This window comes from Streptomyces sp. NPDC015532, from assembly GCF_043078065.1.
Taxonomy (GTDB): Bacteria; Actinomycetota; Actinomycetes; order Streptomycetales; family Streptomycetaceae; genus Streptomyces.
The window spans coordinates 712,335-770,005 of record NZ_JBIBSY010000001.1 but is presented as its reverse complement, the minus strand read 5'-3'; the positions used below and the strand labels follow the sequence as shown (position 1 = coordinate 770,005).

Here is a 57,671-nt window from a genome sequence, read left to right as displayed (position 1 = left end):
CGTAGCCACAGCGCCACCGGCACCACCCGCGCCACCCGCACCGCCGCCCTCACCGGCCTCGCGCTCGCGCTCGTCGCCGGTGTCAGCGCGTGCGGGGCGTCCGCGGGGGACGACAAGGAGCCCGAGACGCGGTCCTTCGGGCTGCACGGGCGGACCCTGACCGTCGACTCGGACGACTCCTCGCTCGATCTGGTGGTGTCGGACTCCGCCGGGACCGGTGAGGTCCGGGTCACCCGGTGGTTCCAGGGGCATGTCGCCCTCGGCGGGGACCCCGGGGTCACCTGGGCCATGCAGGGCGGTGACCGGCTGGTGCTGCGGATGAAGTGCTCGGGTGTCGTCGCCGACTGCTCGGCCCGGCACCGGATCGTGGTGCCGCGCGGGGTGGCCGTCAAGGTCGAGGACGGGGACGGAGGGGTGAGCGCGAAGGGCTTCACGGAGGCGCTGAGCATTCGTACCGCGGACGGCCCGGTACGGGTCAGCGACACCTCGGGAGCACTCGATCTGCACAGCGGCGACGGCTCCATCCGGGCCGTCGGCGTGAACGCCCGCAGCGTGCGGGCCCGTACCGACGACGGCTCGGTGCAGCTCGAACTCGGCACCGTGCCGGACCTGGTGGACTCCCGCAGCGGCGACGGCTCCGTCTCGATCGTGCTGCCCCGGGCCGCCTACCGGGTGACGGCCGCGAGCGGTGACGGCTCGGTCCACGTGGACGTGCCTCGCGACGGTTCCAGCTCCCACCGGCTCTCCGCGCACACCGACGACGGAAAGATCACGGTACGAACAGCGAACTGACCGGCCCGTGTGTTCGTCTTCATCCGGTGGGAGAATGACAGCCGGGCAAGGCGGATGACAGCACGGGAGAGGGATGTGACGGCGACACCTTCGCGGCCGTATTCGCCATTCGCGGGGCCCGCGCGGCCTGGGCACCCCCATGCTCACCCGCACCCGCTCGGCTTCCGGCGGGGCAGCCCGCCGGCACGGTCGGCACCGTCCGGGCGCCTTCCTCGTCCGTACGTCGCTGTCCGTGACGTGCTCACACTCGTCGCTCTGCCCCTGCTGGCCGCCCTCGCGCTGCCCGCGGCCTTCGCGGGAGGCGGCACCCGGCGCTGGTTCGGCGGGCGGTCCGAGGGCCAGCGGGCCGAGGCGCAGGCCGCCAAGGACGCCGCCGCGGCGGCGTTCTACGAACTCGACACCGCCCAGCGCGACCTGCGGATCTCGATCGAGACCATCACGGCCGTGGACGACTCCCCGGCCGCCCGCCGCGTGGTCGCCGACTTCGCGGCGCTGGGACAGCGGATCGACGAGGCCAGCCAGAAGTACATCACCGCCGTCGACGCCCACGATCTCGACCGGGACGAACTGGAGGCGTCGGTCGCGGAGCGGGCACGCGTCGAACTGGTCGCCGCCAAGGACGAACTCGGCCGTGTGAAGGCCGATCTGGACCGGTTCGAGCAGAGCCTCGGGCCGCTGCTCGGCAAGGCCGAGACCCAGCTCGCGCGGCTGGCCCCGGCCGTGGAGCGGGCCCGCCAGGCACTGCTCGCGGCGTCCAACGCCCTCGATTCCGTACGGCAGTCCGGGCTGAGGGCGGACGATCTCGCCGCCCGGCTCGCCGCTCTCGGCCCCGAGTTGACGAAGCTCAACCAGGGCGCCGGGCAGCACGGCGTGCCGGAGACGCTGGAGCGGGCCGAACGGGTGTCGCGCGAGGCCGCGGCGGTGGGCTCGGAGGCGGAGCGGCTGCCGGAGCGGGCCGCCGAGATCGACCACCGGCTCGTTTCGTTGCGGACCCGGGCGCAGGCGCTGACGACCCGCTCCGGGCAGGTGGAGCCGGTGCTGAGCGAGTTGCGGCGGCGGTTCTCGGCGGCATGCTGGCAGGACCTCCAGCATGTGCCGGACCAGGCGGCGGAGAACGTACGGCAGGCCGAGGCCAAGCTGAACGAGGCGCGGGCCGCGCGGGAGGCGCAGCGCTGGCCGGACGCGACCTCGCTGCTGGCGACCGTGCGCGCGCTGCTGAACGGTACGGACGAGGCGGTGTCCGCGGCCGGTGACCGGCTGCGCAGGCTGAACGCCGTGCAGAAGGATCCCCAGCAGGAGATCGACCGCACCCGCTTCGCGATCCGGGACGCGCAGCGGCTGGCCATGGCGGGCCGCTCGACGCCCGACCCCCGGCAGGCCCGCCCGCTCGACGACTCCGTCAGCCGGCTCGACCGGGCCGTGGCCACGCTGGAGGGCCGGCACCCCGACTACTGGCATTTCCTGACCGAGACGGAGGCCGTGCGGCTGACGGTGGCCCGCGTGGTCGCGCAGATCCGTGAGGAGCGCGGCGGCGTCTGAGACGCCCGGCGGGCGCGACCAGCCCCCCGGGGGAGCTGGAAACCCAGCTGTCCAGGAAGCCCCGAGGGACGAGAAACCCGGGGATGAGAACCCGAGGGGCGAGAACCCGAGGGGCCAGAGCCTGAGGGCAGGATCCCGGAGGGGCTCCGAGGACGCCTGGGCCAGGCTGGGCCCTCGCGGCTCCCACGGGCCCCCGCAGCATCCTCGGGCCCTCGCGGCTCCCTCAGGTCCCCGCCCGCGTCCTCGGGCCCCGCCAGCTTCCCCAGGACCCGCCAGCGTCCTCAGACCCCGCAGCTTCCTCGGGCCCCCGTGGCTCCCTCAGGACCTCGCGGCCTCTGAGGTCCCCGCAGCGTCCACGGGCTCAGCAAGCTTCCTCAGGACCCGCAGCACCCTCGGGTCCCCGCGGCTCCCTCCGGCGCCACAAGCTCCCTCAGGACCCCGCAGCGCCTCGGCCCCGTGGTTTCCTCAGGGCCCTGCCCTGAGCCGTCTCAGGAGTCCTCCGGCGCAACCCTGTGTCACCGGCCGATCCGGCTCCGGCCGGGTTCGATCAGGTGCGGTACCCGTAGTACGCCGCGTTCGGGTACGCCGCGAGGAGGCTCGACAGCGAGCGGCGGTAGGTGTCGGTGTCGTGGTAGGTCAGGTACGGCACTCCGGCGGCGCTCCGGTACGACGTGATCATGGAGTGGTCCTTGGACCCGTCCTTGTCGAAGTCCATCTGCATCACGTCACCGACGTCCATCTGGTAGACGTTCGCCAGGGGCGTGGAGCGGTGGGCGGTCTGGGTGAACCAGGACCACTCGTTGACGCCGACCCAGGTGTCTGTCTGGCTGGACGCGGTGTAGTTCCAGGTGCCGTACTCCTCGTCGGAGCCGGCGACCGTCGCCCAGCCGCCCGCCTTCAGGGCCTGGCTGAGGTAGTTGGTGCAGTCGCCGCCGACGGAGTTGAAGCTGCGGTAGGCGGGGTTGTAGTTCTTCCAGAACTTCTCGGCGTACGTCGCCATGCCCGCGTAATCGTACGGGCCGCCGGTGAGCGTCTTGGGGTTGGCGGGCGCCGGGTACGTGGTCGCTGCCCGGGGGGCGTCGACAGCGGCCATCGTGGTCCTGCGGAGCGGCGTCGTGACGGGCTGGTTGACCTGCCGGGGGCCCTTGTCCGTCGAGCGCTCGCCCGTCAGCTTCCAGGTGCCGTCCGGCCGGGCGGCGAAGGTCAGGACGTGGTGGGCGCGAAAGCCCGTGGTGGCGGGTTCGTCGCCGCGGATCTTCCGGTAGGTGAGGGTGGTGGTCTCGGTGACCCAGGCGGTGGCCACCCGGCCCGTCACCCGGGTCCGGTCCACGGCGACCGCGGTGTCGGCGGCGCTGTAGGCCTCACCGAGGGCGGCGAGCCGGGACCGCGTGCCGCGCAGCGAGGAGAGAGCGGTGTTCTCGGTGTGGGCGAGGGTGCCGGGCACCCGTATGCCCGCGGTGGTCGCCTTGAGGGCCGTACGGGCCGTCGGAGGCCGGTCCAGCAGGGCGGCGGTGCGGTCGGTGAACACGGCGTCGGCCACACGGCCGAAGGCATCGGCCGTCGACGCGGTCACCCGCGGGACGGGGGCCGCCGCGTGGGCGGCGGACAGAGGCAGCAGGAGGGCGGAGAGGGTGATCGCCCCCACGACGGAACAACTGCGGCTTAAGTTCTTCGGTGTCACTGGTGATTCTCCTTGATCCCCGGTCGGACTCCAGGGAAGGGAATCTTTACATGTCCCACTCAACTGTGGGGAATCCGGGGGGAGTTCGCATCGAGTACAACCAAGTCCCATATGTCGGAGGTAAGTTGATCTCAATGCGCTGCCGCGCGGGGCCATCGGCCCGGCGGCGGTCCCTACTTCACCACGGTCGACCAGTCCGGTGACTGAGCGGGGTCCAGGCCGCGCAGGCGTTCCAGGGTCTCGGGCTTCTGCACGTCGAGCCAGTCGGACAGTTCTTGGAAGGACACGCACTTGACGCCCTTCTTCGTGCACACACTCCTGATGACCTGATCGATGGCCTTCATGTAGATGCCGCCGTTCCAGTCCTCGAAGTGGTTGCCGATGAACAGCGGTGCCCGGCTGCCGTAGTACACGCGGTTGAAGCCGGCCATGTAGGAGTTGACGGTCTGCTGCTCCCACTGCGGGTACTGGGCCGGGTCCCCCTCGGTCTCACCGTCGGACTGGTTGTAGAGGAAGTTGAAGTCCATGGACAGGCCTTGGTACTTGCCGTTCTCGTAGGGGAGCATCTGGAGCGGGAAGTCCCACACGCCCTCCTTCTTCCTGGGCCATATCTGGAAGTCGCCCGCGGAGCTGGCGTCGTAGCGCCAGTTGTACTTCTTGGCCGTGGCCTTCATGGCCTTGAGCAGGTTCTTCTGCCCTTCGAGGCAGGGCGCGCGGCCGCCGCTGATGGCCTTCGCCGGGTCGAAGGGGAGCGACGCCACGTCGGTGTCGCCGGTGTTGGTCCTCCACTTCTCCACGAAGGAGAAGAACTGGTTGATCTCGCTCTCCCACTCCTCGACGCTCCAGTCCCCGCCGCCCTTGTCGCCGCAGAAGTGGCCGTTGAAGTGGGTGCCGATCTCATTGCCGGCCTTCCACGCCTTGCCGAGCTCCTCCACCGTGGTGCGGATGTGCTCGTCGGTGGCGTAGCTGATGGCCGCGGAGCCGGGCGAGTGCATCGGCGGTTCGTAGAGCGTCTTCTTGTCCTTGGGCAGCAGATAGATGCCGGTCAGGAAGAACGTCATGTGGGCGTTGTACTGCTGGGCCAACTCCCGGTAATGGGAGAAGAGTTCGTCGTCACCCTGGAGTGCGCCGTCCCAGGAGAAGACGACGAACTGGGGCGGCTTCTCACCAGGCTTGAGCGGTACGGCCTTCAACTCGCCCTTCTGGGGCCCGGTGTAGGACGTGGAGCCGTCGCCCAGCACATGGGTCTTGCCGTCCCAGACCGGTTCCTTCTTCGTCTTGGTGGCCGGGCCGTGCGCGCGGGCGGACGCGGCCGGGGTGGTGTGGTCCGTGTTCAGGGCCAGGTAGGTGGCGGCCACGGACGTGACGACGAGGAACGCCGTCATGGCCGCGAACCCCTGGCGCGCGGAGGCGGCGGCGGAAGCGGGATCGGACTCACGGCGTCGGCGCCGGCTGTGCTTCGAGTTCATACGGGGCACATTCTGCGAGGGGGACGGAAGGAGCGTGGCGCGGCCACCGGGTGGCCGTCGGCGGGGGCCGAGCCGGACGGTCGGCCGACGGGATCAGCGAAGCGGGCTCATCGCACCGGACCAGATGCCGTACGGCACGTCGGCGACGGGTGCGCCGGCGATCCCCTTGAGCGGGAGCGGTTCGAGGCTCTTGGTGAGGTCGATGCGGTACAGGACCACCGCCGTGGACACGGAATCGTTCGAGCCCGCGTACCAGGCGGCCTTGTCGTCCAGCGTGGCGCCCCGCTTGCCGGCCACCTTCACCGAGAGGGGGGCCGCGCCCGGGTGGCCGATGCGGAAGGAGTCCGCGAGCGCCTCGGTGACCTGGCGGGCCACCTCGGCGCGCATCGCGCGGTGGGGTGCGGGCATGTCCAGCCGGACGCGGGAGCCGTTGCGGGTGATGCGGCGGACCGAGTACGGCTCGTAGTGCGTTCCGTCGGCGGCGAAGGTGGCGTAGGCGCTGGCCATGCGGATCGCGCTGGGAGTGGCGGCGCCGAGGGACATGCCCGGCACCTGCGGTCCGATGCTGGAGGGGAGCAGGCCCGACGCCTCGGCGGTCTCGCGCACCTTGTCCAGGCCGGCGTCCATGCCGAGCTGCATGAACGGGGTGTTCACGTTCTGGGCGAGCGCCGAACGCAGCGAGATCTGGCCGTAGTTCCGGTTGCCCTCGTTGTGCGCGGCGACCTTCTTGCCGCCGCGGTCCCAGTAGGGGCCCTCGGGTGTGCTGACCGGGACGCCGTCGTCACCGTTGTACGGCGTCTCGGGGGTGACCGGTGTGGCCGCGCCCTCGCGGGTCTTGTGGACGCCGTTCTCCAGGGCGGCCGCGTAGACGAAGGGCAGGAAGGCCGAACCGGCCGGGACGGTGGTCGCGTTGGACTCGTTGTAGCCCTGTTTACGGTGGTCGGGGCCGCCGTAGACGGCGAGGACCTGGCCGTCGTCGGCGATCGAGGCGGCACCGTAGTGGGCGGCCTTCGCGTTGGCCGGGTCGTCCTTCTTGGCCTGCTTGCGGGCCTTGGTCACGGCGTCGGTGAGCGCGGTCTCGCGCTTGCGGTCGAAGGTCGTGTAGATCTGGTAGCCGCCGAGGTCGAAGTCCCGGTCGGAGATGTGTCCGGCCTTCTTGGCGTACTGGGTGGCCAGTTGGACCAGGTAGTCGGTCTGCTTCCCGGTGTCGTAGCTCCCGGACTGCTTGATCGGCTCGGGGAACTTCGTGTACTTGGCCCGGTCGGTGGCCGAGAGCTTGCCGGTCTTGACCATGCGGTCGAGGATCCAGGTCCAGCGTTCCACGGCGCGTTGGTGGTTGGCCTTGCTCAGGGTCGGGTCGTAGAGGCCGGCGCCCTTGAGGAGCGAGGCGAGGAACGCGCCCTCGCTCGCGTTGAGACGGCTCACGTCCTTGCCGTAGTACGCCTGCGAGGCGCGCTGGAGGCCGTAGGTGCCGCGTCCGAACCAGCTCGTGTTGAGATAGCCCTCGAGGATCTTGTCCTTGCTCATCTTGTTGTCGAGCTTGAGGGCGATCATGGCTTCGGTGAACTTGCGGGTCACCGAGCGGTTCTGGGTCAGATAGACGTTCTTGACGTACTGCTGGGTGATGGTGGAGCCGCCCTGGGTGTCCCCCTGGCCGACCGTCTTCACCAGGGCGCGGGCCACACCCCTGGCGGAGATGCCGGGGTCGCTGTAGAAGCTCTCGTTCTCCGCCGCGAGGACCGCCGAACGCACGTCCTCGGGTATGTCCTTCAGCGGCATGGCCTGGCGTCGCACCCAGCCGGTACGGGCCATCGGGGTGCCGTCCGACCAGAAGTAGACATTGTCCTGCTGGGTGGCATATGTGTTGAGGTTCTGGGGTATGTCCGTTGCCGCGTAGGCTATGGCGAGCAGGGAGCCGCTCAGGCCTATGGACAGCGCGAAGGCGCCGAGCCACTGCCGCCAGGAGGGCAGCCAGCGCCGCAGGCCGGTCCGCCCCGGGCGCGGATAGGCGGGTTTGAGGCGCCGGGCGAACGGCGCGAGGCGTGCGGCCAGTCGGGCCGGCGCGGAGGGCTGGGAGGGCTTGCGGCGGCTGCCGCGACCGCGCTGCGGTCCGGATGCGTTAGCCACGGCGCACTCCCGCGCCTCGGCGGCCCAAACACAGGGGATTCGAGGCATCGTTGCGATGCCATGTCCTGGTCACGACTGCGTCTCCCTCCGCACTCCGGATCTGCGCGCGCGGGTAGTTGCAGCGGCCGCTTTCGCGGCTGCGAGCCCCCCTCCCCGACCTTGCGGCTCGTCGCGGCCCTATTAAATTATCAGCGACCAATGCAATCCCTTCGATCAGCAACGAGACAAAAAAGCTCAGAGGTCAACGGACTTCACTGGTTCACCCTGTGCGAGCAGTCGTCACGCACTCCCCGCAACCCTCGTTCCGCCACGCGCGACGAACGCCGCCGAGCCCTTCGGACGGCGGCCGGTTCCGGATAGCCTGTGCGCATGCCTCGCTACGAGTACCGCTGCCGGACCTGCGGCGACACCTTCGAACTGACCCGTCCCATGGCCGAATCGGCCGCTCCCGCGGCGTGCCCCGCCGGGCACGACGACACCGTCAAACTGCTGTCGGCGGTCGCGGTCGCCCGGGGTGGTTCGGCGTCCGCGCCGGCCCCCGCACCGCGTTCGGGCGGGGGCGGAGGCGGGTGCTGCGGCGGCGGCTGCTGCGGCTGATCGCGGGAGATTTCTTACCAACTCCTCAGCAACGTCCGAATCCGCACCCGCGTGTCGCGGCGGCATGGTCTCGGTCACACCAACAGCTCGGCGCCGGGACCAAGTTGCACAGATCCTCCCAGGCCGATCCGAACCGGGCGCGTCGCCCGCGAAACGACGCACAGGCCCTTGATGCGCCCGTATCGCGCGAAGTTCGGAATACCGCCCATCCGGTCATGAACCGGGCAGCGGGCATTGGGCACTTCACGGATCCGGCCGGGTAAGGCGCGAGCGCGCGACGGCGCGTGTGCCGGACGCGGGCCGGGGCGGGTGCCAGGAGCAGGCCAGGCCCGGTCCGCCGAACGCGGGCGGGGGCGGGTGTGCCGGAGGGAACACCCCCCGCACACCCGCGCCTTCGCACGGGACCGGAACCGGGCTCCGTGGGTCTGTCAGACCGTTCCGGGGACACCACCGACGCCGGCGCCACGGCCGGCACAGATGCCCACGAACTCGCGCAGGATCCGCTCCCCCGCCACGACACCCCGCTCCGGCAGCGCGGTGATCGCCGGTGCCGTCCAGTCGTCGTCGGCGAGTTCACCGTGGCCCGGACGCCAGCCGCGGTCGGCGGCGAGCAGCAGGTCGGCGTCGAGCAGCGAGTCGCCGGCCGCGAGGGTGAGGAGGGCTCCGGTGCGGCGGGCGACCTCGCGCACGGCCGCGCTCTTGGTGAGCGGCCTGGGCACGGCGTAGATCTTGCGGCCCTGCAACGAGACCGTCCAGCCGCGGGCCTCCGCCCACACGGCCAGGTCCTTCACCCACTGCTCGGGGAGCAGTTCGCGCTCCACCACCAGATAGGCGAACAGGTCCTCGGCGACCCGGTGCTTGCGCAGCCATTCCGGGTCCGCGGTGGCCTCCAGGTGCTCCCGCACCTCGTCGAGCGGCGCGCACTCGGAGGCGAGGCGTGCCTTCACGGCCTCGTGCCAGTCGAGGTCGGTGACACCGTCGACGAGCAGATGCCCGCCGTTGGCGCAGATCGCGTACTCGGGGGCCGGGCCGGGCAGGTTGATGCGCTGGTACTGCTTACGGGTGCGGGTCGTGGTGGGCACGAAGTGGGCGAGATCGCCGAGTTCGGTGAGCAGCGCGGCGGCCGTCTCCGTCATGAAGGAGAGCGGCTTGCTCTCGTGCACCTCGACGCACAGCAGCCGGGGCGCGCGGGCGTCCGGCATGGTGAGGGCGAGCGCGGCGGAGGAGTAGATGAGCGTGCGGTCGAGGTCGCTGGCGACGAGCACCTTGGGCGCGGACATCAGAGGGTCACCGCCTTGCCGTCGGCACCGGTCGCGCCACGCGTGTACTTCGGGTGGATCAACCCCACGCAGGTGTACGGGAGTTCCTCGACCTCCTCGACGGGTACCCCGCGCTGCCCGGCGAGCAGCCGGACGTGGTCGAGGTCGGCGCCCGCTCCGGCGCGCGCGAGGATCTTCCAGGGGACCCGGCGCAGCAGTACCCGGGTGGTCTCGCCGACGCCCGGCTTGACGAGGTTCACGTCGTGGATGCCGTACTCCTCGCTGATCCGCTCGACGGCGGCCCAGCCCTCCCAGGTGGGTTCGCGGTCGGCGGCGAGGAGTTCCTTCGCCCGGTCGCGGGCCGATTCGGCGACCTCGGGGAAGTGGGCGGCGACGGCGTCCAGGAACTCGACGGAGACGTCGGAGCCGGCGAGCTCGCGGTAGAACTTCGCGCCGTGGAAGTCGTGTTCGCCGACCAGGTCGGAGCGCAGGACGGTACGTGAGATCAGCCCGGAGACGGTCGAGTTGAGACAGGCGGAGGGGATGAGGAAGTCCTCGCGGGTGCCGTACGTGCGCACGCAGGAGCCCGGGTCGGCGAGCACCGCTATCTCCGGGTCGAAGCCGGTGACGCCTTCGGCCTTCTCGAACTCCTCGATGGCGTCGGCGAGTTCGCGGGTGATGGCGCCCTTGCCCGTCCAGCCGTCGACGAACACGACGTCGGCCGGGTCGTGGTGGGCGGCGAGCCAGCGCAGGGCGTTGGCGTCGATGCCGCGGCCGCGGACGATCGAGACGGCGTAGTGCGGCAGGTCGAGGCCGTGCTGGTGCTGGGCCCAGCGGCGCATCAGGACGCCGACGGGTGTGCCGGCGCGGGCCAGGGACACCAGGACGGGACGCGGGGACCGGTCGGCGAGCACGAGTTCGGTCACGGCGCCGACGGCCTCGGCGATCCGGGCGGCGGAGGCGTCGAGGGCGGCGCGGAACAGGTCCTGGTACTCGGCACTCGGCTGGTACTCGACCGGCAGCGACTCGGCGTAGTGGGCCCCGCCGCTCTGGATCGCCTCCTCGCGCTCCTCGGTCGGCGCCTCCAGCGTCACGTCCGACAGGTCCTGGAGCAGCCAGCCGACCTCGTCGGGGGCGTACGAGGAGAAGGCGGGGCCGCGGAGGGGCTCGGGCAGCATGGAGGGCCTTTCGGTGGACGTCCGTACCGGGACGTACGAGGGCACGACGGCGAGCAGGACGTGTGGGGTGTGCGCCGCCAACTGTGCCAACAGGCCGTCGGGTGCGTGCAGTTCGGGGGTGTCGGCGGTGGAGTCGACGACCGCCACCACGGCGTCGAAGCCGGCGCCCGCGACGTTGTGGGCGTAGCGCTCGCCAGGGCCGTCGTCCGGGTCGTCGTGGGCCGGGAAGGCGATGCGGCTGCGGATCGCGTAGCCGGGGTCGTCGAGGGCGAGCACCGGGGAGCGGGTCGTGGTGGAGAAGCGCACCTCGGCGGGGACGGACCGCTCCAGCTCACCGGCCAGTCGCAGCGGCGCGTACATCAGTTCCTCGAAGCCCAGGACCAGGACGCGGTTCACGCCGTCGGGCAGGGCGCCGGCGAGCCGTGCCGCCATGGCGGGCAGGGCCGCCTCCAGGCGTATTCGGTGTCCGGGGGTGAACCCGTGCCGTCCGCCGTCGGGGAGGCCGTGCGGCCAGCCGAGGTCGACGCGGACGGCCGGACCGGCGTCGCGGGGGGCGGGGGTGCCGGACGGCGCCGGTTCGTGCCGGGCGACCAGGGCGGTGCCCTTGGCCAGGACGTCCTCGGGCAGGCGGACCGTGCCGGAGGCGGCCGCGACCAGGTCGACGCGGGCGCCGATGTCCCCGGCGAATTTCTCGAAGCGGGCGTGGTCGGCCTCGGAGCGCATGTCGACCAGGGCCACGACGACGTACCGCTCGCGCGGGTAACGCCCGTGCAGGTCGCGGATCGTGTTGAGGACGGTGTTGCCGGTGGAGAACTCGTCGTCGACGAGGACCAGCGGGCCGGAGCCGGCGAGCAGACCCGGGTCCTCGGGGAGGAGGAGGTGCGAGGTGGCGTGCGAGTGGGACTCCTCGAAGCCGCCCGCCGGCCGGACGCCGGGGACCGCGCGGCGGGTGGAGTGCAGGCAGGGCGCGACGGCCATCCCGTCCGCGACCGAGTGGCCGAGCCCGGTGGCCGTCTCGGCGTACCCGAGGACGACGGCCGCGCGGGCGTCCTCGGTGCCCAGCAGCTCACGTACCCGGCGGCCGAGCTCGACGCCGTACCCGTGGACCACGGCCGGCGACTGCGGCACGTGCTTGCCGAGGACGTTCGAGACGAGCAGGTGGGCCCGCTTGGGGTTGCGCCGCAGCGCGAGTCCCAGCAGGCCCTTCAGCCCTTCGTCGCCGACGAGCTCGACGCCGAGCCGCTCGGCGACCCAGGTCCCGGTCCACACCGCGGCGTCCGTGGCGTCCGCGGGGTCCGGGCTGTCCGTGCCGTCCGGGCCGCTGCCGCCGTCGGGGTGGTTCGGGTCGTGAACGGGGATGTTCATCTGTTCCTTGCTGTCGGGGGTGCGCGTCGCTCGGCCGGACCGGCTCACACCGGCAGTCCGGCGGTGAGCAGCTCGACGAAGCCGATGTCCTCGTGGGCGACCCCGAAGACCTCGGCGCGCAGCAGGGTGCGCTCGGCCCAGGCGCGATGCGGCTTCACCTCGTTCATTTTGTTCGTGTACGCCGACCTCAGTACACCCCCGCCGCCGCGCTCCGGCCTGAGGATGTCCTGGGCGTCACTGAATTCCTCGTGGCTGACCACGGACAGTGCGTGTACGGGCAGCACGTGCGAGGGGTGGATGCAGGTCTTGCCCATCAGGCCGTTGGCCTGGTCGAGGGCTATCTCGCGCAGCAGTCCGTCCATCGCGTGTTCGAGCAGCCTCTCGCGCAGTTCCTCCGCCTGTCCCTCCAGGAAGGGGCTGCGGCGCAGTTGCGGCTTGAACATGCGCTCCTGGACCCGGAAGTACTCCCACACGGGCCCGGTGACGGTGAAACCGGTGCCGTCGGCCCGCCCCAGCATGTTCACCACGTCGGCGATCACGGAGGCGACGACCTGGACGTCGTAGGCGGTCATGTCGGGGGCGCGGCGCAGCCCGTACGAGGAGCAGAAGTCCGTCACGCCGAGGCGCAGCGCGAGCACGCGGTCGCGGTACTTGTCGACGGCGCGGGAGATGCCCTCCAGGGTCTCCACGCGCGATTCGCGGTAGAGCAGCTCGGGCGACTCCAGGACGGGCATGGCGAACAGCCGTCTGCCGCTCGCCGCCTCGGCGTCGGCGAGGGCCTCCAGGAAGGGGGTGCCGCGTTCCTCGGTGAATTTCGGCATGACGAAGCCGGACAGCAGGCGGACGGCGGGGCCGAGGCGCCGTACGAGATCGGGGATCTGCTCGGGGTGGCGGACCCGGACGAACAGCAGGGGCAGTTCTCCGGTGTCCGGGCGGTCCGCCAGATCGGTGAACTGGCGGACGAGGTTCTCCTCGGCGCCCACGACCTCGGAGTCGTCGATCGAGTCCTCCAGGCACAGCACCATCGAGACCACACCGCGCGTGGTCTGCTTGACGATGTCGTCGGCCAGGGTCGGCCGGGTCGCCGGGCTGTACAGCGTCGCGCCGAGGGCGGCGGCGAGCACGCGGGCCGGAGAGTCGGAGCTGAAGACGCCGGGCTCGCGGTGGAAGAGGCGCTGCCGCTCCACCGGGGTGACGTGACCGAAATGACGCATGGGACTCCCCCGCGGCGGCTAGATGGCTGAATGTGATGTGGCCGGTAATAGTACGTACTTATCCATGTCAGGGATTCCCACCGGGCGTGAAGTTCAGGTAACTCCACCATGTCCAACACCGGCCGGTTCGCGAACGACCCCGCATTGTCGTGACCAGGACCGGCAGGGCAGGATGACCGCATGACGCACGCGATGCTGAAAGGGTCGAACGTCCCGCTGGACGCCACAGCGGTGCGCGCCGTCCTGCGCTGGACGCCCGGTCAGGGTGTCCCCGATGTCGATGCCTCCGCGCTGCTCCTCGGCCCCGACGGTCGTGTGCGATCCGACGAGGACTTCGTCTTCTACAACCAGCCCCGCCATCCGTCGGGCAAGGTGTGGCGGCTCGGCAAGAAGCGCGGTGCCGAGGGCCTCACCGACACGATCCAGACGGATCTGACGGGTGTCGAGCCCGGTGTCGGACAGATTCTCCTGGTCGCCTCGGCCGATGACGTCACCTTCGACCGCGTACGTGATCTGCGCATTCTGCTGTACGACGCGGCCGTCGCGGACGGTGAACCTCTGGCGTACTTCGACATCAAGCCGGAGACCGGCGCGGAGACCGCGCTGATCTGCGGCGAGCTGTACCGGCGCGGTGAGGGATGGAAGTTCCGGGCGCTCGGCGAGGGCTACTCCAACGGTCTGGTGGGGCTCGCGACCGACTTCGGGATCTCGGTGGACGAGTCGGAGGCGGCCGCGGCCGGCTCCGCGCCGGAGCAGCCCGCCTGGGCCTCGCCCGTCACGGCTCCCGAGACGTCGCTGCCGCTGCCGCCCGAGCATTCCGCCCCGGTCACGCAGCAGCCGGCCCCCGTCCCGCAGCAGCCCGCCTACGGCTATCCCGGGCCCGCCGCGCCGGCCACGCAGCCCGCGTACGGCTACCCGCAGCCGGCCGGGCGGCAGGCGGATCCTTCCGCCTACGGCTACCCGCAGCCGCAGAGCGCGCCGGCCACGCAGCCCGCGTACGGCTTCCCGCAGGCGGTGGGCTCGGGGCCGGACCCGGACTTCCGGCTGCCGCCGCAGGGCCCGCAGTTCCTGTCCCGCTGAGTCCTCGGAGTCCGGGAAGCCCGGAGAGTCCTCGGAGCCCGGGGAGTCCGGTGGGCGTGAGCACGGCCGGCCGTTAACGGTCGGCCTTCGACTTGTAGCCGCGGCCCCACTGGAGCCCCCAGCCGTAGAGGCGGTCGAGTTCGGCCTGGAAGCCGTACACGAACCTGACCTCACGGCGTACGGTCACCTCGCCCTTGTTGCACTCGATCATGACGACGGCGCAGGAGCGGGCCTGCGGATGGCGTTCCTCCAGGCCGATCTCGATGCGCGGGCCGTTGCTCGGATAGAGCGTGATGATGGCGTGCGTACGGTCGAAGGCCGGGGTCTGGTCGTAGATGTAGACGAAGACCAGCAGGCGTTTGATGTCGTCGCGGTGGTCGAGGTTGACGTAGGCCGTCTCGCCCGACCCGGAACCGAAGCGGTCGTCGCCGCTGAGCTTCACGAACGGCGGGGCGTTGAGTTCGCCGAAGAAGCTGCCGAGCGGCTGGACGACGCCCTTGGTGCCGTCCGTCAGCTCGTACATGACGCCGAGGTCGAGGTCGACGTTGACCATGCTCTGGGTGTGCGCCTGGACCACTTCCGGCTTGAAGGTGCGGAAGGGATGGCGCAGCAGGCTGCCGCGCTGCGGCCCGCCGAAGTCGGAGGTGCGCATCCGCCAGGACAGGTTGATGCGGAGGTTGCCGCTGGCCGCGCCCTGCTTGGTGAGCGAGACCGTGTGGTTGCGCTTGGTCAGCTCGATGGAGTTGGACGCCGCGCTGCCGGAGTCGAAATCCGCCGAGCGGCCGCGCCACAGGTCCTGCCAGATGCCCATTCGGCCCCCCACGTCCGTCGGTGTGCGGCGGGGGGGGGGGGGGGGGGGGGGGGGGGGGGGGGCGCGCGCCCCCCCCCCCCCCGCCCCCCCCCGCTCAGAGCGTTCCTCAGCGGGAGGGGTGTCACACCCCGGACGAGACCTCAGCCTTCTCGTCCGAGGCCGGGGCTTTTCCCTCGGCCTCGGCGAGCGCGTTGTTGCGGCGCACGGAGGACCAGAAGGACCAGGCGATCAGGACGACGCCGACGAGTCCGGTGATGACCTCGTTGATCTCGTACTGGATGGTCACGAGAAGGATGACCGCCAGGGCGCCGATCGCGTAGTGCGCGCCGTGCTCCAGGTAGACGTAGTCGTCGAGGGTGCCCTGGCGGACCAGGTAGACGGTGAGCGACCGGACGTACATGGCGCCGATGCCGAGGCCGAGCGCCATGAGCACGATGTCGTTGGTGATGGCGAAGGCGCCGATCACGCCGTCGAAGGAGAAGGAGGCGTCCAGCACTTCCAGGTAGAGGAACATGAAGAACGCGGCCTGGCCGGCGAGGACGACGGCCGGCTTCTTCTTGCCGGTCCGCTCGGCCTCCTCCTCGGCCTCGTGCTCACGCTCCTCCTCCTCTTCGAGCTTGTCCTCGAAGTAGCCGGAGAGACCGCCGACGATCATGTACGTGATCAGGCCGGCGACGCCGGAGATGAGCACCGTCTGCGCCTTGTCGACGTGCCCGCCGCCGTGCTGGTGGGCGTGGACCGCGAAGGTCATGGAGGTGATCAGCAGGACGATCAGGGCGATGCAGACCGACAGCATGTCGACCTTGCCGAGCTTGGCCAGCGGCCGCTCGATCCAGCGCAGCCACTGGATGTCCCGGTCCTCGAAGATGAAGTCGAGGAAGATCATCAGAAGGAACATGCCACCGAAGGCCGCGATCGACGGGTGCGCGTCGGTGACCAGCTGCTGGTACTGGTCCTTGTCGTTCAGCGCCAGATCGACCGCGTCGATCGGGCCGATCTTGGCGCTCATGGCGACGATCACGACGGGGAAGATCAGCCGCATGCCGAAGACGGCGATGAGCACGCCGACCGTGAGGAAGATCTTCTGCCAGAAGGCACTCATCTTCTTCAGGATCCCGGCGTTGACCACCGCGTTGTCGAAGGACAGCGAGATCTCCAGGACGGCCAGGATCGCCACGATCCCAAAGGCGGTCCACCCCCCGTAGACGGCGGCCGCGGCCAGACCGAGCGCGGTGATCGCGAACGACCAGCCGAAGGTTTTCAGAAGCACTGGCTACCCAATCATCGTGTGGTGGGGGCACCCCCAAGCGGTGGCTCGGGAAGTGCGCAACCCCCGTGCCGTACTCGGCTTTACCTACTGTTGACCACGAAGTCTAAGGGGCCGCCTTCGGCTGATACAGGTGGGTCTAGGAAACATTGACCCCGAAGTCGAGTGCGATCCCCCGCAGTCCCGACGCGTACCCCTGACCGACGGCACGGAACTTCCACTCGCTGTTGTAGCGGTAGACCTCGCCGAAGATCATCGCGGTTTCGGTGGAGGCGTCCTCGGAGAGGTCGTAACGGGCCAGCTCCTGGCCGTCGGCCTGGTTGACGACTCGGATGAAGGCGTTGTTGACCTGGCCGAATGTCTGGCCGCGATTGTCCGCGTCATGGATGGACACCGGGAAGACGATCTTGTCGACCACGGCGGGGACCTTGGCGAGGTCGATCAGGATCGACTCGTCGTCGCCCTCGCCCTCACCCGTGAGGTTGTCGCCGGTGTGCTCCACGGAGCCGTCCGGGCTCTTGAGCTGGTTGTAGAAGATGAACCACTCGTCCCCGAGCACACGGCCGCCGCTGCACAGCAGGGCGCTGGCGTCGAGGTCGAAGTCGGCTCCGGTGGTGGAGCGCGCGTCCCAGCCGAGCCCGATCAACACGTTTGTGAGGTTCGGTGCGGCCTTCGAGAGGGAGACATTGCCCCCCTTGGCGAGCGTGACGCCCATGATGCTGGTCCTCCCGAGGTTCGATCTTCACTTGGTACGGCCGGTCCGGTGCCGCACCGAGACGGTGCGGCACCGGACCGGGATGCCCGAGGGCCTGCGGACTCAGACGTTGACGCCGAAGTCCTGCGCGATGCCGCGCAGGCCCGAGGCGTAGCCCTGGCCGATGGCACGGAACTTCCACTCGGCGCCGTTGCGGTAGAGCTCGCCGAAGACCATCGCGGTCTCCGTCGAGGCGTCCTCGGAGAGGTCGTAACGCGCGATCTCCGCCTCGCCGGCCTGGTTCACCACGCGGATGTACGCGTTGCGGACCTGGCCGAACGACTGCTGGCGGTTCTCGGCGTCGTAGATCGAGACCGGGAACACGATCTTCTGGATGTCGGCCGGAACGGTGGCGAGGTTGACCTTGATCTGCTCGTCGTCGCCCTCGCCCTCGCCCGTGGTGTTGTCGCCGGTGTGCTCGACCGAGCCCTCCGGGCTCTTCAGGTTGTTGAAGAACACGAAGTTCTGGTCACTGCTGACCTTGCCGTCCGCGTTCGTGAGGATGGCACTGGCATCGAGGTCGAAGTCCACGCCGGTGGTGGTACGGGCGTCCCATCCCAGACCGACGATGACCGCGGTCAGTCCCGGGGCCTCCTTCGACAGCGATACGTTGCCGCCCTTGCTGAGGCTGACTCCCACGAGTCCTCCCAATGGTGTTCAGGGGCGGGGAGCCCCGTAGGTGCGTTGGTATCGGATCAACGGTTCGATCCTAGTGACGGGTTCCCGTGCCTCGCAGGCCTGGAACCGAAGAATCACAGGGTGTCGAGCGCCTTGACGTACTCGTTCAGGTCACGCGCGTCCGGCAGCGCGTTGACGACCGTCCAGCGGACGACGCCCTCCTTGTCGATGATGAACGTGCCGCGCACGGCGCAGCCCTTGTCCTCGTCGAAGACGCCGTACGCGCGCGAGACGTTGCCGTGCGGCCAGAAGTCGGAGAGCAGCGGGTACTCCAGGCCCTCCTGCTCGGCGAAGACGCGCAGGGTGTGGATGGAGTCGTTGGAGACGGCGAGGAGCTGGGTGTCGCGGTCCGTGAACTGCGGCAGGTTGTCACGCAGGGAGCACAGCTCGCCCGTGCACACGCCGGTGAAAGCGAAGGGGTAGAAGAGCAGGACGACGTTCTTCTCGCCACGGAAGTCGGACAGCTTCACGGTGGCACCGTGGTTGTCCTTCAGTTCGAAGTCCGGGGCCTTGGTGCCGACCTCGATGGCCATAGTCACTCGCTTCCCTTCCAAGGGTCCGTTCGGGTGACGACCAGCGTACGCATTGATCGCCCGCCGGCGGCGGCGCGACCCCCGCCCGGTTCCCCGGGCGCGTGCGCGGGACCCCGCCGCACCGGCCGGCGGGCCCGGAGGCCGTCCGGGCCGGCTCCGGGCATGCGTGAGGCCCCCGCCGAGGTGGCTCGGCGGGGGCCTCACGGATGCTCTGCTGGCAGACGGGGCTGCAGCTCAGCGCTTCGACTTGGGGGTGGCCAGGCGGGTGCCCGACCATTCCTTGCCGACGGAGATGCTCTTCGTCTGGGAGAGGCCGGCTGTCTGTGCGGCATCGCTGATGTCGCTGGGCTCGACGTAACCGTCCCTGCCGGTCTTCGGGGTCAGCAGCCAGATCATGCCGCCGTCCTCAAGGAGACCGATGACGTCCACCAGTGCGTCCGTGAGATCGCCGTCCTCGTCCCGGAACCACAACAACACCACGTCTGCGACGTCGTCGTAGTCCTCGTCGACCAGATCCTGGCCGATCAGCGATTCGATGCCTTCACGGAGCTCGTGGTCAACGTCGTCGTCGAAGCCGATCTCCTGGACCACCTGTCCGGGCTCGAACCCCAGCCTGGCGGCCGGGTTGGTCCGCTCCTCCGCGTGGTCCGCGGTCGCGCTCACGGCTTGCCTCCTGATCATGTTTCGGAATGGGGGTCTCCCTCTGCTCGTCCAGAGCCGGGGGATCTCAGCCACGCGCGTACGCGAAGCGTTGGCCGTAGTCCACACGGGCGGAGCGGATCGCGCAAGTACCCGGCCGCCGAGACCGCCGAAACGGTGACGATCCTGGCAGTGCCGACGCAACACCCGACGGGCCATCATGACGCCGCGTGACGGGCACCACACACTTCTGCCCCATTTGTTCCCTTCGGAACCCTTGGAACGTGCGAAAGCCGAACGGCTTTGCGGAACGCGTCACGCCCTGAGCGTATCGTTACGTTTTGGTCGAGACCGTCCCGGCGGTCTCGACGAGCGTCTCGGTTACCCCCAGGTAGAGATGACGTACGCGTTCACGGGGTACACGATGGGGATCGGTGCAGACGCAGGGAAAACCCACCGAAGACAGCCCTCTGACAGCGAAGGAACAGCGTGGCTTCCGGATCCGATCGCAACCCGATCATCATTGGCGGCCTTCCCAGCCAGGTCCCGGACTTCGACCCTGAGGAGACTCAGGAGTGGCTCGACTCCCTCGACGCGGCCGTCGACGAGCGCGGCCGGGAGCGGGCCCGCTATCTGATGCTGCGGCTGATCGAGCGAGCCCGTGAGAAGCGCGTGGCCGTGCCCGAGATGCGCAGCACGGACTACGTCAACACGATCGCGACCAAGGACGAGCCGTTCTTCCCCGGCAACGAGGAGATCGAGCGCAGGATCCTCAACGCGACCCGCTGGAACGCCGCCGTGATGGTCTCCAGGGCGCAGCGCCCCGGCATCGGCGTGGGCGGCCACATCGCGACCTTCGCCTCCTCGGCCTCGCTCTACGACGTCGGCTTCAACCACTTCTTCCGCGGCAAGGACGAGGGCGACGGCGGCGACCAGATCTTCTTCCAGGGCCACGCCTCGCCGGGCATCTACGCCCGCGCGTTCCTCCTGGACCGGCTCTCCGAGCAGCAGCTCGACGCGTTCCGCCAGGAGAAGTCGAAGGCGCCTTACGGACTGTCCTCGTACCCGCACCCGCGGCTGATGCCGGACTTCTGGGAGTTCCCGACCGTGTCGATGGGCCTCGGCCCGCTCGGCGCGATCTTCCAGGCGCGGATGAACCGCTACATGGAGGCGCGCGGTATCGCGGACACCTCCAAGTCCCACGTCTGGGCGTTCCTCGGCGACGGCGAGATGGACGAGCCGGAGTCGCTGGGCCAGCTGTCGATCGCCGCGCGCGAGGGCCTGGACAACCTGACCTTCGTCGTGAACTGCAACCTCCAGCGCCTCGACGGCCCGGTGCGCGGCAACGGCAAGATCATCCAGGAGCTGGAGTCGCAGTTCCGGGGCGCCGGCTGGAACGTCATCAAGCTGGTCTGGGACCGCACCTGGGACCCGCTGCTCGCACAGGACCGCGACGGGGTGCTCGTCAACCGGCTGAACACCACGCCGGACGGCCAGTTCCAGACGTACGCCACGGAGACGGGTTCGTACATCCGCGACCACTTCTTCGGCGACGACCACCGGCTGCGCGCGATGGTGGAGAGCATGACCGACGACCAGATCCTGCACCTGGGCCGCGGCGGTCACGACCACAAGAAGATCTTCGCGGCGTTCTCGGCGGCCAAGGCGCACGCGGGCCAGCCGACGGTGATCCTGGCCCAGACGGTCAAGGGCTGGACGCTCGGCCCGAACTTCGAGGGCCGCAACGCCACGCACCAGATGAAGAAGCTGACGGTCGCCGACCTCAAGGGCTTCCGCGACCGGCTGCACCTGCCGATCTCCGACAAGGAGCTGGAGGACGGCGCGCCTCCGTACTACCACCCGGGCCGCGGCTCGGAGGAGATCCAGTACATGCATGACCGCCGCAAGGGGCTCGGCGGGTACGTTCCGACGCGCGTCGTACGGTCGAAGCCCCTGACGCTGCCCGAGGACAAGACGTACGCGAGCGTGAAGAAGGGTTCGGGTCAGCAGTCCATCGCCACGACCATGGCCTTCGTGCGACTGCTCAAGGACCTCATGCGGGACAAGGAGATCGGCAAGCGGTTCGTGCTGATCGCGCCCGACGAGTACCGCACGTTCGGCATGGACTCGTTCTTCCCGAGCGCGAAGATCTACAACCCGCTCGGCCAGCAGTACGAGTCGGTGGACCGCGAACTGCTGCTCGCCTACAAGGAGTCGCCGACCGGCCAGATGCTGCACGACGGCATCTCCGAGGCGGGCTGCACGGCCTCGCTGATCGCCGCGGGTTCGGCGTACGCCACGCACGGCGAGCCGCTCATCCCGGTCTACGTCTTCTACTCGATGTTCGGTTTCCAGCGGACGGGTGACCAGTTCTGGCAGATGGCCGACCAGCTGGCGCGCGGTTTCGTGCTGGGAGCGACCGCCGGACGGACGACGCTGACCGGTGAGGGTCTCCAGCACGCGGACGGCCACTCGCAGCTGCTCGCCTCGACGAACCCGGGCTGTGTCGCCTACGACCCGGCGTTCGGCTTCGAGATCGCGCACATCGTCCAGGACGGTCTGCGCCGCATGTACGGCTCGTCCGAGGAGCACCCGCACGGCGAGGACGTCTTCTACTACCTCACCGTCTACAACGAACCGCTCCAGCACCCGGCGGAGCCGGAGAACGTGGACGCCGAGGGCATCCTGAAGGGCCTCTACCGCTTCAGCGAAGGCACCTCGGGCACCATCCCCGCCCAGATCATGGCGTCCGGGATCGGCGTCACCTGGGCGCTGGAGGCGCAGCGGATCCTCGCCGAGGAGTGGAACGTCAGGGCCGACGTCTGGTCGGCGACCTCCTGGAACGAGCTGCGGCGCGAGGCCGTCGACGTGGAGCGGCACAACCTGCTGCACCCCGAGGAGGAACAGCGCGTCCCGTACGTGACGCGGAAGCTGTCCTCCGCCCAGGGCCCGTTCGTGGCCGTCTCCGACTGGATGCGATCGGTTCCCGACCAGATCTCGCGGTGGGTGCCCGGCACCTACCAGTCCCTCGGCGCGGACGGTTTCGGCTTCGCGGACACGCGCGGCGCGGCCCGGCGCTTCTTCCACATCGACGCGCAGTCGATCGTGGTCGCCGTGCTGACCGAGCTGGCCCGTGAGGGCAAGGTGGACCGGTCGGTCCTGAAGCAGGCGGTCGACCGCTACCAGCTCCTCGACGTGCGGGCGGCCGACCCGGGCGCGGCGGGCGGCGACGCGTAGCCGCGGGCAGGGCGGGAGAGGGGGGGGGGGGGGGGGGGGGGGGGGGGGGGGCGGCCCCCCCGGCGGGGGGGGGGGGGGCGCCCGGGGGGGGGGGGGGGGGCGCGCGGGGGGCGGGGGGGGGGGGGGGGGGGGGGGGGGCGGGCCGGGGGGGGGGGGGGGGGGGGGGGGGGGGGCCGGGGCCCCCCCGCCCCTCTCCCGTTTTCTTTCTACGATGCGCGCATGAAGGAAGACTCGGCGCAGGCCCGTTGGGAGCTGCTCACCCAGCGGCCCCTGCTCGTCCTCGCGGTGGCGTTCACGCTCGCGTACGCCGTACCGATCGTGGACAGCGACGCCGACCGAGCCGTGACGTTCACCTGCACGGTGGTGGAGTGGGTGGTGTGGGGGGCCTTCGCGACCGACTACCTCGTGCGGCTCGCCCTCGCCCCGCGACGGATGTCCTTCGTCCGCGGCCACTGGCTCGACCTGTGCGCCGTGATCCTGCCGATCCTCCAGCCGCTGCGGCTGCTGCGGCTCGTCGCCACGCTGATGCTGGTGGGACGGCGCGCGCGGATGGCCTCGCAGATCCGGCTGACGACGTACGTCGGGGGCGCGGTCGTCGGCCTGCTGATGTTCGGCTCGCTGGCCGTCCTGTCGGTGGAACGGGACTCGCCGAACGGGAACATCAAGACGCTGGGTGACGCGGTGTGGTGGTCGTTCACGACGATGACGACCGTGGGGTACGGCGATCACGCCCCGACGACGGGGATGGGCCGCGTCCTCGCGGTCGGCCTGATGCTCTCCGGGATCGCCCTCCTCGGTGTCGTCACCGCGAACATCGCCGCCTGGTTCATCTCGCGGTTCGAGAAGGACGACGTGGAGGAGCGGCGGCAGACCGCGGCGATCGAGGCGCTCACGGCCGAGGTGCGGGCGCTGCGGGCCGAGGTCGCGGCCCTGACCGGCGCCCCGGGAATGCTGCCGCACCCCTTGGCGGCGGGCTCGGAGGAACACTCCCCCACTTAGCCCGGGGACGGAGGGGGCTGTGGCGGGTGGCGGGGACGGAAGGGGCGGTGGGGCGTTCGTGTGGGGCAGGTCGGTGGCCGGCGCGCGGACCGATGGGCCCACCCGCACAGACCGATGGGCCCGCGCGCCGCGTCAGCGGCACGCGGGCCCGTATCCGGTCCGGCCCGCCGTTGTCAGAGCAGACCGTTGCCCGGTCCGCCGCCCAGCCAGATGACCGCCAGGAGTGTGTCGATCGCTCCCAGCACCAGGGCTATCAGCGCCGGCACCGGCCCCGAGCCGGTCCAGCGGCGGCCCATCGCGAGCCATCCGCAGACCATCGCGGCCGGGCCGAGGACGATTCCCAGCGTGAAGAAACCGGCCACCGCGCACACGGTGCCGACGATCCCCAGGGTCGCGCTGTCCGGCCCGGTCCGTGATCCTGTACGGCCACGTGAACGGGGGTACCTGCGCGTACCGTTTCCGAAGCCCGCCATCATCAACTCCTGAACTCCCGTGACCTGTCGGTCGGTTCGGGTCGATGCATCGGGTACCCCCGTTTCACTCCCACAGACCCGCCCGCGTACGGGCGGGTCCGTCAGATGTGGCCGACGCCCGCGCCGGCCTCGGCGTTCTCGCCCCGCTTGGTGAGCAGCGCGACGAAGACGGCCACGACGGCGACACCGGCGGCGACGAGGCAGGCGAGGCTCATCCCGGAGATGAAGGTGTCGTGGGCGACGTCGGTGATCTGCGCGGCGATCGCGGCCGGGGTGTCCTTGGTGACCGGCGCGACGCCGACCCGGACCGCCTCGGAGGCCTGGTCGAGCTGGGCCGGGGTGAGCGGCGGCAGCTTGGCGTCGGTCCAGTTGCCCGGGAGGTCGCTGTCGACCTTGGAGGCCATCACGGCGCCCAGGACGGCCGTGCCGAGGCTGCCGCCGACCTGCATGGCGGCCTGCTGGAGACCGCCGGCGACGCCGGAGAGCTCCATCGGCGCGTTGCCGACGATGACCTCGGTCGCGCCGACCATGACCGGCGCGAGGCCGAAGCCGAGCAGGGCGAACCAGACGGACATCACACCGCTGGAGGTGTCGGCCTCCAGCGTCGACATGCCGTACATGGCGATCGCGGTGGCCGCCATGCCGCTCGCGAGCGGGATGCGCGGGCCGAGCTTGGTGATGGCCAGACCCGCGAGCGGGGAGCCGACGATCATCATGCCGGTGAGCGGGAGCAGGTGCAGGCCCGCGTCGACCGGGCTCATGCCGTGCACGCTCTGGAGGTAGAACGTCACGAAGAACAGGCCGCCCATGAAGGCGATGGCCATGAGCACCATCAGCACCACACCCGCCGAGAGCGGGACGGAGCGGAAGAGGGCGAGCGGGATCAGCGGTTCCCTCACCCGCGTCTCCCAGAAGGAGAACGCCGCGAAGCCCAGGACCGACAGCCCCAGGAAGAGCCAGGTCTTGCCGTCGCCCCAGCCCCAGGCCGGGGCCTTGATCAGGGCCCACACCAGGCAGAACATCGCGCCGGACAGCAGCACGATGCCGAGGATGTCGAAGGAGCGCGGGGCGTTCTCGGCGCGGTGGTCCAGCAGGATCAGCACGCCCAGCACGAGGGCGATCAGGCCGACCGGCACGTTGATGAAGAACACCGACTGCCAGCTGACGTGCTGGACGAGCAGACCGCCGAGGATCGGGCCGCCCGCGGTGGAGGCGCCGATGACCATGCCCCAGATGCCGATCGCCATGTTCAGCTTCTCGGCCGGGAAGGTCGCGCGGAGCAGGCCGAGCGCGGCCGGCATGAGCAGCGCGCCGAACAGGCCCTGGAAGACGCGGAAGGTGACCACGAGGGCGATGCTGTGCGACAGGCCGATCGCGCCGGACGCGGCGGCGAAGCCGGTCACGCCGATCAGGAAGGTCTGCCGGTGGCCGAAGCGGTCGCCGAGCTTGCCCGCGGTGATGAGGGAGACCGCGAGGGCGAGGAAGTAGGCGTTGGTGATCCACTGGACGTCGGCGAAGGTGGCGCCGAGGTCCTTGGCGATGGCCGGGTTGGCGATGGCCACGATGGTGCCGTCGAGGGCCACCATCATGACCCCGACGGCCACGGTGATGAGGGTGAACCACGGATGGCCGCGCAGGCCCGTGGACGGAGCCTGGTCCAACGGGGAGTCCGGAGTCTTGTCCTCCGGGCCCGTCTTGTCGATGGTGGTCTGACTAGTCATTTTTCGAGGCTAGTGACAGTCGCTGACAATTGACAAACCGATTCACAAGTCGGTAACTGTCACGTCGCTCACAGATAGGCTGAACTGGGCGAACGGTTCGGTTGGGAGAGAACGCGACACATGACGGAGACGGTGGACACGACGGACACGACCGGGACAGCGGAGCCGTCGGCCGCCGGGACGGCCACGTCGGCCCCCGGCGCGGCGGAGCCGGTGCCGGCACGCCCCGGGCTGCGGGAGCGCAAGAAGCAGCGCACCCGGGACGCCCTGCTGCGGGCCGCCCTCGAACTGTTCACCACCCAGGGGTACGAGCGGACCACGGTCGACGAGATCACCGAGGCCGTCGACGTCTCCCAGCGCACGTTCTTCCGCTACTTCGCGGGCAAGGAGGACGCCGCCCTGTTCCTCCAGCGTCTCTCGGAGGCGCATTTCATCGACGCGGTGCGCGAACGACCGCTCCACGAGGCCCCGTTGGAGGCGCTGCGCCGGGCCGTTCTGGAGAGCTGGGACACGATCGGCGAGGCGATCGAGGAGGTGGTGCCCATCGAACTGCACATGCGCACCTACCAATTGATCGAGTCGACTCCCGCGCTGCTCGCCGTGCATCTGCGCCGCTCGGAGGAGATCGAGGAGGAGATCGCGCGGCTCATCGCCGAGCGCGAGGGCCTCGACGTGGACACGGACCCGCGCCCGCGCATCGCGGTCGCGGTGTTCGGCGGGGTGATGCGGGTGACGGGCCGGCTGTGGGGCGCGGGCGCGGACACCAGCGTGGAGGCGATCCGCGAGCTGACCGCGGCCTATCTCGACCATGTGGGGCCCGCGTTGGCGGAGAAGTGGGGCCCCGCACCGCGGTGACGGCCCGGTGACGCGTCGTTCCGGCGGGTCACCCTCGGAAGCTCCCCGTATCTCCGGGCCGCCCCTCGGAAGCCCGGTGCGACAGCCGGTACCGGCCCGTGCGGGAACCCCTGGAAACCCGCGCGGGAGCCCCCGTCCGCGCCGCCGTACGGGAAACGGCGCCCTCGCCCGTACGCGGTCCGGCCCAAAACCTGTCCCCGAGCTGACGCACGCCCGCGCACGGAACCTCGCGCCCGCCCGCGCTCGTTGTACGGATGACGCCCGCGCGAGGCGCTTCGCGAAAGCCCCGGATCATCACAACACCCCTGTACGGAGCGTCACATATCGCACACGCATACCGGAAAGGCGCGTACAGAGTGTCACTATTTAACTCAAACTGAACCCGGTTTGCCCTAATTACCCCATCAGAAACGTGATCCCAGTCACTCGTTTAACGGGAGGCTCGTCACTTCTCCTAGGCTGTCCTCTCAGTGACTTCCTTCGACACCACCCCCCAACTCAACGTCTGGCGCGCACTGCTCGCGCTGGCCGTGGTGTTCGTGATGCTGGCCACCAGTGGCTGGACCGCGCTCCACAGCCACCGGGCGGCCTCTCCCCTCCAGGCGTCGCGCTCGGCGTGGGAGCGCGGCAGCATCGCCGGGCACAAGCTGCCCGACCCGGACTCCGCTCCGGGTTCGCTGTCCCGCTTCTTCACCACGCTCGACGCGCCGCAGCGTTCAGAGCTCGCCCACCGTTATCCGCTCGCGGTCGGCAACATGAACGGTGCGCCGGTGACCCTGCGCTACGCGGCGAACCGTCTGGCGCTCAAGCACCAGCGCACGGTGGAGCGCGGGCGCATGCACGACAGCCGGCTGTCCTCGCTCGGCCAGTACGACGCGGGCCGCCGCATGCACCGCTACGAAGCGCTGCTGCACAAGGGCCGCAGGATCCTGGCCTTCGACCCCAACGGATCGGGCCGGGTCGCCGAGGTCTTCGGCGACCTCGACAAGGCCCGCCGGGTCTCGGTCGTGGTCCCCGGTGTCGACACCGACCTGCTCACCTTCCAGCGCACGTACAAGCAGTTCTCGGCGCCGGTCGGCATGGCGGACTCGCTCTACCGGGCCGAGCGCTCGGCGGACCCGGGCGTGCGTACGGCCGTGATCGCGTGGGCCGACTACACGACGCCCAGCGGACTCGGTATCGACTCGGCCACCGCCATGCGGGCCGAGGACGGCGCGGTGCGGCTGAACGCGCTGGTACGGGCGCTGCCGGGCAGCTCGGAGGTGGCGCTGTACTGCCACAGCTACGGCTCGGTCCTGTGCGGGGTGGCGGCCTCTTCGCTGCCCTCCCGGGTGTCCGACATAGCGGTGGCGGGCAGCCCCGGCATGCGGGCGGCGAAGGCGGCCAACCTGCACACCACGGCCCGGGTCTGGGCGATGCGCGACGCGGACGACTGGATCCAGGACGTACCGCACATGGAGGTCGGCGGCCTCGGGCACGGCGCGGACCCGGTGTCGAAGGGGTTCGGGGCGCGCGTCCTGTCGGCCGAGGGGGCGAAGGGTCACGCCGGCTACTTCGAGCCGGGTACGGAGAGTCTCCGCAACTTCGCGGAGATCGGGATCGGCGCGTACCGCGCTGTCAGCTGCGCGCGTGATGATGACGCCTGCCGGACGGGTTTGTCCGCCGGCGCGTCGGCCTGACGCGCGTAGAGGACGAAAAACTGCGGTCCGCCCAGAGAGGCGACGGAGGCTTGCGTGCCGCATACGATGGCCCGCATGGGTGACGTACTGGCCGGATTTCATGCCGCCTGGGAGTTCGAGTCCGACTCCGTGCTCATCCGCTTCGAACGGGGGATCCGTACACCGAAGCTGTTCCAGGCGCTCGGCGAACGCCGTGTCCCCCTGGAGGCGCTCGCGGCGGTGACGCTGACGCCCGGGAAGCGAGGCACGGTCGTTCTGCGTGCGGTGCCGAGGCCCGGCGCCGATCCGCTGATGGAGGCGGCCGCGGGACAGCTCAAGGAGGGGTGCGACCCCTATCGGCTGGTGCTGCCCGCCGAACGCGAGACGCTCGCCGAGTACTACGCGGACGAGCTGCGCGGACAGCTCACAGCGGACGACGAGCCCGCCGAGCGCTTTCTCGTGAAGCCGCCCGAGGGGCCGCTGACCTTCAAGGCCTACGACGGGAAGGCCACCTTCGACGGCAAGACGGTGTCCTTCCGGTGGTTCTGGACGGGCGCGTCCTCGGCGAAGTGGAAAGCCGGCGACCAGACCTTCCCGGTCTCCGCGCTGTGCGGGGTCGAGTGGCGCTCCCCCGAGGTGTTCGAGGGCCATCTGCGGCTGCTGCGGCGGGAGCCCGCCCCGGCGCATCCCGCCCAGGCGGACCAGGACCCGGCGGCGGTCGTCTTCGGGCTCGGGTACGGGCCGGTCCACGAGTCGCTGCCGTTCGCCGCGGCCGTGCTCGCCGCCACGCGGTCCGCGAGCCCGGCGCCGGTGATCGCGGACCGCGCGCCGCTCCGCGATCCGGCCGACATCGCCGACCGGATCCGGCATCTCGGGGAACTGCACGAGGCAGGGCTCGTCACGGACGAGGAGTTCTCCGTGAAGAAGGCGGAACTGCTCGCCCAGCTCTAGCGGGCCAGCTCCAGTGGGCCGGCTCCGGCGAGCCGGCTCCAGCGGGGCCGCGCCGGCGGACCGGCCGTGGCGGGCAGGCGCCGCCCGGGTGCCCGTCGTGCCCGGCCGCGGCCGGAGCGTCCGCCGTCAGGAGCGCTCCGAGGCGAGGGCGCGGCTCGCGTCCCCGTAGAAGCCGATCTTCCGGTCGAGCACGGCCAGGGTGTCCTGGAGCTCCGCGATCCGGGCCCGGACGTCCCGGCGGGTCGCCTCCAGGAGCTCGTAGCGGTCCATGTACGTGTGGTCGCCGGCGCGCACCATCTCCGCGTAGCGGACCATGTCGGCGACCGGCATCCCGGTGAGCCGGAGCTTGCCGACCAGGCCCAGCCAGTCCAGGTCGCGGTTGCTGTAGCGGCGCTGGCCGGTGTGCGAGCGGTCGATGTGCGGCATCAGCCCGATGCGCTCGTACCAGCGCAGGGTGTGCGCGCTGAGGCCGGTGAAGGCGACGACCTCGCTGATCGTGTAGTTGTCCCGGCCGTCCGGACGCCGCTCCCGCTCGGGAGGCCCGGCGCAGGTGTCGGTCCCGGTGGCCTCGGCTGTGGTCTCCATCACCGTCATGCCCCCACGCTAAAACCTTGGAGTCCACTCCAGGCAAGCCGAACCGGCCGAAAACCCCGGGACATGGCTGGGAGACGATGATTCACCGCGCGGATCATGGGTCTCGGACGCCGCGCCGCCCCCGAAGACGCCTCCGAGGCGCCGCGTCGGCGCCAGGTGATCGACCGCAACGCCACCGCCGAGGCCGAGCCGCACTGCGCGGCCCTCGGGTTCGTCCGCAAGCCCGACCCCTCGATGCGGCCGTGCCTCCGAGCCGCTTAGGCTCGGGGCATGTCCTTGCAGCAGAGCCTGGCGCTGATCTCGAACTGGCCCGTTCCCACCGCCGCCGCCGCGGTCGTCCGCGCCGACGGCACCGTGGCCGGCTCGCACGGGCCGGGCGGGCACCGGTTCGCGCTGGCGTCCGTCACCAAGCCGCTCGCCGCGTACGCCGCGCTCGTCGCGTACGAGGAGGGGGCGATCGAGCTCGACGAACCCGCCGGTCCCGCCGGTTCGACGGTCCGGCATCTGCTCGCGCACACCTCGGGGCTGGCCTTCGACGAGCACCGGGCGACCTTCACACCCGGGGAGCGCCGGCTGTACTCCAACGCCGGGTTCGAGGTGCTCGGGGACCACATCGCCAAGGCGGCGGACATGCCGTTCGCGGAGTATCTGCGCCAGGCGGTTCTCGAACCGCTCGGCATGACCGCGACGACGCTGGACGGTTCGCCCGCGAGGGACGGTGTCTCGACGGTCGACGACCTCGTCCGGTTCGCCGCCGAGCTCCAGGCGCCGCGGCTGCTGGACCCGCGTACGGTCGCGGAGGCGATGACCGTCCAGTACCCCGGCACCAAGGGCGTCCTTCCGGGCTACGGCCACCAGAACCCCAACGACTGGGGTCTTGGCTTCGAGATCCGCGACTCCAAGTCACCTCACTGGACGGGGAGTTCGTCCTCGCCGCGCACCTTCGGCCACTTCGGGCAGGCCGGTACGTTCCTGTGGGTCGACCCGGCCGCGGGCGCCGCCTGCGTCGCGCTGACCGACCGCCCCTTCGGCCCCTGGGCCGTCGAGGCGTGGACGCCCTTCACGGACGCGGTGCTGGCCGGCCTCGCCTCCTGACGCGGGCGACGCGGGCCGGCCGGCGTCAGCAGGCCGCCATCTCCCACACCAGCAGTTCGGCGGGCGCGCCCGCTACGGCCTCCAGATCCTTGGCGTCGGTGATGCGGGCCGCGTCGCCCGCCGCCAGCTCCTCGCCGTCCAGGCGGATCTCGCCGCGCACGACATGGACGTAGACGAAGGGCGCGTCGGGAACGGCGGTGCGCTCGCCCGCCGTCAGCCGGCGCACATGCAGCATGGCCCCCGCCTCGGGGACCGCGTACGGGGTGGAGTCGGCGATGCCGCGGACGGTCTCGTACAGGGGGTCGCCGCCCGGTTCCACCGGGGCCAGCCACATCTGGACGAAGACCAGCGGCAGTTCGCCGTCGTTGCGCTCGACGTGGCGGACACCGCCCGCCGAGCTCAGCCGCTGGACGTCGCCGTGGCGCAGCACCGACTCGTTCCCCGCCGAGTCGCGATGGGTCAGCTCGCCCTCCACCACCCAGGTGACGATCTCGGTGTGGCTGTGCGGGTGCTCGTCGAAGCCCGCCCCGGGAGCGAGCCGCTCCTCGTTGCAGGCGATCACCGCGCCGAAGCGGAGGTTGTCGGGGTCGTAGTGCGGGCCGAAGGAAAAGCCGTGGAGCGAGGAGATCCCGGCCGCCGGGTCCCCTCCGCGGTAGCGCTCGTCGGCGCGGCGGACGTCCATCACTCCACCACGGTAGCCCCGGCCCGGTGGCCGCCCCCGCTTACTTGCGACCCGCCGCCGCACAGCTCCGTCCGGATAAGGCAGTCTTGTCCCGTGCCCGAACCCGAAGCCAGCAACACCGAGCGCTCAGCGCACGACGTCGACTCGCACACCGCGACCCTCAAGCGGCTGGAGAAGTCGGCCGGCAGTCTCGCCGCCCAGGCCATCACGCGGATGGACGAGACGCTGCCGTGGTACCGGGCCATGCCACCGGAGAACCGGTCGTGGATCGGGCTGGTCGCCCAGGCCGGTATCGCGGCCTTCACGGAGTGGTTCCGGCACCCGGACGCGCCGCAGGCCATCTCCACCGATGTCTTCGGCACCGCGCCACGCGAGCTGACCAGGGCCATCACGCTGCGCCAGACGGTGGAGATGGTGCGGACGACAATCGAGGTCATGGAATCGGCCATCGACGAGGTGGCGGCACCCGGCGACGAGTCCGTGCTGCGTGAGGCACTGCTCGTCTACGCCCGCGAGATCGCCTTCGCCACCGCCCAGGTGTACGCGCAGGCCGCGGAGGCACGCGGTGCCTGGGACGCCCGGCTCGAATCGCTCGTGGTGAACGCGGTGCTCTCCGGCGAGGCCGACGAGGGCGCCGTCTCCCGGGCCGCCGCGCTCGGGTGGAACTCGCCCGAACATGTCTGCGTGGTGCTGGGCACGGCGCCCGACGGTGACAGTGAGCTGACGGTCGAGGCCATCCGGCGGGCGGCCCGGCACGCCAAGCTCCAGGTGCTGACGGGCGTGCTCGGGAACCGGCTGGTCGTCATCGCGGGCGGCAGCGACAACCCGCTCGCCGTCGCCAAGTCGCTGATCGGTCCGTACGCCGCCGGCTCGGTCGTGGCCGGGCCGATCGTGCCCGACCTGCTGGCCGCGACCCGGTCGGCACAGGCCGCGGCGGCCGGGCTGAAGGCGTGTTTCGCCTGGCAGGACGCCCCCCGCCCGGTTCTGGCGGACGATCTGCTGCCGGAGCGCGCGATCGCCGGAGACCCGTCGGCCCGCGATCAGTTGGTGGAGGAGATCTACAGACCGCTGGAGGAGGCGGGCTCGGCGCTCCTGGAGACGCTCAGCGTCTATCTGGAGCAGGCGAGCAGCCTCGAAGGCGCGGCCCGGATGCTGTTCGTCCATCCCAACACCGTGCGCTACCGGCTCCGACGTGTGACTGACGTCACCGGCTGGTCGCCCTCGGATGTTCGATCGGCGTTCACGCTGCGGATCGCGCTGATCCTGGGCCGTCTGGCCGGTGGAGATCCACAAACCTAGGCTTTTGTCGGGGACCTACAATTCCCCCTCGTGTTCTTCGTCCCTGTCCCCACGGGCGGCCGTGGCCGTCCACAAGAGAGAGTGTGAGAGTGCTCGTACTCGTCGCTCCCGGCCAGGGCGCTCAGACGCCCGGCTTCCTGACTCCTTGGCTCGACCTCCCCGGCGCCGCCGAACGCCTCGCCGCGTGGTCGGACGCCATCGGGCTGGACCTTGCCCACTACGGCACCCAGGCCGACGCGGACGCGATCCGTGACACGGCCGTCGCCCAGCCGCTCCTGGTCGCCGCCGGGCTCCTGTCCGCCGCGGCACTCGGTGACGTGACCCCCGGTGCCGTCGCCGGCCACAGCGTCGGCGAGATCACCGCCGCCGCGTTCGCGGGAGTGCTCGACGACACCGCAGCGCTGACCCTCGTACGCAAGCGCGGCCTCGCGATGGCCGACGCCGCCGCCATCACGCGGACCGGTATGTCGGCGCTGCTCGGCGGCGACCCCGACACCACGGTCGCGCACCTGGAGAAGCTGGGCCTGACCCCGGCGAACGTGAACGGCGCCGGCCAGATCGTGGCCGCCGGAACGCTGGAGCAGCTGGCCGCCCTGGAGGCGGACAAGCCCGAGGGTGTCCGGCGTGTCGTGGCCCTGAAGGTGGCGGGCGCGTTCCACACCGTCCACATGGCCCCCGCGGTCGAGGCGCTGGCCAAGGCCGCCGAGGACCTGACTCCGGCGGACCCGCGGGTCACATACGTCTCGAACCGTGACGGCCAGGCGGTCGCCTCCGGTACCGAGGTCGTCTCCCGCCTGGTCGGCCAGGTCGCCAACCCGGTCCGCTGGGACCTGTGCATGGAGACCTTCCAGAAGCTCGGCGCCACCGCGCTGATCGAGGTGTGCCCGGGCGGCACGCTGACCGGTCTGGCCAAGCGCGCGCTGCCCGGTGTCACGACGCTGGCCCTGAAGACCCCCGACGACCTGGACGCGGCTCGCGAGCTCATCGCCGAGCACGGCGCTGCCTGAGGAGCCCGAGAGCATGTCGAAGATCAAGGCACCCAAGGGCGCTCCGTTCGCGCGCATCCTCGGCGTCGGCGGTTACCGTCCGGTCCGGGTGGTGCCCAACGAGGTGATCCTGGAGACGATCGACTCGTCCGACGAATGGATCCGTTCGCGCTCCGGCATCGAGACCCGGCACTGGGCCTCCGACGAGGAGACCGTGGCCGCGATGTCGATCGAGGCGTCCGGCAAGGCCATCGCCGACGCCGGGATCAACGCCGACCAGATCGGCGCCGTGGTGGTCTCCACCGTGTCGCACTTCGCCCAGACCCCGGCCATCGCCACCGAGATCGCCGACAAGCTCGGCACGAACAAGGCCGCGGCCTTCGACATCTCGGCCGGCTGCGCGGGCTTCGGCTACGGCCTGACCCTCGCCAAGGGCATGATCGTCGAGGGTTCGGCCGAGTACGTCCTCGTCATCGGCGTGGAGCGGCTGTCCGACCTGACCGACCTGGAGGACCGCGCGACGGCCTTCCTGTTCGGCGACGGTGCGGGCGCGGTCGTCGTCGGTCCCTCCGAGGAGCCGCACATCGGCCCCACGGTCTGGGGCAGCGAGGGCGACAAGGCCGGCACGATCAAGCAGACCGTGCCGTGGGACCGCTTCAAGGTCGGCGACGTCTCCAATCTCCCGCTCGACTCCAAGGGCGAGATCAAGTTCCCTGCCATCACGCAGGAAGGCCAGGCGGTGTTCCGCTGGGCCGTGTTCGAGATGGCGAAGGTCGCCCAGCAGGCGCTGGAAGCGGCCGGGATCAGCCCGGACGACCTGGATGTCTTCATTCCCCACCAGGCCAACGAGCGGATCATCGACTCGATGGTGAAGACGCTGAAACTGCCGGGACACGTCACGGTCGCGCGTGACGTGCGCACCACCGGCAACACCTCGGCCGCCTCGATCCCGCTCGCGATGGAGCGGCTCCTGGCGACCGGTGAGGCGAAGAGCGGCGACACCGCGCTCGTCATCGGCTTCGGGGCGGGTCTCGTGTACGCCGCGACGGTCGTTACCCTCCCCTAGGCACTCCGTACCGGATCATCCGGTCCGTACGGAATATCGCCACCCCTCTGGAAACACACCGAAGGAGCGCCTGACATGGCCGCCACTCAGGAAGAGATCGTCGAAGGTCTCGCCGAGATCGTCAACGAGATCGCCGGGATCCCCACCGAGGACGTCCAGCTGGACAAGTCCTTCACCGACGACCTGGACGTCGACTCGCTGTCCATGGTCGAGGTCGTCGTCGCCGCCGAAGAGCGCTTCGACGTCAAGATCCCGGACGACGACGTCAAGAACCTCAAGACCGTCGGCGACGCGACGAACTACATCCTCAAGAACCAGGCCTGATCTCTCCGGTCACCTGGGCCGACCGTCCGGGTTCGCCGGGGCCTCGCGCCCTGGCTCGCCCGGTCTGATGCCCCGCCACCCGGCGGTGGCGCCGCTGAATCCTCGTATCCGTTGGAGAAAGAATTCCCGTGAGCCCGACCAATCGCACCGTGGTCGTCACCGGTATCGGCGCAACCACACCGCTGGGTGGCGACGCAGCCTCTACCTGGGAGGGTCTGATCGCCGGACGTTCCGGCGTCCGCCCTCTCGAGCAGGACTGGGCCGCCGACCAGGCTGTCCGCATCGCGGCGCAGATCGCCGTGGAGCCGAGCGAGGTCATTCCCCGTCCGCAGGCCCGCCGGCTGGACCGCTCGGCGCAGTTCGCGCTGATCGCGGCCAAGGAGGCCTGGGCCGACGCCGGTTTCACCGACAAGGCGGGCGAGGACCCGAATGCCGACCCCGACCGGCTGGGCACGGTCATCGCCTCCGGTATCGGTGGCGTGACGACCCTGCTCGACCAGTACGACGTGCTGAAGGAGAAGGGCGTACGCCGTGTCTCCCCGCACACCGTTCCGATGCTGATGCCGAACGGCCCGTCCGCCAACGTGGGACTCGCCGTGGGCGCCCGCGCCGGTGTGCACACCCCGGTCTCCGCCTGCGCCTCCGGCGCCGAGGCCATCGGCTACGCCATCGAGATGATCCGCACGGGCCGCGCCGACATCGTCGTCGCCGGTGGCACCGAGGCGGCCATCCACCCGCTTCCCATCGCCGCGTTCGGCAACATGATGGCGATGTCCAAGAACAACGACGACCCCCAGGGTGCCTCGCGCCCCTACGACGTCGCCCGTGACGGCTTCGTGCTCGGCGAGGGCGCGGGCGTCGTCGTCCTGGAGTCCGCCGAGCACGCCGCCAAGCGCGGCGCCCGGGTGTACGCCGAGGCCGTCGGCCAGGGCATCTCGGCCGACGCGCACGACATCGTGCAGCCGGAGCCCGAGGGCCGCGGCATCTCGCACGCCCTCCAGAGCCTGCTCGACAACACCGACCTGGACCCGGCCGAGATCGTGCACGTGAACGCGCACGCCACCTCGACGCCGGCCGGTGACGTGGCCGAACTGAAGGCGCTGCGCAAGGTGTTCGGCGACGAGGCCGACCACTTCGCGGTCTCGGCGACCAAGTCGATGACCGGTCACCTCCTCGGTGGCGCCGGTGGCGTCGAGTCGGTCGCGACCGTGCTCGCGCTGTACCACCGTCTCGCGCCGCCGACCATCAACGTGGAGAACCTCGACCCCGAGGCCGAGGCCGCCGCCGACATCGTCCGCGGCGAGGCCCGCAAGCTGCCCGTCGAGGGCCGCATCGCCGCGCTGAACGACTCGTTCGGCTTCGGCGGGCACAACGTGGTGCTGGCGTTCCGTTCCGTCTGACGCCGGTCGTCCGTTCCGTACGGCGTGTGGCCCGTACCCCTGATCCCAGGGGTACGGGCCACACGCCGTACGTTCTTCGGTTACGGTGCCGCGCCCCTGACGGGGGGTCACACCACCTGGTGCAGCCAGCGGACCGGGGCGCCCTCGCCCGCGTAGCGGAAGGGCTCCAGTTCGTCGTCCCAGGGCTTGCCCAGGAGTTTGGCGAGGTCGGCCTCCAGGTCGCTCTCGCCGCGCTGGGAACGCAGCAGCGCGGCGCGCAGGCGGTCCTCGGGGATCAGGATGTCGCCATGGATCCCGGTGACGGCGTGGAAGATGCCCAGCTCGGGGGTGCAGCTGTAGCGCTCGCCCTCGGCGGTGGGGCAGGGCTCGGCGGTGACCTCGAAGCGCAGCAGATGCCAGCCGCGCAGCGCGGAGGCGAGCTTGGAGGCGGTGCCGGCCTCGCCCTTCCAGGAGAACTCGGATCTCCAGGTGCCGGGCGCGGCGGGCTGCCGGATCCAGTCGAGACTGACGCGCGTGCCGAGCACCCCCGCGACCGCCCACTCGACATGCGGACACAACGCGCGGGGCGCGGAGTGCACGTAGAGAACTCCACGTGTCGTCACTGGGGCCTCCGGACAGAGCGAGACATCTTGTAACTTAGCGGAACGGCAGTGGCAGGGCGGCCACGTGGCGAGGCTACCCTGCGGCGGCGCAAGGAGTGTGACGTACCGTCGGTCCAAGCGCCGTGAACCTCCGAGGTTTCACCCGGCGGGACGTGTCCTGACTCCCTTGCAGGGGTCCGGGCCCGTCTCCCGGGCGAACACGGCCACACCGCGGGAACGCGGTGCGACCGACCGTGTACGACGTGGTGCGACCGACCGCGCGGAGCGGGTGCCGACCAACCCTGTACAACGAACGAGGAGACCAGGGGATGCGGAATCGCAGCCACCGTTCGCGGGCCGTCCTCGCCGTCGCCGCGGCGGCTGCTCTCCTGGGCGTCGCCGCCTGCGACTCCACCGGTGGCGACTCCTCGGCGTCCAGCGGGACGGCGGCCCGGCCGTCCCCGAAGCCCACGCCGGTCTGGGACCGCAGCCCGGAGTCCATGGCCGCGGTCGGCGACTCCATCACGCGCGGTTTCGACGCGTGCAGTGTGCTGTCCGACTGTCCCGAGGCGTCGTGGGCGACCGGCAGCGACCCGCGCGTCGACAGTCTCGCCGTACGGCTGCTCGGCGCGGCCGGGGCGGCCGAGCGCAGCTGGAACTACGCGGTGACCGGGGCGCGGATGGCCGACCTTCCCGGCCAGATGGCCCAGGCGGCGACCCGCAGGCCGGAGTTGGTCACGGTGATGGCGGGCGCCAACGACGCCTGCCGCTCCTCCGCCTCGGCGATGACGTCCGTCGCCGACTTCCGCGCCGAGTTCCAGGACGCGATGAAGACGCTGCGCGGTGCTCTGCCCAAGACCCAGGTGTACGTGTCGAGCGTGCCGGACCTGAAGCGGCTCTGGTCCGAGGGGCGCGGCAATCCGCTGGGCAAGCAGGTGTGGAAACTGGGCATCTGCCCCTCGATGCTCGGCGACGCGGACTCGCTGAACTCGGCGGCGACCCTGCGGCGCGGGCAGGTGCGGGACCGGGTGAAGGAGTACAACCAGGTACTGCGCGAGGTGTGCGCCAAGGACAGGCGCTGCCGCTTCGACGGGAACGCCGTGTTCGACTTCCGCTTCGGCACGGACCAGTTGAGCCACTGGGACTGGTTCCACCCGAGCAGGGACGGTCAGGCGCGACTCGCGGAGATCGCCTACCGAACTGTCACGGCACGCGAACCCGTGACCTAGGCTTTTCCTCATGAGTGAACTTTTCGGCACACTTTCCGACGGTACCCGGGTCCACCGCTGGACGCTGGAGCGCGCCGGGGTCCGGGTGCGTGTGCTCACGTACGGCGGAATCGTGCAGTCGGCCGAGGTGCCGGACCGGGACGGGCGGCCCGTGGACGTGACCCTGGGCTTCCCCGCCCTGGAGGGGTACACGACCCATCCCGAGCCGTATCTCGGCGCGCTGGTCGGGCGGTACGCGAACCGGATCGGGGGTGCGGGCTTCCCGCTGGACGGGGTGACGTACCGCCTGGAGCCGAACAACGGGCCCAACACGCTGCACGGCGGCGACGGCGGTTTCGACAAGCGGGTGTGGGACGCGGAGCCGCTCGACCACGGGGTCCGGCTCTCCCGGGTCAGCGCGGACGGCGAGGAGGGCTTCCCGGGGCGCCTGGAGGTCTCGGCGACGTACACGCTCGACGAGCGGGGCGCGCTGCACATCGCCTACGAGGCGGTCACCGACGCGCCGACCGTGGTGAACCTGACGAACCACACGTACTGGAACCTCGGAGGCTCCGGCAGCGCGCTGGGACACGAGCTCCGGCTCGACGCCTCGCGAGTGACCCGGGTGGACGAGAACCTCGTCCCGACCGGGGAGCTCGACCCGGTCGAGGACACCCGCTTCGACTTCCGTGAGCCCCGCAAGACCGGCGCGGGATACGACCACAACTACGTGCTGGACAAGGGGGTCACCGCGGACCCCGTGGAGGTCGCCGAGCTGTACGACCCGGCGTCCGGGCGGGTGCTCACGGTCGCGACCACCGAACCCGGTCTCCAGTTCTACACCGCCGACCACCTGGGCGAACCCTTCGCTCCCAACGACGGCATCGCGCTGGAGACGCAGCACTTCCCCGACTCCCCGAACCGGCCGGACTTCCCGAGCACCGAGCTGCGGCCGGGCGAGGTGTACAGGTCGCGGACGGTGTACGGGTTCTCCGTGCGGCCCTAGGGATCGCCGGACGGGCTCCAGGGCCTGTCGGCTGGCCCCGGTCCGGATGTCAGGTTCCGGGCCGGGGCCGGCCGAAGGGGGCGCGAAGGTCTACGCCTCGATGATCGTGCTCAGACGGCGGTCCAGAAGGGAACGACCTGCCTGAACCTCGTACAAACCCTTCACAAACGCCCACATGTCCGCCGCGGTGTCCCAGATCTCGAAGGCGCGGCGCGGGAGCTCCACGACGGCCTCGGCGCACTCACCGGGCGCGGCCTCGACCGCGGCGAAACCGGCGAGCCCGCGGGCGGGCCGCTCGGTGCCGGGTTCCGCCGGGGCGAGATAGACCTGGACGACCTCGCGCCCGGCCCGCCGGCCCGAGTTGCGGACACGGACGGTGACGGTCGTGCCCTCGATCTCGATGGACTCGTACGTCCAGTCGGTGTAGCCGAGGCCGTGCCCGAAGGGGTACGAGGGGGTCCTTCCCTCCTTCTCCCAGGCGCGGTAGCCGATGAAGACGTCCTCGGTGTACGGGAGCTCCCCGCCGGCCGGACGGACCCGGGTGACCGGGGCGTCGGCCAGGGAACCCCAGGTGGTGGGGAGGCGGCCGCCCGGCTCGTGGGCGCCGGTGAGGACGTCCGCGAGGGCGGCGCCGCCCTCCTGGCCCGGGAACCAGCTCAGCAGCACGGCGGCGACCTCGTCACGCCAGGGGAGCTCCACCGGGGAACCGGAGTTGACGACCACGACGGTGTTCGGGTTGGCGGCGGCCACGGCGTGGACCAGTTCGTCCTGACGGCCGGGGAGCCTGAGGTCCGCGCGGTCGAAGCCCTCGGACTCGACGCGGTCGGTGGTGGCGACCACGACGACGGCGGTGTCGGCGGCGCGGGCCGCCTCGACCGCCTCGGCGATCAGCTCGTCCGCGTCGCGCACGGGCTCCTGGTGGGCGAGCGAGAAGCCCACGAGCTTCAGAGGGGCGTTCTCGGGGACCGTGACGACATGGGTCAGGGAGACCTCCACCGGTTCGCCCGCGGTGAGTTCGGCCCGGCCACGCGGGACGGGGGCGCCGAAGAACGTCACGAAGGGGTCGTCCCTGTCGGCCCGCTGGACGCCGTCGAAGCAGGTGGTGCCGTCGACGGTGAGGGTGAACGCGCCGAGGCCCTTGATGCCGAAGGCGTGCGGGCCGCTCTCGCGCGGGGTGAGGGTGCCGGTGAGTTCGACGCTGTGCAGGGTGGACGTGGGGGTATCCCCTGGCTGAGTGGAGCCGGAAGCCCGGGGGAAGGTGACCCCCTCGGGCAGGTCGTCGCCCGTCCACTTGATCTGGCCGTTCGGGGCGGAGGTGGTGCCGATGACCTCGCCGGCGGCGTCACGGCAGACCGCGCGCAGCGCGAACCCCTTGTCGGCGACGGGGAGTTCGACGGTCGGGTCGGCGCCGACCGCGTAGCTCAGGCTGCCCTCGGGGAGGGCGGCGGTGAGGCCGTCGAGGGGCGAGACGATCCGGGCGGGGAAGACGGTCGCGGAGCCGCCGCCGAGGATGCGGGCGTCGCGGGCGGCGGCCCCGATGAGGGCGACCCGGTGTCCCCCGGGGAGCGGCAGGGCGCCTTCGTTGCGGACGAGGACGAAGCCGCGGCGGGCCACCTCACGGGCCAGCGCCTCCCCGTCCACGGCCGCCGGCGGCTCGGTCACGACGGGTTCGGCGCCCTCCAGGGCGCCGACGCGGGCGGCGAGACGGAGCACGTTGCGCACGGCCGCGTCGACGGCGGCCTCCGCGACCTCTCCGGCGCGCACGGCGGCGGCGAGCGGTTCTCCGTAGACGGTCCGGGGGCCGGGCATGGCGACGTCGAGGCCGCTCTCGATCGCGGCCTTGGTGGAGCGGGCGGCCATCCAGTCGGAGACGTTGACGCCGTCGAAGCCCCACGTGCCGCGCAGGACCTCGTTCACGAGACGGCGGTGCTCGCTCATCGTCGTGCCGTTGACGGAGTTGTAGGCGGTCATGACGCCCCACGGGCGGGCGCTGTCGACGATGCTCTCGAAGGGCGCCAGGTACAGCTCGCGCAGGGCGCGTTCGGAGACGAGGTTGTTCACGGTGAAGCGGTCGGTCTCGGCGTCGTTGGCGACGAAGTGTTTGACGGTGGTGGCGACCCCGCCTGACTGCACGCCCCGGACATAGCCGCCGCCGATCGCGCCGGTCAGGAGCGGGTCCTCGCTGTAGGCCTCGAAGTGGCGGCCGCCGAGCGGTGAGCGGTGCAGGTTGACCGTGGGGGCGAGCAGGATGTGGACGCCCTTGCGGCGGGCCTCCTGGGCGAGCAGCGCGCCGGCGCGGCGGGCCAGCTCCGGGTCCCAGGACGCGGCGAGCGCGGTGGGCGAGGGGAGCGCGACGGAGGGGTCGTCGGCGCTCCAGTGGATGCCGCGGACGCCGATCGGGCCGTCCGACATCACGAGGGACTCCAGGCCGATCTCGGGGAGCGCGGGCAGCGCCCACATGGTCCGGCCGGACAGCAGCCGGGCCTTCGCGTCCAGGCCGAGGCGGGCGAGGGCCGCCTCCACGACGGCCTCGCGGGCCGCGTCCGCCTCCGCGTCCTTCGGATCCCTGGCCGTCCCCACCGCTGTGTCCGCCATGGCGGCACCTCCTCGTCGAAAGCCGTCCGTCCGCCCCATCGTCGTACGCGGCGACGGTACGGGGGAGGTCCCTGACGCCGGTGGCGCGGGCGGTCCCGGCCGCGCGGCGGCAGTCGGCGGCGAGGATTCCCGTCCGATCACGGGCCGGCGGGCGGGCTCCGGAGCGAGCGTGACGGCGACGCGGGGCGAACCGGGTCACGAGGTGCCGCTGTGCCCTGCGGACGCCCCGGGGAGTAGTCCCGGTCAGGTGGCACTGTGCTGCTCGGACGCCCCGTCGGAGGCCCCGTCCGAGACCGCGTCGGTGTCCTCGTCCGCCGCGCCCTCGCGGATCTCCTCGCCGAGCAGATCCCGGGCCATCAGCGTGGCGCCCGCGACGGCCCCCGGCATCAGGAACACCGCGACGAACGGGACGAGGAAGGCGAGACCCAGCGGGGTGCCGAAGCCCCAGATCAGTGTCTTGCGGGAGCGGAGCAGCGCGAGGCGCGCCCGGAGGTCGACGTCGCGGCGTTGCAGGGCGACGGCGACGAGTTCCTCGGTGAGGAAGAAGCCCGTGACGAAGAAGCCGAGCACCGGGACGACGGTCTGGCCGATGAGCGGGACGAAGCCGAGCGCGAGGAGGAGGACCCCCCACACGAGGGCCCGCACGAGGACGCGGAGGCTGTCGCGCGCGGAGATCCACAGCTCGCGCCAGAGCGGCAGACCGGACTCGGGGGCCGTGCCGTCCGGGGAGACGTCGCGGTCGACCTTCTCCGAGAGGCTCTCGTAGAAGGGCTGGCCTATGAGCAGGGTGACCGCGGTGAAGGTGAGGACGGCGAGGAGGAGTGCCAGGGCGAACAGGAGGGCGGTGAGGAAGCCGCGGAAGAGCCCCTCCCAGGGGCTGCTCCAGCCGTCCGCGAACGGCGTGGCCCAGGTGACGAAGCCTTCCCCGTACACGCCGAGGGCGACGAGCGCCGCCGCGTAGAGCACGAGCGTGATGAGTCCCGGCAGCAGCCCGAACCCGAAACTCTTCCCGTGCCGGGCCACCCATCGCTGGCCGCGCAGCAGATAGCCGAAACCCACCCCAAGATCGCGCATGGGGAGACCCTATCGGGGCGCCGCGCCGGGCCACAGCCCGCGGTGGCGACGGCTCTCGCCGCCCCGGGACGGCCCGGGTCCCCCCGAGCCGTCCCGGGCGTCCGGGGGGCTCCCCGAGCCCGTCCCGGGCCGTCCCGTCCCGTCCCGTGCCGGTTCCGGTTCCGGTTCCGGTTCCGGTTCCGGTCAGAGCTTGACGATCATCTTCCCGACGTTGTCGCCGCGCAGGACGCCGAAGAACGCCTCCAGGTTGTTCTCGATGCCCTCGACGACCGTCTCGGCGTACTTCAGCTCGCCGGAGCGGATCCAGGCGCCGACCTCCTGGACGAACTCCTGCTGGAGGTCGTAGTTGTCGCCGACGAGGAAGCCCTGGATGCGGCCGCGGGTCTGGATCAGCCGGGCCAGGTTCCGGGGGCCGGGGGCGGGCTCGGTGTTGTTGTAGACGGAGATCATGCCGCAGATCGCGATGCGGCCGTCCCGGTTCAGCGAGCCGATGGCTGCCTCCAGGTGGTCACCGCCCACGTTGTCGAAGTAGACGTCGACGCCGTCGGGCGCGGCCTCGCGCAGCTGCTGGGCGACCGGGCCGGTCTTGTAGTTGAAGGCGGCGTCGAAGCCGTACTCCTCGACGAGCAGCTTGACCTTGTCGTCGGACCCGGCGGAGCCGATGACGCGCGAGGCGCCCTTGAGCCGGGCGATCTGGCCGACCTGGCTGCCGACGGCACCGGCGGCGCCGGACACGAAGACGGAGTCGCCCTCCTTGAAGGAGGCGGTGCGCAGGAGCCCGGCGTAGGCGGTGAGGCCGGTCATGCCGAGGACGCCGAGGTACGTCGACAGCGGCGCGGCCTCCGGGTCCACCTTGACGGCCTGTTTGGCGTCCACGACGGCGTACTCGCGCCAGCCCAGGAAGTGCAGCACGTGGTCGCCGGCCTCGATGCCCTCGGCGTTCGAGGCGATGACCTCGCCGACCGCGCCGCCCTGCATGGTCTCGCCGAGCTCGAAGGGCGCGACGTAGGACTTGGCGGCGCTCATCCGGCCGCGCATGTACGGGTCGACGGAGACGTAGGCGTTCCGTACCAGGACCTCGCCCGGACCCGGCTGCCGGACCTCGGCCTCGACCAGGGCGAAGTCGGCGGGCTCGGGCCAGCCGACCGGACGGCTGACCAGGTGCCATTCACGGCCGGTGGAGGGAAGCTGGGGGGTCTCGGACATGAGGTGCGCCTTTCACGGTGACCGGTGAGGGGATCTAATGCTTCAGTACCTGAAACAACCATGCTCCTGAATATTTCATGATGTCAAGTAACGCGATAGGATCGGGGGCATGGCCACCCACAAGAGACCACGGATCGACCCCTTGACCATGGAGGTGGTCGAGCTGATCGGCACGGTCGTGGCCCGCTACCACGAGGAGTACGAGGACGCGGCCGCCTCACACGCCCTCACCGGCGCGCAGGCGCGGCTGCTGAGCCTGCTCTCGCTGGAGCCGCTGCCGATGCGCCGTCTGGCGCAGAAGCTGAGGTGCGAGCCGTCGAACGTCACGGGGATCGTGGACCGGCTGGAGACACGGGGGCTGGTGGAGCGCCGCCCCGACCCGGCGGACCGCCGGGTGAAACTGGCGGCGGCGACGGCCGAGGGCCGCAGGATCGCCGGAGGGCTGCGCGACTCGCTCGACTTCGCCCGCGAGCCCCTGGCGGAGCTCTCGGACCAGGAACGGCTGTCCCTGCGCGACCTGCTGCGCCGCATGCTGGGCGAGTCCCCCGGCACCGCCGGCGGCAGCGGCTGAGACACGGGCGCCCCCGACGGCGGGTCGGCCGGCGCGCGGCGGGCCCGGCGGGGCGGGCCGGAACGCCTCGGGCCACCTCGCGCCACGGAAACGGAACGCGTCACCACACAGGACCGGAACCCGTCACCCCACACACGGACCGGAACCCACGGCCGGGTGATGTCCACCGGTCCGGGCGGCCACGAGCGCCGAGGACACCCCCGGCCGGGTCACCCCGTGGCGGACGAACCGCCTACGAGCACCACCACAGGAAACGGTTGCAGTCGTCCGAGGACGAGGGTGTCGGCGCAGGTGCCGACGTCGTCGGGTCCGTGCCGGCGGGAGCCGACGCGCCGGAGCCCGCGGAGGCGGTCGCCGGGGCCGAGGTGGCGTGACCCGGGCGGGTGCCGACGGTCGCGGTTCCGGCTCCCCCGATGTTCTTCTCACCCGTGGCGGTGGGAGACGCGGAGGCGGAGGCGGAGGGGGAAGCGGAGGCCGACGCCGAGGATCCGGGCGTGCGGCCGGCCGAGGGGGACTTGGAGGCGGCCTTCTTCGGAAGCGAGGACGCCGCCGGTGAGGCCGAGCCGTCGGGCGACTCCGCCGCCGCGGGACTGGGGCCGAGACCGGGCGCGTCGACGCCGAGTTCGGCGAGGCTCAGACCGCCGGCCGCGAGGACGAAGCCCACGGCTATGTACAGGGTGCGGCGCCGCCGCCGGCGATGCGCGGCCGCCTTGCGGTCGCGTCGGCTGGCGCCGGCCGGAGCCTGCCGGTCCCCCGGACCCCCGGCCTCGGCGTCCAGGACAGGGCCCCCGCGCCGCCGAGCGGCCCGCCGGGAGCGCCACTCGACGTCACCGTCCGCGCCGTGGCGCGCGTCGGCGTCCGCGCCCGTCGGCGGGCGCGCGCCGGCCTCCTCGGCGTCCGCGCCGAGTTCGTCGACCGGGGTACCGCACCCGGGACAGGCGAGGGCGCCGTTGAGGTGCCTGCGGCACACGTGGCAATAGTCCATGACGCGGGAAGACTAGGGTCACCGCCGGTAACGTTCCTAGGCGCAGTTGTGAAGATGTTGTGCGGAATCAAGTATTCCGGTCCGTCGGAGACCGACACCCCCGAACATTCCCCGCCATCCTGCGCCCATCGCGTCGAAACCGTTATGTGCGCGACCCATTGACACTCCCCGGGCCACGTCCTTACTGTCACGCCAGCATTTCGAACGTGTGACGAAATTTCGAACAGAGCTGAAAGCACAGGGGGCATCTGCCGTGCGCATCACGGGAATCACCACACACGTGGTCGGGACACCCTGGAGGAACCTGACCTACGTCCAGGTGCACACCGACGAGGGCATCACCGGAGTCGGCGAGACCCGCATGCTGGGCCACACCGACGCGCTGCTCGGCTATCTGCACGAGGCGCGGGCCAACCATATTCTCGGCTCCGACCCGTTCGCCGTCGAGGACCTGGTCCGCCGGATGAAGTACGGCGACTACGGGCGTGCCGGCGAGATCGTGATGTCCGGCATCGCGGTCATCGAGATGGCCTGCTGGGACATCAAGGGCAAGGCGCTCGGCGTGCCGGTCTGGCAGCTCCTCGGCGGCAAGGTCACCGACAAGGTCAAGGCCTACGCCAACGGCTGGTACACCACCGAACGCACCCCGGAGGCCTACCACAAGGCCGCCCAGGAGGTCGTCGCGCGGGGTTACAAGGCCCTCAAGATCGACCCCTTCGGCACCGGGCACTTCGAACTCGACCACGAGGCCACGCTGTACTCGGTGTCGCTCATCGAGGCGGTGCGCGACGCGATCGGCCCCGAGACCGAGCTGATGCTGGAGATGCACGGCCGCTTCTCCCCGGCCACCGCCGTCCGGCTGGCCCGCGAGCTCGCGCCCTTCAAGCCCGCGTGGCTGGAGGAGCCGGTGCCGCCGGAGAACCTCAAGGCGCTGGAGAAGGTGGCCGCCAAGGTCGACATGCCTCTCGCCACGGGTGAACGGATCCACGACCGCATCGAGTTCCGCGAGCTCTTCGAGAGCCAGGCGGTCGACATCATCCAGCCCGACGTCGGCCACATCGGCGGCATCTGGGAGACCCGCAAGCTCGCCGCCACCGCCGAGGCGCACTACGTCCTGGTCGCGCCGCACAACGTCGGCGGCCCGGTCCTGACCGCCGCCTCGCTCCAGGTCGGCTTCACCTCGCCGAACTTCAAGATCCTGGAGCACTTCAACGACTTCGCCGACGCGGAGATCAAGAAGGTCGTCAAGGGCGCCCCGCAGGTCGTGGACGGCTACTTCGAGCTGTCCCACGAGCCGGGACTCGGCGTCGAGCTGGACGTCGACGCGGCGGCCGAGTTCCCGCAGCAGCAGGCCCGGTTCGACCTGTGGGCCGATGGCTGGGAGCAGCGCAAGCCCAAGGGGGCGAAGTGAGCACCGCGGTCGTCGTCGAGGGCCCGGGCGAACACCGTCTGGCCCCGCACGAGCCGGTCCCGCCGTCGGCGGGCGAGGCGCTCGTACGGGTGCACGCGGTCGGCATCTGCGGCAGCGACCGCGAGGTCTACCAGGGCAACCGGCCCGAGGGGTACGTCCGCTACCCCCTGACCCCGGGCCACGAGTGGTCCGGGACCGTCGAGGAGGTCGGCGCCGGTGTCCCGGCGACGCTGGTCGGCCGCAAGGTCGTCGGCGAGGGCTTTCGCAACTGCCAGGTCTGCGACCGTTGCCACGCGGGCGAGACAACGTTGTGCACCGCCGGGTACGAGGAGACGGGTTTCACCGTCCCCGGTGCCATGGCGGGCACGCTGACACTGCCGGCCCGGCTGCTCCACGTACTGCCCGACGACGCCGATCTGACGGCCGCCGCCCTGCTGGAGCCGGCCGCCTGCATCGCGGCCGCCGCGCTCAAGGCGAACGCCCGGCCCGGCGAACGCGTGGCCGTGGTGGGCACCGGGACGCTCGGGATGTTCGCCGTGCAGTTCCTGAAGGCGGGTTCCCCGGCCGAGCTGCTCGTGGTGGGCACCCGCCCCGACCGGGCCGCGCTGTCGAAGGAGTTCGGCGCCACCGAGTTCCGTACCAGGGACCAGCAGCTCCCCGACGACTTCGACGTCGTCATCGAGACCGCCGGGTCCGCGTCCGCCGCGCGCACCGCCGCCTCCCTGCTGCGGCGCGGCGGGCGCCTGGTCCTCACCGGGATCCCGGCGCCGGGTGCCGAGGGTCTCGACCCGACCGATCTCGTCGTACGGCAGCTGGAGGTGCACACCGTGTTCGGGGCGCCGCCCGAGGCCTGGGCGCACACGGTGCGGGTCTTCGGCGCCGGTCTGCTGAACCCGTCGCCGCTGGTGACGCACGAGCTGCCGCTCGCCGCGTTCCCGGAGGCCATCGACCTGGTGGGTTCCGGTGATCCCCAGGTCGGCAAGGTCCTGCTGAGGCCGTGACCCTCCGAGCCGTGCGCCGGTACGGGGTTTCCTGACGGTCCCGTACCGGCGCACTTCAGGCCACGCGCGCCCAACGTCACGAACCATGCCCGAAATATCGAACAATGAAGGACAGCTTGTGACCGACGCCTCTCCCACGGCGCCCCGTCGACCCGGCGAGCCGGCCCTGGCCGCACTCGGCCTGGGCGCGCCCGCCCTCTCCCCCGACGACGCCTCGCCGCACACCTTCCCCGGAGGCGGCCGCTGGCGCACCGAGGTTCCCTCCGTGGAGGGGCCCGAGGCGCTCGCCGTGGTCCTCAAGGAAGCCTCGCGGCTCGACGTGCCGATCCACCGGATCAGCCAGGGCAGCGGCGTCTGGATGCTGACCGACGCCGAGATCACCGAGATGGTCGAGGCCACCGGTGAACGCGACATCGAACTCTGCCTGTTCACCGGCCCGCGCGGCGTCTGGGACATCGGCGCCTCGGTGCGCACCGATTCACGCGGCGGCGGGCTGCGCGCCCGCGGCCACGACGCGATGGCCGGCTGTGTCGAGGACGCCGTCCGGGCGACCGAGCTGGGCGTCAAGTGCCTGCTCGTCGCCGACGAGGGCGTGCTGTGGACGCTGCACCGGGCGCGCGTGGCCGGGATCATCCCGGCCGACACGACGTTCAAGGTCTCGGCGCTGATCGGTCCGGTCAATCCGGCCTCGTACGCCGTCTACGAGAACCTCGGCGCCGACTCGCTGAACGTGCCGAGCGATCTGACGCTCGATCACCTCACCGAGATCCGGCGGGTCTCCGCCGCCCCCATGGACATGTACATCGAGGCCCCCGACGATCTCGGCGGGTACATACGGATGTACGAGGTCGCCGAGCTGATCCGGCGCGGCGCACCGCTGTACCTGAAGTTCGGGCTGTCCAAGACCCCTGGGATCTACCCGTACGGACACCATCTGCGGGACCTGACCCTGAGCACGGCCCGGGAACGGGTGCGGCGCGGCCGGCTCGCCCTTGACCTGCTGTCACGGCACGGAGCGGGCGGCGACATGGCCCCGCTCGGCTCCCGCCTGCCCGGCACGCTCTCACGGTTCGACACTCCCTCATAACGTTCGGACAAACCCCCTTCACACAAGCAGACACAGTCGCGCACAATCCAACACACCTTCTCGGCCTTCCTCTCTCAAAGCTCCCGGAGCTTCCGAGTTCCGCGAGACCGAGCCCGGTCCAAGACATCAAGGATGATGATCATGCGTAACCGCAGAGCCGCCCTCACCGCCATAGCCGGAGCCGCCTCCCTCGCCCTCGCCCTGTCCGCCTGCGGCCAGAACAGCGACGGCGGCAGCAAGGACAAGTCGGGAGACACCAAGGGCGCCACGATCGGCATCTCGATGCCGACGAAGTCCTCCGAGCGCTGGATCGGCGACGGCAACAACGTGGTCAAGGACCTTGAGGCCAAGGGCTACAAGACCAAGCTCGCGTTCGGTGAGGACGACCCGGACCAGCAGGTCTCGCAGATCGAGAACATGATCACGCAGGGCGTGAAGGCCCTGATCATCGCGGCCATCGACAACAAGTCGATGAACAACGTGCTCCAGCAGGCCGCCGACGCGCACATCCCGGTCATCTCCTACGACCGCCTGATCCTCGGCACCAAGAACGTCGACTACTACGCGTCCTTCGACAACTCGAAGGTCGGCGAGCTCCAGGGCAACTACATCCTGCAGAAGCTCGGTCTCGCGGACGGCTCCAAGAAGGGCCCGTTCAACGTCGAGCTCTTCGCCGGCTCGAACGACGACAACAACACGAAGTACTTCTTCGGCGGCGCGATGAAGGTCCTCCAGCCGTACATCGACAAGAAGCAGCTCGTCGTCAAGTCCGGCCAGACCGCGCTGAACCAGGTCACCACCCTGCGCTGGGACGGCGGCACCGCCCAGAAGCGCATGGACGACATCCTGACCTCGTCGTACAAGAGCGCCCGCGTCGACGCGGTGCTCTCGCCCTACGACGGCATCTCGATCGGCATCCTGTCCGCGCTGAAGTCGGACGACTACGGCTCCAAGAGCAAGCCGCTCCCGGTCGTCACCGGCCAGGACGCCGAGCTCGCGTCGGTGAAGTCGATCATCGCGGACGAGCAGACGATGACCGTCTACAAGGACACCCGCCAGCTCGCGAAGGTCGCCGGGAACATGGTCGACGCGGCGCTCAAGGGCAAGAAGCCCGAGCTCAACGACACCAAGACCTACGACAACGGCACCAAGGTGATCCCCGCCTACCTGCTGCAGCCGGTCAGCGTCGACAAGAGCAACTACGAGAAGGAGCTCGTCGCCACGGGCTACTACAAGGACAGCGACCTCAAGTAACCGCCACCCCCTAGTGATTGGAAGGCACGACCATGGCGGGACCCGTCCTGGAAATGCGCTCGATCGTCAAGACCTTTCCCGGCGTCAAGGCGCTCTCGGACGTCACTCTGACCGTCCAGCAGGGCGAGGTCCACGCCATCTGCGGCGAGAACGGCGCCGGCAAGTCGACCCTCATGAAGGTCCTCTCCGGCGTCCACCCGAGCGGCAGCTACGAAGGGGACATCCTCTTCGAGGGGGAGGTCTGCTCCTTCAAGGACATCAGGGCCAGTGAGCACCACGGCATCGTGATCATCCACCAGGAACTGGCCCTGGTGCCCTACCTCTCCATCGCGGAGAACATCTTCCTCGGCAACGAGCACGCCACGCGCGGGCTCATCAGCTGGACCGAGACGCTGCGCCACGCCGCCGAACTGCTGCGGCGGGTCGGGCTCGACGAGAACCCGCAGACCCGCGTCGCCGACATCGGCGTGGGAAAGCAGCAGCTCGTCGAGATCGCGAAGGCGCTGTCGAAGAAGGTGAAGCTGCTCATCCTGGATGAGCCGACGGCCGCCCTGAACGACGAGGACAGCGGCAAACTCCTCGATCTCATCCTGGAGCTGAAGGCTCAGGGCATCACCTCGATCATCATCTCCCACAAGCTGAACGAGATCGAGCGGGTCGCCGACTCGGTGACCATCCTGCGCGACGGGCGGACGATCGAGACGCTCGACGTGAAGGCCCCGGAGACCACCGAGGACCGGATCATCAGCGGCATGGTCGGCCGCGACCTCGAGCACCGCTTCCCGGAGCGGACGCCGCACGAGCCGGAGGCGGGCGCCGCGCCCGCCCTGGAGATCCGCGACTGGACCGTCTTCCACCCGATCGACCAGCAGCGCAAGGTGGTCGACGATGTGTCGATCTCCGTGCGGCGCGGCGAGATCGTCGGCATCGCGGGCCTCATGGGCGCCGGCCGCACCGAACTGGCGATGAGCGTCTTCGGGCGCTCCTACGGCCGGTACGCGGGCGGCACGGTGGTCAGGGACGGCCGGGAGATCCGTACGAAGTCCGTGTCCGAAGCGGTCAAGCACGGGATCGCGTACGTCACCGAGGACCGCAAGCACTACGGGCTCAACCTCATCGACACCATCAACCGCAACATCACGCTCAGCGCCCTGAACAAGGTCGCGAAGCGCGGTGTGGTCGACGAGCACGAGGAGCGGCAGGTCTCCGAGGGCTTCCGCACCTCCATGAACATCAAGGCGCCGACCGTCTTCGAGCCGGTGGGCAAGCTGTCCGGCGGCAACCAGCAGAAGGTCGTCCTCAGCAAGTGGATCTTCGCCGGCCCCGAGGTGCTGATCCTCGACGAGCCGACCCGCGGGATCGACGTGGGCGCCAAGTTCGAGATCTACACGGTCATCGACAAGCTGGCGGCCGAGGGCAAGGCGGTCGTCTTCATCTCCTCCGAGCTGCCGGAGCTGCTCGGTATGTGCGACCGCATCTACACGATGGCCGCGGGACGGCTGACGGGTGAGTTCTCGCGGGCGGAGGCCTCGCAGGAAACGCTGATGCGCCAGATGACGAAGGACAAAGAGGTAACCCGATGAGCACGGATGTGACCGCCAAGACGCCGGCCCCGGCGCCGGCCGGCAAGAGCGGCCCGGACACGGGAGAGAACCTGCTTCAGCTGATGCTGAACGGCATGCGCCGCAACATGCGGCAGTACGGCATGCTGTTCGCCCTCGGTCTGATCGTGGTGCTGTTCGCCGTGTGGACCGGCGGCGACCTGCTGCTGCCGCGCAACGTCTCCAACCTGGTGCTGCAGAACAGCTACATCCTGATCCTCGCGATCGGCATGATGCTCGTCATCATCGCGGGCCACATCGACCTGTCGGTCGGCTCGCTGACGGCGTTCGTGGGTGCGGTGGGTGCCGTGCTGATGGTCAACCACGACGTCCCGTGGCCCATAGCCGTGGTGCTGTGCCTGGTCATGGGCGCGATGGCGGGCGCCGCTCAGGGCTTCCTCATCGCGTACGCCGGCATACCGTCGTTCATCGTGACCCTGGCGGGCATGCTGACCTTCCGCGGTCTGACCGAGATCTTCCTGGAGGGCCAGACGATCGGCCCGTTCCCCGAGGGCCTGCAGAAGGTCGCCAACAGCTTCCTGCCCGAGGTCGGACCCACCACCAACTACCACAACCTCACCCTGCTGCTCGGCCTCGGCCTGGTCGCGTTCGTGGTGTTCCAGGAGGTCCGCGACCGCAAGCGGCAGCAGGAGTTCTCCCTCGACGTCCTGCCGAGGAACCTCTTCCTGCTCAAGCTCGTCGCGCTGGTCGCCGCCGTGCTCACCGTCACCATGCTGCTCGCCAGCTACAAGGGTGCTCCGGTGGTCCTGCTGATCCTCGGCGTCCTGGTCGCCGGCTTCGGCTACCTGATGCGCAACGCGGTCATCGGCCGGCACATCTACGCGATCGGCGGCAACCTTCCGGCTGCCAAGCTGTCGGGCGTGAAGGACAAGAAGGTCACCTTCCTGGTCTTCCTCAACATGGGCATGCTCGCCGCCCTCGCCGGCCTGGTCTTCGCGGCCCGCTTCAACGCGGCCTCGCCGAAGGCGGGTCTGAACTTCGAACTCGAAGCCATCGCGGCCTCGTTCATCGGCGGTGCGTCGATGAGTGGCGGCGTGGGCACGGTCCTCGGCGCGATCATCGGTGGTCTCGTCCTGGGCGTGCTGAACAACGGAATGAACCTCGTCGGCATCGGCAGCGACTACCAGCAGGTCATCAAGGGTCTCGTCCTGCTGGCCGCGGTCGGGTTCGACGTGTGGAACAAGCGCAAGGTCGGTTCGTAAGTCAGCCGGGGCCCCCCCCCAAGGCGGGGCCCCCACCAATGGGGCGGAGCCCCGCCAAGGGAACAAACACCCCGACCGGCCACGCCCCCGCGGCCGCCGGGTTAAACCCCGCCCCCAAACCCACCCGGCACCCCGCCCCCCCCCCCCCCCCCCCCCCCCCCCCCCCGCCCCCCCGCCCCCCCCCCCCCCCCCCCCCCCCCCCCCCTCCATTGGGCAGGAGCCGCGAAATGGAAACAAGCAGACGTACGGTCATCGCAGCGGCGGCAGCGGGATTAACCGCGGCCACCATCGGCACGGCGCACGCGGCGGGCGGCAGCAAGCCCGTCAGGGAACTCTTCGGCAAGCTCGCCGACGGCACCAAGGTCCACCGGTGGTCGCTGGCGAACGGCGGGACACGGCTCAAGGTCCTGTCCTACGGCGGAATCGTCCAGTCCCTGGAGATCCCCGACCGGCACGGCCGGTACAGGAACGTCTCGCTGGGCTTCGACAACATCGACGACTACGTCGCCAAGACCCCGTACTTCGGCGCCCTGATAGGCCGGTACGGAAACCGCATAGGCAAGGGGCAGTTCACCCTCGACGGCACGAGCCACCAGCTCTCCGTCAACGACGGTGTCAACAGCCTCCACGGCGGCACCAAGGGCTTCGACAAGAACGTCTGGGACGTGGAGGCGTTCACCTCCGGCTCCGACGTCGGACTCGTCCTGCACTACACGAGCATCGACGGCGAGATGGGCTACCCGGGCACGCTCCGGGCGAAGGTCACCTACACCCTGACCCGGCACGGCGACTGGCGCATCGACTACGAGGCCACCACCGACAAGGCCACCGTCGTCAACCTCACCAGCCACGTCTACTGGAACCTCGCCGGTGAGGGCAGCGGCTCGATCTACGACCACGAACTCGAGATCGCGGGCTCCCGCTACACCCCCGTCGACTCGGGCCTGATCCCCACCGGGGAACTGGCGAAGGTCGCCGGCACCCCCTTCGACTTCCGCCGGGCCAAGACCGTCGGCCGGGACATCCGCACGGCCCACCAGCAGCTCCTGTACGGCAAGGGCATCGACCACAACTGGGTCCTCGACAAGGGGATCACGGCGAGGCCCGAGCAGGTCGCGACGCTCCGCGACCCCTCCTCCGGGCGCACCCTGACCATCGCGTCGAACGAGCCCGGCCTCCAGTTCTACTCGGGCAACTTCCTCGACGGCACCCTGGTCGGCACCGGCGGTCACATCTACCGCCAGGGCGACGCCCTGTGCCTGGAGACCCAGCACTTCCCGGACTCCCCGAACCAGCCGTCGTTCCCGTCGACGGTGCTGCGGCCGGGGCAGACCTACCGGACCAGCACGGTTCACTCGTTCGGTGCGTGACCCGACCTCACAGTCGGTTCACAAAATCCGCACGACCTCACAACGATTGAACAGCGCCACATCCGTATCCGTATGAGAGGGCGGCCCGTGCTCCCCCGCGCGGGCCACCCAAAGAACGGGGGCCCGTCCTCCCCAGCGGGCTCGCTTTATACGGAGGTTCCATGGCCGGCAATGTCACCTCGCTCTTTCGCGGCACCGCGGCGCACAGCCCGTCGATGGCCGCACTGACGCGGGAGGGCGACGGAGCCGGCCCGGTGGACTTCTGCATCCCCTGCAACCCGTACTTCCCCACGCCCGCGATGTTCGACGAACTCGCGAGCCGGCTGCGCGAGATCATCACCTATTACCCGAGCAGCGCCGACACGATCACCAGCGAGCTGTGCTCGCTGCTCCAGCTTCCGCCGCAGTGCGTCGCGATGGGCAACGGTTCGACCGAACTCATCACCTGGATCGATCACTTGCTGGTCCGTGAGTCCCTCGCGATACCCGTCCCCACGTTCGGCCGCTGGACCGACCAGCCCATGGAGACCGGCAAGCGGGTCGACATGTTCCCGCTCCAGGAGTCCACCGGCTTCGCGCTCGACCTCGCCGCGTACGCCAAGTTCATCCGCTCGCGCGGCACCAAGGTCGCCGTCATCTGCAACCCGAACAACCCCGACGGCGGCTTCCTGCCGCGCCAGTCGCTCATCCAGTTCATGGACGCGATGGCCGACCTGGACCTGATCGTCATCGACGAGTCGTTCCTGGAGTTCGCCGACGCCGAGTCGGAGCCCAGCGTGGTCGAGGACGCGGTCATGCGGCCCAACGTCATCGTGCTGCGCAGCCTCGGCAAGAACTTCGGCCTGCACGGCATCCGCTTCGGCTACATGGTGGCCAACCCCTCGCTCGCGGGCAAGGTCCGCTCGATGCTGCCGAAGTGGAATCTCAACTCCTTCGCGGAGACCGTGGTGTTCATGCTCAAGAACCACGGCAAGGAGTACATGGAGAGCCTGCACATGGTCCGCCGCGACCGGCTCGACATGGCCCGCCAGCTCTCCGCGCTGCCCGGTCTGACGATCTACCCCTCGCAGGGCAACTTCCTGTTCGTGCGCCTTCCCGTCGGCGCCGAAGGCACCGTGGTCCGGGACCGGCTGCTCACCGAGCACCGCATCCTGGTCCGCGAGTGCGGCAACAAGGTCGGCTCGTCCAGCCGCTTCCTGAGACTCGTGGTACGCCCCCAGTCGGACGTACGCCGCCTGGTGGCCGGCCTGGAACAGGTCCTCTACGGGACCAGACAGGAAGCCGCCGTGCCCGAGCTGAGCAACTCGACCGGCTACGGCTCGGGTTCGGCCATGGTGGACCGTCTCGTCGGCGCGACCAACGGAGCGGGCGTGCAGGGGCTGGCCGCGCAGGCCAACGCGTGGCCCGGACAGCCCGCCCCGGCCCCCCAGCCGGTGGCCGCCGCCGCCCCGCAGCCCAGCCTGCCGTCCGCTCCCCAGCCGCGGCCCGCCGCCGCCGCTTCGCCCTACCCGGCCCAGCAGCCCGCCGCCGCACCCGGCTATCCCGCCCCGCAGCAGCCCCTGGCGGCCCAGGGCTACCCCGCCCCGCAGCCCGCCAGCTGGCCGGCCGCGGCCCAGGGCCCGGGGGCGATGCCGGCCCAGATGCCGCCCGCCGCCATGCAGGCACCGGCCCCGCCGGCCGGGCTCCAGCCGGCCGCCCAGACGGGCATGCCCGGCATGGCGGGCGCCGCCTCCATGGGCGCGCAGGGCGGCCTGACGGCGGCCCAGGTGCGCGGCAGGACACAGCCGGAACCACCCCCTCCTCCGGCGAACGGCGGCTGGGGAGCCGTCGGCGCGCTGCTGTACAACCAGGCCGGTTAGGCCACTCACACCACCGCGCGGGATCCCCGCGCGGCCGGCCTCCCCACAGGCCGGGCGGGATCCCCGCATGGCCGGCCTCCCCACGGGCCGGCCGCGGGGAACCGCCACGACCGAAGGAGGCGGGCAGGGGCAGCGGTATCCCCACCCGGCGCCGGAGGACCCTCGCGTCCTGGCGCAACGCTCCGGGCGCCGGACCCCACAGCGGAGCGCCGGGCGGACCGAACCCCCGGCGCCTCCGCTTTTTTGCGGCCCCGCCTTGTCGCACCCCTGGCGCGCTCCAGGCGCACCCCTGTGCGGCCGGCGGCCGGACAACGTGTCCGACATGGAGCTTGACGGGCTGTCACTTTGCGGAACTGACAGCCGACCGACAGCCTCCGTCTCTACGGTGCCGTGTTCATGACAGATTCCCCCACGAACGACACGTCAGAGGCCCCTGTCGGGCGCCGGACCGTACTGATCGCCACGGGCGCCTCGGCCGCGGCACTCGCCGTGGCCGCCGCGGCACCCGTCGCCGCCACCTCCACCCCCGTCGCCGACCGGGCGGACGCGGCCCCCGCCGCGGCCGCCGTCTGCACCCTCACCAAGGAGATGACCGAAGGCCCCTACTACCTCGACGGCCAGCTCGTCCGCGCCGACGTCACCGAAGGCAAGGCGGGCGCCCCCCTCAAGCTGGTCCTCACCGTCGTCGACGACGACACCTGCGTGCCGATCAGCAACGCCCTCGTCGAGATCTGGCACTGCGACGCGCTCGGCGAGTACTCCGGCTTCGTCGGCAACAACGGCCACAGCGAGCCCGACGACGGGACGTTCCTGCGCGGCGGCGTCCTGACGAACACGTCCGGCGTCGCGAACATCACCACCGTCTACCCCGGCTGGTACCGGGGCCGCTGCGTGCACATCCACGTCAAGGTGCACACCGGCGTCACCCTCACCTCCGACGGCTCCTTCACCGGCGGCCAGGAACTCCACACCGGCCAGCTCTTCTGCAACGAGACGATCACCACGGCGATCGCCAAGGTGTCCCCGTACTCCACCAACAAGGTCACTCGCACGACCCTCGCCCAGGACTCCATCTACGACGACGGAGGCGCCTCCTCCGGCCTTCTGACCCTGACGGCCCTCGGCAGCACCGCCTCCTCCGGCTACACCGGCACCCTGACGCTCGGCGTCGAGACGAGCTGACCCGACCTTCCCCCCACGGAGGCCGGGGGGGGGGCGCCGACCCCCCGGGCGCCCCCCCCCCCAAAGCGGGAAAAGGCCCCCCCCGGGGGGGCCTACCGCCCAACCCATAACCGCCCCAGTTGGCCCAGGGCGCC

Annotated in this window: 49 protein-coding genes (1 of these 49 only partly in view); 28 read left to right on the top strand and 21 right to left on the bottom strand. The window is 70.7% G+C overall.

The window, feature by feature from the left end; all coding sequences use genetic code 11:
* On the top strand, positions 1-792 hold the 3' portion of the coding sequence (locus tag ACF07B_RS03200) for a DUF4097 family beta strand repeat-containing protein (protein ID WP_392177556.1). The gene continues 36 nt to the left of window position 1, outside the view; the window shows 792 of its 828 coding nt (coding positions 37-828); its start codon lies beyond the left edge, outside the window; the stop codon is at positions 790-792.
* A gap of 75 nt (positions 793-867) precedes the next feature.
* A complete protein-coding gene (locus ACF07B_RS03195; RefSeq protein ID WP_392177555.1) occupies positions 868-2,331 on the top strand; it encodes a hypothetical protein in 1,464 nt (487 codons plus the stop codon).
* A gap of 547 nt (positions 2,332-2,878) precedes the next feature.
* Here ACF07B_RS03195 and ACF07B_RS03190 read toward each other — a convergent pair.
* The 3 genes from ACF07B_RS03190 to ACF07B_RS03180 form a co-directional block, all read right to left on the bottom strand.
* Positions 2,879-4,012 carry an amidase domain-containing protein gene (locus ACF07B_RS03190; protein WP_392177554.1) on the bottom strand — a complete coding sequence of 378 codons (1,134 nt, stop codon included), beginning with the start codon at positions 4,010-4,012 and terminating at the stop codon, positions 2,879-2,881.
* Between the two features lie 173 nt (positions 4,013-4,185).
* On the bottom strand, positions 4,186-5,481 hold the full coding sequence (locus ACF07B_RS03185; RefSeq protein WP_392177553.1) for a hypothetical protein: 1,296 nt from the start codon (positions 5,479-5,481) through the stop codon (positions 4,186-4,188).
* A 93-nt stretch (positions 5,482-5,574) separates the two neighbouring features.
* Positions 5,575-7,656, bottom strand: a complete 2,082-nt coding sequence (locus ACF07B_RS03180) for a transglycosylase domain-containing protein (protein WP_392177552.1) — start codon at positions 7,654-7,656, stop codon at positions 5,575-5,577.
* A gap of 321 nt (positions 7,657-7,977) precedes the next feature.
* Here ACF07B_RS03180 and ACF07B_RS03175 point away from each other — a divergent pair, with 321 nt between their 5' ends.
* Positions 7,978-8,205, top strand: a complete 228-nt coding sequence (locus ACF07B_RS03175) for a zinc ribbon domain-containing protein (protein WP_351871835.1) — start codon at positions 7,978-7,980, stop codon at positions 8,203-8,205.
* Positions 8,206-8,633: 428 nt separating this feature from the next.
* On the opposite strand, the gene ACF07B_RS03170 is transcribed toward ACF07B_RS03175, so the two are convergent.
* From ACF07B_RS03170 to ACF07B_RS03160, 3 genes are read right to left on the bottom strand one after another with little or no spacing between them, the layout of a single operon-like run.
* The gene (locus ACF07B_RS03170; RefSeq protein ID WP_369482862.1) at positions 8,634-9,485 is read right to left on the bottom strand and encodes an HAD family hydrolase; all 852 of its coding nucleotides are present in this window, start codon (positions 9,483-9,485) and stop codon (positions 8,634-8,636) included.
* Positions 9,485-12,007: a phosphoribosyltransferase gene (locus ACF07B_RS03165; protein WP_392177551.1), complete on the bottom strand. Its 2,523-nt coding sequence runs from the start codon at positions 12,005-12,007 to the stop codon at positions 9,485-9,487. Before ACF07B_RS03165 ends, ACF07B_RS03170 begins: the two co-directional genes overlap by 1 nt.
* A 44-nt stretch (positions 12,008-12,051) precedes the next feature.
* The gene (locus ACF07B_RS03160) at positions 12,052-13,221 is read right to left on the bottom strand and encodes an HpcH/HpaI aldolase/citrate lyase family protein (protein WP_369482864.1); all 1,170 of its coding nucleotides are present in this window, start codon (positions 13,219-13,221) and stop codon (positions 12,052-12,054) included.
* Positions 13,222-13,401: 180 nt separating this feature from the next.
* On the opposite strand from ACF07B_RS03160, the gene ACF07B_RS03155 reads away from it, so the two are divergent.
* Positions 13,402-14,301, top strand: a complete 900-nt coding sequence (locus ACF07B_RS03155; RefSeq protein WP_369482865.1) for a TerD family protein — start codon at positions 13,402-13,404, stop codon at positions 14,299-14,301.
* A 73-nt stretch (positions 14,302-14,374) separates the two neighbouring features.
* On the opposite strand, the gene ACF07B_RS03150 is transcribed toward ACF07B_RS03155, so the two are convergent.
* From ACF07B_RS03150 to ACF07B_RS03125, 6 genes are all read right to left on the bottom strand, one after another.
* A complete protein-coding gene (locus ACF07B_RS03150; protein ID WP_392177550.1) occupies positions 14,375-15,112 on the bottom strand; it encodes a Tellurium resistance in 738 nt (245 codons plus the stop codon).
* Between the two features lie 121 nt (positions 15,113-15,233).
* Positions 15,234-16,382 carry a DUF475 domain-containing protein gene (locus tag ACF07B_RS03145; RefSeq protein ID WP_392177549.1) on the bottom strand — a complete coding sequence of 383 codons (1,149 nt, stop codon included), beginning with the start codon at positions 16,380-16,382 and terminating at the stop codon, positions 15,234-15,236.
* Positions 16,383-16,518: 136 nt separating this feature from the next.
* Positions 16,519-17,094 (bottom strand): TerD family protein, encoded by a 576-nt coding sequence (locus tag ACF07B_RS03140; RefSeq protein ID WP_362407636.1) that lies wholly within the window; start codon positions 17,092-17,094, stop codon positions 16,519-16,521.
* A 102-nt stretch (positions 17,095-17,196) separates the two neighbouring features.
* Positions 17,197-17,772 (bottom strand): TerD family protein, encoded by a 576-nt coding sequence (locus ACF07B_RS03135; RefSeq protein WP_362407639.1) that lies wholly within the window; start codon positions 17,770-17,772, stop codon positions 17,197-17,199.
* A gap of 113 nt (positions 17,773-17,885) precedes the next feature.
* The gene (locus tag ACF07B_RS03130; protein ID WP_362407642.1) at positions 17,886-18,344 is read right to left on the bottom strand and encodes a peroxiredoxin; all 459 of its coding nucleotides are present in this window, start codon (positions 18,342-18,344) and stop codon (positions 17,886-17,888) included.
* Positions 18,345-18,578: 234 nt separating this feature from the next.
* Positions 18,579-19,007 carry a DUF3052 domain-containing protein gene (locus ACF07B_RS03125; protein ID WP_081217087.1) on the bottom strand — a complete coding sequence of 143 codons (429 nt, stop codon included), beginning with the start codon at positions 19,005-19,007 and terminating at the stop codon, positions 18,579-18,581.
* Between the two features lie 465 nt (positions 19,008-19,472).
* Here ACF07B_RS03125 and aceE point away from each other — a divergent pair, with 465 nt between their 5' ends.
* Entirely contained in the window at positions 19,473-22,220 is a 2,748-nt protein-coding gene (gene aceE / locus ACF07B_RS03120; protein WP_392177548.1) for a pyruvate dehydrogenase (acetyl-transferring), homodimeric type, read from the top strand.
* Positions 22,221-22,439: 219 nt separating this feature from the next.
* Positions 22,440-23,219 carry a potassium channel family protein gene (locus ACF07B_RS03115; protein WP_384239666.1) on the top strand — a complete coding sequence of 260 codons (780 nt, stop codon included), beginning with the start codon at positions 22,440-22,442 and terminating at the stop codon, positions 23,217-23,219.
* A gap of 173 nt (positions 23,220-23,392) precedes the next feature.
* On the opposite strand, the gene ACF07B_RS03110 is transcribed toward ACF07B_RS03115, so the two are convergent.
* Both ACF07B_RS03110 and ACF07B_RS03105 read right to left on the bottom strand, forming a co-directional pair.
* Positions 23,393-23,695: a small hydrophobic protein gene (locus tag ACF07B_RS03110; protein WP_369482870.1), complete on the bottom strand. Its 303-nt coding sequence runs from the start codon at positions 23,693-23,695 to the stop codon at positions 23,393-23,395.
* Between the two features lie 98 nt (positions 23,696-23,793).
* A complete protein-coding gene (locus ACF07B_RS03105; protein ID WP_369482871.1) occupies positions 23,794-25,413 on the bottom strand; it encodes an MFS transporter in 1,620 nt (539 codons plus the stop codon).
* A 120-nt stretch (positions 25,414-25,533) separates the two neighbouring features.
* Here ACF07B_RS03105 and ACF07B_RS03100 point away from each other — a divergent pair, with 120 nt between their 5' ends.
* The 3 genes from ACF07B_RS03100 to ACF07B_RS03090 all read left to right on the top strand — a co-directional run bounded on the left by ACF07B_RS03100 (position 25,534) and on the right by ACF07B_RS03090 (position 28,877).
* A complete protein-coding gene (locus ACF07B_RS03100; RefSeq protein ID WP_369482872.1) occupies positions 25,534-26,268 on the top strand; it encodes a TetR/AcrR family transcriptional regulator in 735 nt (244 codons plus the stop codon).
* Positions 26,269-26,738: 470 nt separating this feature from the next.
* Complete coding sequence (locus ACF07B_RS03095; protein ID WP_392177547.1) at positions 26,739-27,947, top strand: alpha/beta hydrolase; 1,209 nt, start codon at positions 26,739-26,741, stop codon at positions 27,945-27,947.
* 66 nt (positions 27,948-28,013) lie between these two features.
* Complete coding sequence (locus ACF07B_RS03090; protein WP_362402654.1) at positions 28,014-28,877, top strand: DUF4429 domain-containing protein; 864 nt, start codon at positions 28,014-28,016, stop codon at positions 28,875-28,877.
* A gap of 126 nt (positions 28,878-29,003) precedes the next feature.
* Here ACF07B_RS03090 and ACF07B_RS03085 read toward each other — a convergent pair whose 3' ends face one another.
* Positions 29,004-29,471 carry a MerR family transcriptional regulator gene (locus ACF07B_RS03085; protein WP_362402478.1) on the bottom strand — a complete coding sequence of 156 codons (468 nt, stop codon included), beginning with the start codon at positions 29,469-29,471 and terminating at the stop codon, positions 29,004-29,006.
* A 96-nt stretch (positions 29,472-29,567) separates the two neighbouring features.
* Here ACF07B_RS03085 and ACF07B_RS03080 point away from each other — a divergent pair, with 96 nt between their 5' ends.
* Both ACF07B_RS03080 and ACF07B_RS03075 read left to right on the top strand, forming a co-directional pair.
* Positions 29,568-29,732, top strand: a complete 165-nt coding sequence (locus tag ACF07B_RS03080) for a hypothetical protein (protein WP_392177546.1) — start codon at positions 29,568-29,570, stop codon at positions 29,730-29,732.
* Positions 29,733-29,741: 9 nt separating this feature from the next.
* Positions 29,742-30,566 carry a serine hydrolase domain-containing protein gene (locus ACF07B_RS03075; protein WP_369482875.1) on the top strand — a complete coding sequence of 275 codons (825 nt, stop codon included), beginning with the start codon at positions 29,742-29,744 and terminating at the stop codon, positions 30,564-30,566.
* Positions 30,567-30,591: 25 nt separating this feature from the next.
* Here the strand turns inward: ACF07B_RS03075 and ACF07B_RS03070 are convergent, their stop codons facing one another.
* Positions 30,592-31,248, bottom strand: coding sequence for a pirin family protein (locus ACF07B_RS03070; RefSeq protein WP_392177951.1), 657 nt, complete (start codon positions 31,246-31,248; stop codon positions 30,592-30,594).
* A 93-nt stretch (positions 31,249-31,341) separates the two neighbouring features.
* Between ACF07B_RS03070 and ACF07B_RS03065 the strand changes: the two genes are divergently transcribed.
* From ACF07B_RS03065 to fabF, 5 genes are all read left to right on the top strand, one after another.
* Complete coding sequence (locus ACF07B_RS03065; protein ID WP_369482876.1) at positions 31,342-32,547, top strand: PucR family transcriptional regulator; 1,206 nt, start codon at positions 31,342-31,344, stop codon at positions 32,545-32,547.
* Positions 32,548-32,636: 89 nt separating this feature from the next.
* Entirely contained in the window at positions 32,637-33,554 is a 918-nt protein-coding gene (locus ACF07B_RS03060; protein ID WP_326788017.1) for an ACP S-malonyltransferase, read from the top strand.
* A 13-nt stretch (positions 33,555-33,567) separates the two neighbouring features.
* Positions 33,568-34,599: a ketoacyl-ACP synthase III gene (locus ACF07B_RS03055; RefSeq protein ID WP_362402492.1), complete on the top strand. Its 1,032-nt coding sequence runs from the start codon at positions 33,568-33,570 to the stop codon at positions 34,597-34,599.
* 75 nt (positions 34,600-34,674) lie between these two features.
* A complete protein-coding gene (locus tag ACF07B_RS03050; RefSeq protein ID WP_261702511.1) occupies positions 34,675-34,923 on the top strand; it encodes an acyl carrier protein in 249 nt (82 codons plus the stop codon).
* Between the two features lie 128 nt (positions 34,924-35,051).
* Complete coding sequence (gene fabF, locus ACF07B_RS03045; protein ID WP_392177545.1) at positions 35,052-36,323, top strand: beta-ketoacyl-ACP synthase II; 1,272 nt, start codon at positions 35,052-35,054, stop codon at positions 36,321-36,323.
* 107 nt (positions 36,324-36,430) lie between these two features.
* On the opposite strand, the gene ACF07B_RS03040 is transcribed toward fabF, so the two are convergent.
* Complete coding sequence (locus ACF07B_RS03040) at positions 36,431-36,925, bottom strand: DUF3145 domain-containing protein (RefSeq protein WP_362402497.1); 495 nt, start codon at positions 36,923-36,925, stop codon at positions 36,431-36,433.
* 308 nt (positions 36,926-37,233) lie between these two features.
* Here ACF07B_RS03040 and ACF07B_RS03035 point away from each other — a divergent pair, with 308 nt between their 5' ends.
* Complete coding sequence (locus ACF07B_RS03035) at positions 37,234-38,133, top strand: SGNH/GDSL hydrolase family protein (RefSeq protein WP_392177544.1); 900 nt, start codon at positions 37,234-37,236, stop codon at positions 38,131-38,133.
* A gap of 10 nt (positions 38,134-38,143) precedes the next feature.
* A complete protein-coding gene (locus ACF07B_RS03030) occupies positions 38,144-39,118 on the top strand; it encodes an aldose epimerase family protein (protein ID WP_392177543.1) in 975 nt (324 codons plus the stop codon).
* Between the two features lie 90 nt (positions 39,119-39,208).
* On the opposite strand, the gene ACF07B_RS03025 is transcribed toward ACF07B_RS03030, so the two are convergent.
* From ACF07B_RS03025 to ACF07B_RS03015, 3 genes are all read right to left on the bottom strand, one after another.
* Positions 39,209-41,713, bottom strand: coding sequence for a glycoside hydrolase family 3 protein (locus tag ACF07B_RS03025; RefSeq protein WP_392177542.1), 2,505 nt, complete (start codon positions 41,711-41,713; stop codon positions 39,209-39,211).
* A 243-nt stretch (positions 41,714-41,956) separates the two neighbouring features.
* Positions 41,957-42,787: an EI24 domain-containing protein gene (locus tag ACF07B_RS03020; RefSeq protein WP_392177541.1), complete on the bottom strand. Its 831-nt coding sequence runs from the start codon at positions 42,785-42,787 to the stop codon at positions 41,957-41,959.
* A 183-nt stretch (positions 42,788-42,970) separates the two neighbouring features.
* Entirely contained in the window at positions 42,971-43,993 is a 1,023-nt protein-coding gene (locus tag ACF07B_RS03015; protein ID WP_392177540.1) for an NADP-dependent oxidoreductase, read from the bottom strand.
* Between the two features lie 109 nt (positions 43,994-44,102).
* Here ACF07B_RS03015 and ACF07B_RS03010 point away from each other — a divergent pair, with 109 nt between their 5' ends.
* Positions 44,103-44,564: a MarR family winged helix-turn-helix transcriptional regulator gene (locus tag ACF07B_RS03010; protein ID WP_392177539.1), complete on the top strand. Its 462-nt coding sequence runs from the start codon at positions 44,103-44,105 to the stop codon at positions 44,562-44,564.
* A gap of 232 nt (positions 44,565-44,796) precedes the next feature.
* Here the strand turns inward: ACF07B_RS03010 and ACF07B_RS03005 are convergent, their stop codons facing one another.
* Positions 44,797-45,534: a hypothetical protein gene (locus tag ACF07B_RS03005; protein WP_392177538.1), complete on the bottom strand. Its 738-nt coding sequence runs from the start codon at positions 45,532-45,534 to the stop codon at positions 44,797-44,799.
* A 268-nt stretch (positions 45,535-45,802) separates the two neighbouring features.
* On the opposite strand from ACF07B_RS03005, the gene ACF07B_RS03000 reads away from it, so the two are divergent.
* From ACF07B_RS03000 to ACF07B_RS02960, 9 genes are all read left to right on the top strand, one after another.
* Positions 45,803-46,960, top strand: a complete 1,158-nt coding sequence (locus tag ACF07B_RS03000; RefSeq protein WP_392177537.1) for a mandelate racemase/muconate lactonizing enzyme family protein — start codon at positions 45,803-45,805, stop codon at positions 46,958-46,960.
* Positions 46,957-47,961 carry a zinc-binding dehydrogenase gene (locus ACF07B_RS02995; RefSeq protein ID WP_369486456.1) on the top strand — a complete coding sequence of 335 codons (1,005 nt, stop codon included), beginning with the start codon at positions 46,957-46,959 and terminating at the stop codon, positions 47,959-47,961. Before ACF07B_RS03000 ends, ACF07B_RS02995 begins: the two co-directional genes overlap by 4 nt.
* An 85-nt stretch (positions 47,962-48,046) precedes the next feature.
* Positions 48,047-49,048, top strand: coding sequence for a hypothetical protein (locus tag ACF07B_RS02990; RefSeq protein ID WP_392177536.1), 1,002 nt, complete (start codon positions 48,047-48,049; stop codon positions 49,046-49,048).
* Positions 49,049-49,189: 141 nt separating this feature from the next.
* Complete coding sequence (gene chvE / locus ACF07B_RS02985; protein ID WP_362402526.1) at positions 49,190-50,302, top strand: multiple monosaccharide ABC transporter substrate-binding protein; 1,113 nt, start codon at positions 49,190-49,192, stop codon at positions 50,300-50,302.
* Between the two features lie 32 nt (positions 50,303-50,334).
* Positions 50,335-51,885 carry a multiple monosaccharide ABC transporter ATP-binding protein gene (mmsA, locus tag ACF07B_RS02980; RefSeq protein WP_362402529.1) on the top strand — a complete coding sequence of 517 codons (1,551 nt, stop codon included), beginning with the start codon at positions 50,335-50,337 and terminating at the stop codon, positions 51,883-51,885.
* On the top strand, positions 51,882-53,126 hold the full coding sequence (mmsB, locus tag ACF07B_RS02975; protein WP_369486454.1) for a multiple monosaccharide ABC transporter permease: 1,245 nt from the start codon (positions 51,882-51,884) through the stop codon (positions 53,124-53,126). The genes mmsA and mmsB overlap by 4 nt, the downstream gene beginning before the upstream one ends.
* A 227-nt stretch (positions 53,127-53,353) precedes the next feature.
* Positions 53,354-54,496, top strand: a complete 1,143-nt coding sequence (locus ACF07B_RS02970) for an aldose epimerase family protein (protein ID WP_392177535.1) — start codon at positions 53,354-53,356, stop codon at positions 54,494-54,496.
* A 161-nt stretch (positions 54,497-54,657) separates the two neighbouring features.
* Positions 54,658-56,355 carry a pyridoxal phosphate-dependent aminotransferase gene (locus tag ACF07B_RS02965; RefSeq protein WP_392177534.1) on the top strand — a complete coding sequence of 566 codons (1,698 nt, stop codon included), beginning with the start codon at positions 54,658-54,660 and terminating at the stop codon, positions 56,353-56,355.
* 396 nt (positions 56,356-56,751) lie between these two features.
* Positions 56,752-57,537: an intradiol ring-cleavage dioxygenase gene (locus ACF07B_RS02960; protein ID WP_392177533.1), complete on the top strand. Its 786-nt coding sequence runs from the start codon at positions 56,752-56,754 to the stop codon at positions 57,535-57,537.
* Positions 57,538-57,671 lie beyond the last annotated feature (134 nt).

Bases quoted from the DNA above. Each gene is read 5' to 3' on its own strand.
- ACF07B_RS03020 (WP_392177541.1), bottom strand. From the start codon at position 42,787: ATGCGCGATCTTGGGGTGGGTTTCGGCTATCTGCTGCGCGGCCAGCGA.
- ACF07B_RS03180 (WP_392177552.1), bottom strand. From the start codon at position 7,656: ATGCCTCGAATCCCCTGTGTTTGGGCCGCCGAGGCGCGGGAGTGCGCC.
- ACF07B_RS03110 (WP_369482870.1), bottom strand. From the start codon at position 23,695: ATGATGGCGGGCTTCGGAAACGGTACGCGCAGGTACCCCCGTTCACGT.
- ACF07B_RS03170 (WP_369482862.1), bottom strand. From the start codon at position 9,485: ATGTCCGCGCCCAAGGTGCTCGTCGCCAGCGACCTCGACCGCACGCTC.
- ACF07B_RS03085 (WP_362402478.1), bottom strand. From the start codon at position 29,471: ATGACGGTGATGGAGACCACAGCCGAGGCCACCGGGACCGACACCTGC.
- mmsB (WP_369486454.1), top strand. From the start codon at position 51,882: ATGAGCACGGATGTGACCGCCAAGACGCCGGCCCCGGCGCCGGCCGGC.
- ACF07B_RS03175 (WP_351871835.1), top strand. From the start codon at position 7,978: ATGCCTCGCTACGAGTACCGCTGCCGGACCTGCGGCGACACCTTCGAA.
- ACF07B_RS03055 (WP_362402492.1), top strand. From the start codon at position 33,568: ATGTCGAAGATCAAGGCACCCAAGGGCGCTCCGTTCGCGCGCATCCTC.
- ACF07B_RS03070 (WP_392177951.1), bottom strand. From the start codon at position 31,248: ATGGACGTCCGCCGCGCCGACGAGCGCTACCGCGGAGGGGACCCGGCG.
- ACF07B_RS02990 (WP_392177536.1), top strand. From the start codon at position 48,047: ATGCCCGAAATATCGAACAATGAAGGACAGCTTGTGACCGACGCCTCT.
- ACF07B_RS03035 (WP_392177544.1), top strand. From the start codon at position 37,234: ATGCGGAATCGCAGCCACCGTTCGCGGGCCGTCCTCGCCGTCGCCGCG.
- ACF07B_RS03015 (WP_392177540.1), bottom strand. From the start codon at position 43,993: ATGTCCGAGACCCCCCAGCTTCCCTCCACCGGCCGTGAATGGCACCTG.
- ACF07B_RS03155 (WP_369482865.1), top strand. From the start codon at position 13,402: ATGACGCACGCGATGCTGAAAGGGTCGAACGTCCCGCTGGACGCCACA.
- ACF07B_RS03185 (WP_392177553.1), bottom strand. From the start codon at position 5,481: ATGAACTCGAAGCACAGCCGGCGCCGACGCCGTGAGTCCGATCCCGCT.
- ACF07B_RS02965 (WP_392177534.1), top strand. From the start codon at position 54,658: ATGGCCGGCAATGTCACCTCGCTCTTTCGCGGCACCGCGGCGCACAGC.
- ACF07B_RS03030 (WP_392177543.1), top strand. From the start codon at position 38,144: ATGAGTGAACTTTTCGGCACACTTTCCGACGGTACCCGGGTCCACCGC.
- ACF07B_RS02970 (WP_392177535.1), top strand. From the start codon at position 53,354: ATGGAAACAAGCAGACGTACGGTCATCGCAGCGGCGGCAGCGGGATTA.
- ACF07B_RS03050 (WP_261702511.1), top strand. From the start codon at position 34,675: ATGGCCGCCACTCAGGAAGAGATCGTCGAAGGTCTCGCCGAGATCGTC.
- ACF07B_RS03100 (WP_369482872.1), top strand. From the start codon at position 25,534: ATGACGGAGACGGTGGACACGACGGACACGACCGGGACAGCGGAGCCG.
- ACF07B_RS03080 (WP_392177546.1), top strand. From the start codon at position 29,568: ATGGGTCTCGGACGCCGCGCCGCCCCCGAAGACGCCTCCGAGGCGCCG.
- ACF07B_RS03025 (WP_392177542.1), bottom strand. From the start codon at position 41,713: ATGGCGGACACAGCGGTGGGGACGGCCAGGGATCCGAAGGACGCGGAG.
- ACF07B_RS03165 (WP_392177551.1), bottom strand. From the start codon at position 12,007: ATGAACATCCCCGTTCACGACCCGAACCACCCCGACGGCGGCAGCGGC.
- ACF07B_RS03130 (WP_362407642.1), bottom strand. From the start codon at position 18,344: ATGGCCATCGAGGTCGGCACCAAGGCCCCGGACTTCGAACTGAAGGAC.
- ACF07B_RS02960 (WP_392177533.1), top strand. From the start codon at position 56,752: ATGACAGATTCCCCCACGAACGACACGTCAGAGGCCCCTGTCGGGCGC.
- mmsA (WP_362402529.1), top strand. From the start codon at position 50,335: ATGGCGGGACCCGTCCTGGAAATGCGCTCGATCGTCAAGACCTTTCCC.
- ACF07B_RS03150 (WP_392177550.1), bottom strand. From the start codon at position 15,112: ATGGGCATCTGGCAGGACCTGTGGCGCGGCCGCTCGGCGGATTTCGAC.
- ACF07B_RS03140 (WP_362407636.1), bottom strand. From the start codon at position 17,094: ATGGGCGTCACGCTCGCCAAGGGGGGCAATGTCTCCCTCTCGAAGGCC.
- ACF07B_RS03090 (WP_362402654.1), top strand. From the start codon at position 28,014: ATGGCCCGCATGGGTGACGTACTGGCCGGATTTCATGCCGCCTGGGAG.
- ACF07B_RS03010 (WP_392177539.1), top strand. From the start codon at position 44,103: ATGGCCACCCACAAGAGACCACGGATCGACCCCTTGACCATGGAGGTG.
- ACF07B_RS03160 (WP_369482864.1), bottom strand. From the start codon at position 13,221: ATGCGTCATTTCGGTCACGTCACCCCGGTGGAGCGGCAGCGCCTCTTC.
- chvE (WP_362402526.1), top strand. From the start codon at position 49,190: ATGCGTAACCGCAGAGCCGCCCTCACCGCCATAGCCGGAGCCGCCTCC.
- ACF07B_RS03105 (WP_369482871.1), bottom strand. From the start codon at position 25,413: ATGACTAGTCAGACCACCATCGACAAGACGGGCCCGGAGGACAAGACT.
- ACF07B_RS03115 (WP_384239666.1), top strand. From the start codon at position 22,440: ATGAAGGAAGACTCGGCGCAGGCCCGTTGGGAGCTGCTCACCCAGCGG.
- ACF07B_RS03075 (WP_369482875.1), top strand. From the start codon at position 29,742: ATGTCCTTGCAGCAGAGCCTGGCGCTGATCTCGAACTGGCCCGTTCCC.